General features: G+C 38.7%; 38 protein-coding genes (2 of these 38 running past the window's edge). 2 read left to right on the top strand and 36 right to left on the bottom strand.

Annotation, left to right across the window (positions count from 1 at the left end; genetic code table 11):
* From ACQ334_RS11220 to ACQ334_RS11055, 34 genes are all read right to left on the bottom strand, one after another.
* A protein-coding gene (locus ACQ334_RS11220) for an ATP-binding protein (protein ID WP_430988302.1) crosses the window boundary here: on the bottom strand, window positions 1-438 show its start. 1,536 nt of this gene lie to the left of the window's left edge; 438 of the gene's 1,974 nt are visible here — the first part of the coding sequence; it begins with the start codon at window positions 436-438; its stop codon lies beyond the left edge, outside the window.
* A gap of 7 nt (window positions 439-445) precedes the next feature.
* Window positions 446-2,500: an ATP-binding protein gene (locus ACQ334_RS11215; RefSeq protein WP_430988301.1), complete on the bottom strand. Its 2,055-nt coding sequence runs from the start codon at window positions 2,498-2,500 to the stop codon at window positions 446-448.
* The gene (locus ACQ334_RS11210) at window positions 2,500-4,797 is read right to left on the bottom strand and encodes an ATP-binding protein (protein WP_430988300.1); all 2,298 of its coding nucleotides are present in this window, start codon (window positions 4,795-4,797) and stop codon (window positions 2,500-2,502) included. The genes ACQ334_RS11215 and ACQ334_RS11210 overlap by 1 nt, the downstream gene beginning before the upstream one ends.
* Before the next feature lies 1 nt (window position 4,798).
* A complete protein-coding gene (locus ACQ334_RS11205) occupies window positions 4,799-6,664 on the bottom strand; it encodes a sensor histidine kinase (RefSeq protein ID WP_430988299.1) in 1,866 nt (621 codons plus the stop codon).
* Window positions 6,665-6,779: 115 nt separating this feature from the next.
* Window positions 6,780-8,855: a sensor histidine kinase gene (locus ACQ334_RS11200; protein ID WP_430988298.1), complete on the bottom strand. Its 2,076-nt coding sequence runs from the start codon at window positions 8,853-8,855 to the stop codon at window positions 6,780-6,782.
* Window positions 8,852-10,888, bottom strand: coding sequence for an ATP-binding protein (locus ACQ334_RS11195; protein ID WP_430988297.1), 2,037 nt, complete (start codon window positions 10,886-10,888; stop codon window positions 8,852-8,854). The genes ACQ334_RS11200 and ACQ334_RS11195 overlap by 4 nt, the downstream gene beginning before the upstream one ends.
* A gap of 2 nt (window positions 10,889-10,890) precedes the next feature.
* Window positions 10,891-13,242 carry a tetratricopeptide repeat protein gene (locus ACQ334_RS11190; RefSeq protein ID WP_430988296.1) on the bottom strand — a complete coding sequence of 784 codons (2,352 nt, stop codon included), beginning with the start codon at window positions 13,240-13,242 and terminating at the stop codon, window positions 10,891-10,893.
* A 36-nt stretch (window positions 13,243-13,278) separates the two neighbouring features.
* A complete protein-coding gene (locus ACQ334_RS11185) occupies window positions 13,279-21,057 on the bottom strand; it encodes a sensor histidine kinase (protein ID WP_430988295.1) in 7,779 nt (2,592 codons plus the stop codon).
* Entirely contained in the window at window positions 21,054-21,596 is a 543-nt protein-coding gene (locus tag ACQ334_RS11180; protein WP_430988294.1) for a DinB family protein, read from the bottom strand. The genes ACQ334_RS11185 and ACQ334_RS11180 overlap by 4 nt, the downstream gene beginning before the upstream one ends.
* 116 nt (window positions 21,597-21,712) lie before the next feature.
* Window positions 21,713-22,852 (bottom strand): FIST signal transduction protein, encoded by a 1,140-nt coding sequence (locus ACQ334_RS11175; RefSeq protein ID WP_430988293.1) that lies wholly within the window; start codon window positions 22,850-22,852, stop codon window positions 21,713-21,715.
* 163 nt (window positions 22,853-23,015) lie between these two features.
* On the bottom strand, window positions 23,016-24,173 hold the full coding sequence (locus ACQ334_RS11170) for an FIST signal transduction protein (RefSeq protein WP_430988292.1): 1,158 nt from the start codon (window positions 24,171-24,173) through the stop codon (window positions 23,016-23,018).
* Window positions 24,174-24,332: 159 nt separating this feature from the next.
* A complete protein-coding gene (locus tag ACQ334_RS11165) occupies window positions 24,333-25,460 on the bottom strand; it encodes an FIST signal transduction protein (RefSeq protein ID WP_430988291.1) in 1,128 nt (375 codons plus the stop codon).
* A 2-nt stretch (window positions 25,461-25,462) separates the two neighbouring features.
* Window positions 25,463-25,996, bottom strand: coding sequence for a nuclear transport factor 2 family protein (locus ACQ334_RS11160; protein WP_430988290.1), 534 nt, complete (start codon window positions 25,994-25,996; stop codon window positions 25,463-25,465).
* Window positions 25,997-26,130: 134 nt separating this feature from the next.
* Entirely contained in the window at window positions 26,131-26,712 is a 582-nt protein-coding gene (locus tag ACQ334_RS11155) for an HD domain-containing protein (RefSeq protein ID WP_430988289.1), read from the bottom strand.
* A complete protein-coding gene (locus ACQ334_RS11150) occupies window positions 26,702-27,751 on the bottom strand; it encodes a YitT family protein (protein WP_430988288.1) in 1,050 nt (349 codons plus the stop codon). The genes ACQ334_RS11155 and ACQ334_RS11150 overlap by 11 nt, the downstream gene beginning before the upstream one ends.
* Window positions 27,752-27,771: 20 nt before the next feature.
* On the bottom strand, window positions 27,772-29,271 hold the full coding sequence (locus ACQ334_RS11145; RefSeq protein WP_430988287.1) for a YfcC family protein: 1,500 nt from the start codon (window positions 29,269-29,271) through the stop codon (window positions 27,772-27,774).
* A gap of 6 nt (window positions 29,272-29,277) precedes the next feature.
* Window positions 29,278-30,669: a hypothetical protein gene (locus tag ACQ334_RS11140; protein WP_430988286.1), complete on the bottom strand. Its 1,392-nt coding sequence runs from the start codon at window positions 30,667-30,669 to the stop codon at window positions 29,278-29,280.
* Window positions 30,670-30,758: 89 nt separating this feature from the next.
* On the bottom strand, window positions 30,759-31,916 hold the full coding sequence (locus tag ACQ334_RS11135) for a P1 family peptidase (RefSeq protein ID WP_430988285.1): 1,158 nt from the start codon (window positions 31,914-31,916) through the stop codon (window positions 30,759-30,761).
* 87 nt (window positions 31,917-32,003) lie between these two features.
* Window positions 32,004-33,257: a DUF1624 domain-containing protein gene (locus tag ACQ334_RS11130; RefSeq protein WP_430988284.1), complete on the bottom strand. Its 1,254-nt coding sequence runs from the start codon at window positions 33,255-33,257 to the stop codon at window positions 32,004-32,006.
* Window positions 33,258-33,305: 48 nt separating this feature from the next.
* A complete protein-coding gene (locus ACQ334_RS11125) occupies window positions 33,306-34,589 on the bottom strand; it encodes a DUF1624 domain-containing protein (RefSeq protein WP_430988283.1) in 1,284 nt (427 codons plus the stop codon).
* A gap of 51 nt (window positions 34,590-34,640) precedes the next feature.
* Complete coding sequence (locus ACQ334_RS11120) at window positions 34,641-35,555, bottom strand: hypothetical protein (RefSeq protein ID WP_430988282.1); 915 nt, start codon at window positions 35,553-35,555, stop codon at window positions 34,641-34,643.
* 1 nt (window position 35,556) lies between these two features.
* Window positions 35,557-36,825, bottom strand: coding sequence for a DUF418 domain-containing protein (locus ACQ334_RS11115; RefSeq protein WP_430988281.1), 1,269 nt, complete (start codon window positions 36,823-36,825; stop codon window positions 35,557-35,559).
* A 215-nt stretch (window positions 36,826-37,040) separates the two neighbouring features.
* Window positions 37,041-37,490, bottom strand: a complete 450-nt coding sequence (locus tag ACQ334_RS11110; RefSeq protein WP_430988280.1) for a nuclear transport factor 2 family protein — start codon at window positions 37,488-37,490, stop codon at window positions 37,041-37,043.
* A 10-nt stretch (window positions 37,491-37,500) separates the two neighbouring features.
* Complete coding sequence (locus tag ACQ334_RS11105) at window positions 37,501-38,688, bottom strand: DUF1624 domain-containing protein (protein ID WP_430988279.1); 1,188 nt, start codon at window positions 38,686-38,688, stop codon at window positions 37,501-37,503.
* A gap of 40 nt (window positions 38,689-38,728) precedes the next feature.
* On the bottom strand, window positions 38,729-40,615 hold the full coding sequence (locus ACQ334_RS11100; RefSeq protein WP_430988278.1) for a M14 family metallopeptidase: 1,887 nt from the start codon (window positions 40,613-40,615) through the stop codon (window positions 38,729-38,731).
* 28 nt (window positions 40,616-40,643) lie between these two features.
* Entirely contained in the window at window positions 40,644-42,425 is a 1,782-nt protein-coding gene (locus ACQ334_RS11095; protein ID WP_430988277.1) for a DUF885 domain-containing protein, read from the bottom strand.
* Between the two features lie 38 nt (window positions 42,426-42,463).
* The gene (locus ACQ334_RS11090) at window positions 42,464-43,261 is read right to left on the bottom strand and encodes a hypothetical protein (RefSeq protein ID WP_430988276.1); all 798 of its coding nucleotides are present in this window, start codon (window positions 43,259-43,261) and stop codon (window positions 42,464-42,466) included.
* On the bottom strand, window positions 43,228-45,237 hold the full coding sequence (locus tag ACQ334_RS11085; protein ID WP_430988275.1) for a S9 family peptidase: 2,010 nt from the start codon (window positions 45,235-45,237) through the stop codon (window positions 43,228-43,230). Before ACQ334_RS11085 ends, ACQ334_RS11090 begins: the two co-directional genes overlap by 34 nt.
* A gap of 40 nt (window positions 45,238-45,277) precedes the next feature.
* Complete coding sequence (locus tag ACQ334_RS11080; protein ID WP_430988274.1) at window positions 45,278-46,576, bottom strand: APC family permease; 1,299 nt, start codon at window positions 46,574-46,576, stop codon at window positions 45,278-45,280.
* Window positions 46,577-46,610: 34 nt separating this feature from the next.
* The gene (locus ACQ334_RS11075) at window positions 46,611-47,780 is read right to left on the bottom strand and encodes a dipeptidase (RefSeq protein WP_430988273.1); all 1,170 of its coding nucleotides are present in this window, start codon (window positions 47,778-47,780) and stop codon (window positions 46,611-46,613) included.
* A 13-nt stretch (window positions 47,781-47,793) separates the two neighbouring features.
* Window positions 47,794-49,764 (bottom strand): M1 family metallopeptidase, encoded by a 1,971-nt coding sequence (locus ACQ334_RS11070; protein WP_430988272.1) that lies wholly within the window; start codon window positions 49,762-49,764, stop codon window positions 47,794-47,796.
* Between the two features lie 131 nt (window positions 49,765-49,895).
* Complete coding sequence (locus ACQ334_RS11065) at window positions 49,896-50,603, bottom strand: hypothetical protein (protein WP_430988271.1); 708 nt, start codon at window positions 50,601-50,603, stop codon at window positions 49,896-49,898.
* A 35-nt stretch (window positions 50,604-50,638) separates the two neighbouring features.
* Window positions 50,639-51,274, bottom strand: coding sequence for a DUF2306 domain-containing protein (locus tag ACQ334_RS11060; RefSeq protein ID WP_430988270.1), 636 nt, complete (start codon window positions 51,272-51,274; stop codon window positions 50,639-50,641).
* Between the two features lie 38 nt (window positions 51,275-51,312).
* Window positions 51,313-51,816, bottom strand: coding sequence for a RidA family protein (locus ACQ334_RS11055; RefSeq protein WP_430988269.1), 504 nt, complete (start codon window positions 51,814-51,816; stop codon window positions 51,313-51,315).
* A 236-nt stretch (window positions 51,817-52,052) separates the two neighbouring features.
* Between ACQ334_RS11055 and ACQ334_RS11050 the strand changes: the two genes are divergently transcribed.
* A complete protein-coding gene (locus ACQ334_RS11050; RefSeq protein WP_430988268.1) occupies window positions 52,053-56,153 on the top strand; it encodes a hybrid sensor histidine kinase/response regulator transcription factor in 4,101 nt (1,366 codons plus the stop codon).
* A gap of 126 nt (window positions 56,154-56,279) precedes the next feature.
* Window positions 56,280-56,933 carry a hypothetical protein gene (locus ACQ334_RS11045; protein WP_430988267.1) on the top strand — a complete coding sequence of 218 codons (654 nt, stop codon included), beginning with the start codon at window positions 56,280-56,282 and terminating at the stop codon, window positions 56,931-56,933.
* 44 nt (window positions 56,934-56,977) lie between these two features.
* Here the strand turns inward: ACQ334_RS11045 and ACQ334_RS11040 are convergent, their stop codons facing one another.
* Window positions 56,978-57,529 carry a hypothetical protein gene (locus ACQ334_RS11040; RefSeq protein WP_430988266.1) on the bottom strand — a complete coding sequence of 184 codons (552 nt, stop codon included), beginning with the start codon at window positions 57,527-57,529 and terminating at the stop codon, window positions 56,978-56,980.
* Between the two features lie 33 nt (window positions 57,530-57,562).
* Window positions 57,563-57,671, bottom strand: partial view of a TMEM175 family protein gene (locus tag ACQ334_RS11035; protein ID WP_430988265.1) — the 3' end only. 581 nt of this gene lie beyond the right edge of the window; the window shows 109 of its 690 coding nt (coding positions 582-690); its start codon lies beyond the right edge, outside the window — the gene reads right to left on this strand; it ends in the stop codon at window positions 57,563-57,565.

The following is a 57,671-nucleotide window of genomic DNA, read 5'->3' as shown; positions in this document are numbered from 1 at the left end:
TGCTTTCTCGTTTTCCAGCCTGTCTTTGTAAATATGCGCCATTTGATTAAGTGCAAAACCTATCATTATCTTATTGCCTGATCGTTCTGCCAGTCCCACAGCTTTCCGGTGAAACTCGAGCGCCTTAACATAGCCGCCGGTAAGCCGGTACCCCTGGCCTGCGGCACTTAAGGCAGCCGATTCAATATAGATATCATTGTTTTGTTTTGCTATATCAAACAGTTTCTTACTAAGTGTTAACAGTTGCAAAGGAAACCCATCAATGGTAGTGCCATAGAAAGATAAAAGAAGGTCGGCCTTTTTGTTGGCATCCTTTTCTTTAACCAACAGGTTGATTATGGAGTCGCACCGCATACCAGCCTGTTCAGCCATTTTGCTTTGTGCAAACGCAGCGGATTGGAATACAATGAACAGCGGTATCAATAATAATTTTTTCATATCAAATTCAAACGTATAGGTTAATTATAAATGCTGACCCCACATCTTCTTTCGTTTCCACTTTCAACTCTCCGCCATGTGCTTTCACAATATCATAACTCAAACTCAATCCCAGGCCAGTGCCTTGCCCGGTGGGTTTGGTAGTAAAAAAGGGTTGAAATATTTTATCTAAAACTTTTGGTGGAATACCGTTGCCGTTGTCAGCAACACTTATCAATACTTTATCGCCAACTTTTTTTGTGCTCACTGAAACAGTTGGTTCATACAGAGAAGTCAGGTTTTCAGAACCTGGCTTCTCTACCGAAGCCTTCTTTTTTTCATCAACCACATAAAATGCATTGGTGATTAAATTCAATATCACTCTTCCGATATCCTGCGGAATGATATTGATGTTGCCAATGCTGGCATCAAAATCGGTTTTTAATGTGGCGTTAAAAGATTTGTCTTTGGCACGCAGGCCATGATAAGCCAGGCGTAAATATTCATCTGCCAAAGCATTAATATCAGTAGGTTCTTTTACACCACTGCTGCTACGGCTATGTTGCAACATGCCTTTTACTATAGCATCGGCCCGTTTGCCATGATGATTTATTTTTTCTTCATTGTCTGTAACATCTTTTGCGATCTCTTTCACTTCGTTATAATTTCCTTTCTCAATTTCTGCGTTCATTTCTGCCAGCAACTCTTTATTTATTTCTGAAAAATTATTCACAAAGTTCAACGGGTTTTGAATTTCATGGGCAATGCCAGCGGTAAGCTCTCCAAGAGAAGCCATTTTTTCGGACTGTATCAACTGCGACTGGGTGGATTTTAATTCTGATAGTGCAGCTTGCAACTCTTCTTTCTGATTTTGCAAAATAGTGTTTGATCTTTTCCTGCTCCTGTTGTTTCGGTAAAATAACAAAGCTATCAGCATAAATACACCAATACCGGCAAGCAATACATAGGTCCTGATCTTTGTTTGTGTTTCAATTTTCTCCTTTTCTAATTCTTCAAGCCGCAACTGTTCATCAAATCCCACGGTTTGATAGGCCTGGAGATTTTTTTTGTCTTCGTAATTCAGGCTGTCTTTTAATGTGCCTGCAAGGTTTAAATAATGTAAGGCGCTGTCTTTATTATCTTTTTCTTCAAATAAAGATGACAGCATACTATACACATCGGCCAATCCGGATAAATTATTCAGTCCTTTTAAAATATCCCGGGCTTTTTTAGCGTACAAAATTCCTGAGTCGAGCCTGTTGGATGTTTTGAATAAATTGCTTAAAAGTGAATAGGATATACCTAATGCAGCAAGATTATTCTGTTTGATATTTACAGCTATTGCTTTTTCGAATGTATTTCGTGATAATTCAAGGTTTCCTTTTTTTAATTGAATTACAGCAAGATTATTTAATGCCCAGCCTTCGTATCTCCTGGTATTGGATGGCAGCGTTGCATAAAGGGCAAGTGATTTTTGCTCAAATGCCAGTCCTGAATCTAATTTGTTATTTTTTAAATAAACACTCCCCAAATTCATATTTGCCAATGCCTGAAGAACAGTATCCTTAACTGCTGCGGCTATGCTGTCTGCCTTAAGGTAACTTATAATTTGCCGGTCAATATTTCCTGTTGCGCCATACAGATGACCAAGATCATGATAAATGTTGGCTAATATATCCAGGCGGGCAATTTGCGGCGTGTTACCAAACGTCTGATGCCATATATACTTTTCATTTTCCGGATCGCCTGCAATTTTTATGGCCTGCAAAGATGCCTGGAGTGATTTGGAATAATTGCCTAAATGCATTAGTTCATAAGCATTACCATCTAAGTAAATGGCTTCATTTAATTTCAGTTTCAATTTTTTGGCAATTGCCAAACTTTGATCCATATAAAAAATTGAACTGTCACGATTACTTTCACTATAGAAATCGGAAATATTTGCACAAACATCCATCCGGATAGTGTCGTTGGCTGCATGCAGCAATGCATGATGCAGGCTATCCAATTTGGTTTGATTTGATTGTGCTTTAGCAAACGCAGGTAACAATAAAAGCCAGGCTATTTTTATAAATGATTTCATTATTGCTGATTTAAAAATAACTGTATAGTAAATGTTGAGCCTTCGCCTTCTTTTGTCTCCACTTTCAATTCTCCGCCATGTGCTTTTACAATATCATAACTTAAACTTAAGCCCAATCCTGTTCCCTGGCCGGTGGGTTTGGTGGTAAAGAAAGGCTGAAATATTTTATCTAAAACTTTTGGTGGAATACCGTTGCCGTTATCAGCAACACTTATCAATACTTTATCGCCAACTTTTTTTGTGCTTACTGAAACAGTTGGTTCATACGGAGAAGTCAGGTTTTCAAAACCTGACTTCTCTGCCGAAGCCTTCTTTTTTTCATCCACCACATAAAATGCATTGGTGATTAAATTGAGAATAACTCTTCCCATATCCTGCGGAATGATATTGATGTTGCCAATGCTTGCATCAAAATCAGTTTTTAATGTGGCATTAAAAGAATTATCTTTTGCACGGATACCGTGGTAGGCTAAACGTAAATATTCGTCGGCCAAAGCATTAATGTTAACCGGTTCTTTTTGCCCGCTGCTGCTGCGGCTATGTTGCAGCATGCCTTTTACAATAGCATCGGCACGCTTGCCATGATGGTTTATTTTTTGTTCGTTATCCCTGATGTCTTTTGCAATTACTTTTACTTCATCTAAATTTCCTTTGTCAGCTTCTTCTGTCAATTCATCAATGAGCTCTGTATTTACTTCACTAAAATTATTTACAAAGTTTAATGGGTTTTGAATTTCATGTGCAATGCCGGCGGTCAATTCGCCCAGCGAAGCCATTTTTTCTGATTGAATCAATTGTGATTGGGTGGACTTTAAATCGTCCAGTGTTTTTTCTAATACTTTATTGGCTTTTTGTTTGGATTTAAAACGATAATAGATAACGCCAGCTAAAAGCAACACCAGCGCCACTATGCCAAAAGAAAAATTCCTGGTGAGGGAGGAGATTTTATTTTCGCTCTGCAGTTTTGTAATGGAAATTTCTTTCTCATTCATTTGCTGTTCGGTTTCAAAACTTAAGGAACGGTATTTACTTTGATCTGCCTGCAAACTATCCTGCAAGCCTACATAAGACTTATAGGTTTGCGAAGCTTTTTCATAATTGCCCGATTGTTCGTATAGTGTTGCCAGCAATTTATAATCTCTAAGTGCGTCTAACCGTAAGGTATGAACCCTTTCCATATCTTGCTGCAATAATTCAATGGCATCTGCGATCCTGTTTTGTTTAATTCTCAACAGCGCCATGTAGTAATTAGGCGCTACAGTACCGGCTCTTGCATTTACAGGCACTTTGTATTCGTTAATCATCCGCCAGGACTCATTGAGTAATGTTTCTGCTTCTTGCAAAGAATCGGTGTGCATTTTATAAAATGCCTTTATCTGGAGCCCATAAGCAATAAAGTCGTACTTATTTATTCCATAATTTAGCCCGAGGTTTATAAAATATTCAACACTGTCTGGTTGGCCCAATAATATTTTGGCATGTGCTATATAAAGAGGGGTATTTGCTAAAGTTGCCATCTGGCTTTTGTTTCTTATCAATTCAATTAAAGCAAGCCGTTGATATTTTAATGACTCTTCGTAATCACCTTTCTGAAAATAATATACGCCTATCACACCGATATTATTGAACATTAAATTTCTCCCAACCGGGTTTCCAAAAGGGTAAATAGAATTATCGTTTTCTCCTGTGCTGTCCATATAGCTTACTGCCTTCTTCATATTATAAATGGCAAGGTCCATCAGGCCCGTGGTTCTGTAAAATCCTCCCAATACATAGTAGCAACTGGCCAGGCCGGCAGAATCGCTGGTGAGTTTATATTCCTTTAATTTTTCGTTGAAATACGTAAAGCCTTCGCCAAGCAGGGTGGAATTACGATAGGGTAACCTTAATTGCTTTAAAAAAGTGTTGCTTATTGATGAAGCATGAGGTATGGTACTTTTCTTTAGCAGTTCATAATAATACTTGCCGTAAGCGATAGCCCTTGGTTTATCTGTTGCAGTTAAACTGTTCATAATGCTGAACTTTAGCCGGTACATCCAATAAGGATCATTTTTATAAATTAAATTATTGGCTGTTTTTTCTAACAAAGAAATATTGGCTTCATTTAAATTGGTTTTTTCAATCTGTGTCATTAAGTTTTCAAAGGAGGCTGTATCAATTCCCTTTGAAATGGTAATGGTTTGCAGTATCCTGTTTATAGAATCTACTGTGCTTTGCTGTGCAGTTGCAGCAGTTGTACACCAACAACAAATAGCAGGAAGTAGTAGTCGTAACAATATTTTTTTGTAGCTCATCATTTTAGATGGGTAATTTAATGGTGAATGTTGTGCCGTTACCTTCAGTGGTATCTGCTATTAATTCTCCGCCATGCGCTTTTACAATATCATATGCTAATGATAATCCCAATCCAGTGCCTTGCCCTGTTGGTTTTGTAGTAAAGAAGGGTTGAAAGATTTTATCGACAATGTTTTTTGCAATGCCATTGCCGTTGTCTGTTACACTGATCAAAACTTTATCGCCTGCTCTTTTTGTGTTTATGGAAACAGCAGGTTCGTAGAGAGAAGTCAAGTCTTTAAGACCTGACTTCTCTTGCACCGCATAAAATGCATTGGTAATTAAATTCAACAATACTCTTCCCATATCCTGCGGAATAATATTTACATTACCAATTGTTTCATCAAAATCAGTTTTTAAAGTGGCATTGAAAGAATTGTCTTTTGCCCGCAATCCATGATAAGCCAACCGTAAATATTCATCGGCCAGTTTGTTGATATCAGTAGGTTCTTTTTTGCCACTGCTGCTTTGGCTGTGTTGCAACATGCCTTTTACAATAGCATCGGCACGTTTGCCGTGATGATTTATTTTTTCAAGATTTTGTTTTACATCATCCGCAATATCTTTTGCATCATCATAATTACCTTTTGATAACTCTTCTTTCATTTCGTCGATGAGTTCATTACTTACTTCAGAAAAATTATTTACAAAGTTCAACGGGTTTTGAATCTCATGTGCAATGCCTGCGGTGAGTTCGCCAAGCGAAGCCATTTTTTCTGATTGGATGAGCTGGGATTGGGTAGATTTTAATTCATTTAAAGTATTTTCTACTTTTTGTTTTTGTTCCTGTAACAGCATATTTGCATTATGCTTTTGGCGATTGTTTCGATAAAGGAATATTCCAATTACAATGAAAAAAAACAAGCAAACTGCTAATATATATTCTTTCATTTGATTTTTATAAGCAGTCTGTTCTTCTATTGCTTCAATATTGCGCAACTTTTCGTGGAAAGACAATGCCTGTAACCTGTTTATATTACCCTCGCTGAAAATAGCGGCGTTTATTTTCGACTCCTGCCTGGAGTAATAATAGGCACTGTCTGTTTGGTGTAGTGCATCAAATAACTGTTGCATGTAAACAACCGCCATCAACCTTATGGCATTACTGTTAGAGGTATTGCCCAGGTTAATAAATTGTCGGCAAAATAATTCAGCTTGCTGAAGCCGGGAAACCTTTATTAAATACTTAATATAAGTGTCGTAAAAGAGCGATCTTAAAGAGCTTAATTTTACATTAGGTAGTATAGTCAGTGCTTTTGTAAAAGCACTATCGGCGTTAGCAGTATCATTGGCCAGGGCATAAGCAGCTCCTGTTAAACAAATAGAGGCCATATCATACATGCCAATTCCAATTTTACCAGAGGTTTCAGTACCTAGCCTGGCGTAATATAAAGCCGAGTCGGCTTTATTGATATCGAGATAGTAACCGCAGAGGTTATTCTGATATTGTATCAACATAAAATTATAAAGAAGCGACGATTGATCGGGCAGGTTTTCACCACCTTTGATCGTGTAATCATACTCCGCTTTATAATTTTTAAATCCGGAGTACACAAGGCTGATATCAAAGTATAAAGAACTGATGCGCCGCTTATCTTTTGCTTTTTCTGCCAGCGGAATACCTTTAAAAAAATATTCCAGGCCAGAAATATTATCCCCCTTGCTAAAAGCAAAATAAGCACCGATCCAGTTATAGCTAATGGCCAGCAACGAATCGTTTTTTAAATGCTGTGCAATGCTGAGCAATTGAATGCACAATGAAGAATCAATATTGTCGGAAGTATTGTTAGAATTTTCAAGTTGGTTCCTGATAAAATTGAATTGCTGCATAGGTTGTGAAATACCAGACAGTTTTAGGCGGAAGCTATCAGTACCCGTTTTTTGTGCGTGGCAATAAAAAACAGATGTGATCCAAAAAATTGTTACGGATACTATTTTTAACATTTTATGCATTAGCTGGTAATTGAATAGTAAATGTTGTTCCTTCTCCTTCTTTTGTTTGCACATTCAACTCACCTCCATGCGCTTTTACAATATCATAAGCCAATGATAAACCTAAGCCAGTTCCCTGGCCTGTTGGCTTGGTGGTAAAGAAGGGTTGAAAGATTTTATCTAATATTTTTTGTGGGATGCCGTTGCCGTTATCTGTTACGCTTATCAAAACTTTATTGCCTGCTCTTTTTGTACTTAGGGAAACAGCAGGTTCGTAGAGAGAAGTCAAGTTTTTAAAACTTGACTTCTCTTTGGAAACTTCTTGCACTGCATAAAACGCATTGTTGATTAAATTCAACAATACTCTTCCCATATCCTGGGGAATGATGTTGATATTGCCAATACTTTCATCAAAATCCGTTTTCAATGTTGCATTGAACGATTTGTCTTTAGCTCTTAATCCATGATAAGCCAATCGTAAATATTCATCGGCCAGTTTATTAATATCAGTTGGCTCTTTTTTGCCATTGCTGCTTTGTGAATGCTGCAGCATTCCTTTTACAATGGCATCGGCACGTTTGCCATGATGATTTATTTTTTCAAGATTTTGTTTAATGTCTGATGAAATGGCTTTTGCTTCTTCAATATCTCCTTTATTTAATTCTTCATTCATTTCATCAATCAGTTCATTACTTACTTCGCTAAAGTTGTTGACGAAGTTTAACGGATTCTGAATTTCATGTGCAATGCCTGCAGTAAGTTCACCCAATGAAGCCATTTTTTCGGATTGGATGAGCTGGCTTTGTGTAGCTTTTAATTCCTGCAAAGCAGCGTCGGCTTTTTCTTTTTGTAAATCTGTTTCGGATTTTTGTTTTTGCAACAAGCGGTAAGCTTTTTGTTTTTGCCGGTTGTTTCTATAAATGAGTAAAATAATAATAAAGGCCGTTACAATACCAGCGATCAATAAATATGTTTTTCTTTTGGTTTCAGTTTCTACACGTTTTTTTTCTTCATCCTGTAACCGGGCCTGTTCATCCAGTGTCAACCGTTGAAATGCTGCAAGTCTTTTTACTTTGATATCCGTTAAACTATCTTTTACTATAAGCGCCAGTTGCAAATAAGTATTTGCGCTGTCTCGGTTCTTTTCCAGGGAATAAGCCATCGCTAATATCTGGTAAGCTTTTCCCAAATTGATATCTCTTGTTACAAAAGACGTTACTGCACCAAGTGATTTTACAACAACAATATTTTTTTGGGCATAATACAGCATAGAATCTGCATTATTTTTTGCATAATAATAATTGGTAAGGCTTTCATAAACACCGGCAACAACACTAAAATTTGCTGCTGCTGTAGCATATTGAAGTGATCGATGATAATAAATAAGCGCTAATGAATCAATCCCTTTTTGCCTGTAAATATCTCCCATTACCGAATAGATATTGGAAAGGTATTTAGCAATACCACCGCGGATTCCATATACTTCACCCTCTTTTGCATACAGCAATGCCGAATCCGCCTGTTTCAGCATCAGGTAATTCATAGCCAACACCATATCTGCAACAGTAACACGGAAATTATTACCGATCTCCATACCAATGCGCCTGCCTTCTTTAAAATAATGTACGCTCTCCTGGCTTCCTGTTATTAATTTCAAATGACCATACATGTGATTGAGCATGGATAAAGTAATCTGGCGGCTTTTGCCCGGAGTATTAAAAGGGGTAAGTTCCCATGTATCGCCGTCTTTTGCATTACCGGCAATTTGAAAAGCGGCTGTCAGATTTGTCAATGCTTCACTAAAACGGCCAAGATAAATTTGCTGGTAAGCAATTTGCCCAAGCAGGTATGCTTCTTCAATACTGCGGTGATGTTGCTTTGCAATAGTATACCTGAATTGTGCATACATGAGTGCCGAGTCCCTGTTGGTTTCTTCGTAAAAAGTATAAATGGGCCTTGAAGTTTTGAATTTTGATGAATCGTCATTTGCCAGCTCGAAAGCTTTTTTTAAACTATCGGGAAGCAATTGCTGAGCTTTCACAAAAAAAGGAAGTGTAACAAACAGAACTATAATGATTAAATATTTCATTGCTCGACAGAATAAGGTATTTGAATTATAAATGATGAGCCTTCGGCTTCCTTCGTTTCTACTTTCAACTCTCCGCCATGTGCTTTTACAATATCATAAGCCAATGATAAACCCAATCCAGTTCCCTGGCCTGTTGGTTTTGTGGTGAAGAAGGGTTGAAATACTTTATCTAATATTTTTTGTGGGATGCCGTTGCCGTTATCTGTTACGCTTATCAAAACTTTATCGCCTGCTCTTTTTGTACTCAGGGAAACAGCAGGTTCGTAGAGAGAAGTCAAGTTTTTAAAACTTGACTTCTCTTTGGAAACTTCTTGCACTGCATAAAACGCATTGGTGATTAAATTCAACAATACTCTTCCCATATCTTGTGGAATGATGTTGATATTGCCAATACTTTCATCAAAATCCGTTTTCAATGTTGCATTGAAAGATTTGTCTTTTGCACGAAGGCCATGATAGGCTAATCGTAAATATTCATCTGCCAGTTTATTGATATCAGTAGGTTCTTTTTTGCCACTGCTGCTTTGGCTGTGTTGCAACATGCCTTTTACAATAGCATCGGCACGTTTGCCATGATGATTTATTTTTTCAAGATTTTGTTTAATGTCTGATGAAATGGCTTTTGCCTCTTCTATATCTCCTTTATTTAATTCTTCATTCATTTCATCAATCAGTTCATTACTTACTTCGCTAAAGTTGTTGACGAAGTTTAACGGGTTTTGAATTTCGTGGGCAATGCCAGCGGTGAGTTCACCAAGGCTTGCCATTTTTTCAGATTGTATTAATTGTGATTGGGTTGATTTCAGGTCAGACAATGTTTTTTCTAAAACTTTATTAGCTTTTTGTTTTTGCCGGTTATTGCGATAAAATATAAAAGCAAGCAACAGCAATATTGAAATGCCGGCCAGCAAAAAATAAGTCCGGATTGTATTCTGGTAAGTGATCTTATCTTTTTCTACATTCTGCAAACGAAGCTGTTCATTCAATGTAACTGACTGGAAAGCTGTAAGGTTTTTGATCCTGATCTTATACAAACTGTCTTTAACTAGTAAAGTAAGTTCCTGATATTTTAATATACTGTCGGTTTGACCTCTCATTTTATACGCCAGATATACACTTTCATACACTGTTCCCAGGTTAACCCTGAACCACCTTACGGCCCCAAGTTGCTTCATTGTTTCAAGGCCTTTCACGGCATAAAAAAGTGCGGAATCCTTTTGACCGGTGGCAATAAAACTTTTTGAAAGAAAATAATAGCTGTTACATATTCCATTCAGGTTATTGGCTTCTGTTGCCGCACTCAAACTTTTATTAAAATATAGCAGGGATTGCGGAAGGTCATTTTTTTCAAAATAAATATTTCCAAACGTGAGGTAAACCTGCCCCAGGTATTTTTTGAATGCAGATTGTAAGGTTAATTGCTCGGCTTCCTTTTCATAATAAAGAGCCGAATCCAGTTTGTTAACAGTCGTATAACTTCTCCCCAGGTTCATAGATGCAAGCATTTGCCTTACCGGGTGGCCGATCTCCGAAGCTATTTTTCTTGCTTCCTTATAGTGAGCAATCTCTTGTTCTATATTTTGCGTTTCCCTCATTAGTATCGCAAACATGTGATGCGTATACCCAAGTATTAAAAGCCTGTTACTGCCATTAAATGGAAGTGTAAACAATACCCATGTTGACGCTCTTTCATTTTCGGGATCTTCAGTAATTTCAAACGCTTTTAGTACAAGCTTAAGTGCTTCGGCATATTTACCCATGCCAATCAATTGATAGGCTGTATTATCGAGATAGTACGCTTCTGCCAATTGCTGCTTATGCCTGCGGGCAAGCATTAAAGCCTGTTCTGCATAAAAAAGTGCGGAGTCCTTGTTACCCTCCTCATAGTAATCATATAAATATTTGCTGGAGATATATCTGGTGGAATCCGATGTTGCATGCAGGTATCCATTTCGTAAACTATCAGGTAAATGCTGTGCATGCACAAATGCAGGTAAAAATAAAAACAACAGTATTTTTGTGAATGGCCGCATATTTATTCGTAATTAGTTGGTAGTTGTATGATGAATGTTGTGCCTTCATTTTCTTTTGTTTCCACTTTTAATTCTCCGCCATGCGCTTTTACAATATCATATGCCAATGATAAACCTAAACCAGTTCCCTGGCCGGTGGGTTTGGTGGTAAAGAAAGGTTGAAAAATTTTATCGAAGATATTTTGTGGAATGCCGTTGCCGTTGTCTGTTACACTGATCAAAACTTTATCGCCTGCTCTTTTTGTGTTTATGGAAACAGCAGGTTTGTATAGAGAAGTCAAGTCTTTAAGACTTGATTTCTCTTGCACTGCATAAAACGCATTGGTGATTAAATTCAACAATACTCTTCCCATATCCTGCGGAATGATGTTGATATTACCGATACTTTCATCAAAATCCGTTTTCAATGTTGCGTTGAACGATTTGTCTTTTGCTCTTAATCCATGATAGGCTAATCGTAAATATTCATCGGCCAGTTTATTAATATCGGTTGGCTCTTTTTTGCCACTGCTGCTTTGGGAATGCTGCAACATTCCTTTTACAATAGCATCGGCACGTTTGCCGTGATGATTTATTTTTTCCAGGTTTTGTTTGATATCCGCTGAAATGGCTTTTGCTTCTTCAATATCGCCTTTGTTTAATTCATCATTCATTTCATCAATCAACTCATTGCTTACCTCACTAAAATTATTGACGAAGTTTAACGGGTTCTGAATTTCGTGTGCAATGCCGGCAGTGAGTTCACCCAGACTTGCCATCTTTTCACTTTGTATCAATTGTGCCTGGGTTGATTTTAATTCCGCATAAGCTTTTTCTATCCTTCGTTTGTCTTTATTCTTACTTTGGTAACCGAAAAAGAGGAAGATCCCTAACAATAAAAATGCACCTATCGCTATATACTGCAGGTTTCTTGTTCGCATAGCAACAGCATCTTTCTTTTCCTGTTCCAGTTTTTGTTTGTCAATTTCAGTTTGAAATTTTTCCTTTTGTGCTTCTTTTTTTACCTCATTTCCTTTGAGGATATCATTTAGAGAAGTATATTCTTTATAATGACCAAAAGCACTATGCCAGTCACCTCTTGCCGAATCTATCTGTAATGCCAGCAGTTCCATTTTGCTGGTGATCTTTGTGTCGTACCAGAACTTTTTAAAAGTTACCAGTGCCACATCATTTATCTCTTTTGCTTTATCATAATTTTTTAATCCATAATGATCCAATGCAACCAGGTACAACCACTCGGGTTTAGCGGTATACCATTTTAATGAATCCGCAATTTTTACCGAACGTTCATGATAAGCTAAAGCCTTTTCAAAATCTTTTTGTTTATTATACATCGACCCAGTTTCATTCAGTACATTGGCCGTTTCATAGATATCGCCGGCTGCTTTAAACGCAAACCTGCTCTTCTCAAAATTTTGTAATGCATTAGCATAATCACCGGCATCATTATAGGTCATGCCCATCCACTTATAAACCGACCCGATATTATGTTCAGGATCTGTTTGCTGTTTATATATTTCAAAGAGGTGATTATAATATTCCAGCGCTTTAGCAGTGTTGTGTTGTTTATAATAAAATCCGCCCAACGCCGCCAGTACATTAAAGATCTCGCCGGTATCTTTTGATTGTTGTACAATATCCAGTGCGGCCTGGTAATTTTCCTTTGCCTGGCTGTATTCACCAAAGTCCCTGTACAGATCGGCTAGTTTGAGAAGACCGCTGGCAACACCTTTTGAATAGCTAAGCTGTTTTGAAAGTGTAATAATAGATTGAACAGCCTCAAAGGCCTTCGCATAATTTCCTGCCGATTTACTGAATGCAAAAACATAACCGTAGGAATATACAATAAAGCTGCTGTCTTTGATCTTTGTAAACAGGTCGGTACTCTTTTGTATGGTGGCAAAGAATAAGGTGGAATCTTTTTTAAGGTCCAGCGATACATAGGCCATTTGAAAAAGAAATTCAGCGGTTCTTTTTTGGTTGCCTGTTTTTTCGATAGCCTTTAACCGGTTGTCGATATAGGCAAATACTTTTTTCCAGTCTGTAGTGTCGTTGTAATTATAATACAGGGGTATTGAAGACAACAATTGTTGTTCTTTTAAAAGCAACGCTTGTCGTTCTTTTTCATTATTTGCTTTTACAAGAAGCTTGTTGGCAATATCAAGCCCGGGTTCTGCATACAAAAGATTATCCTTTGCTTCGCAGGCATCGATCAGTGCATTATAAATATTCAGCTTTACTGTATCCTCTTTTGCTTTATTCAATAAGGCATTAAGAGAATCCACTGCCCTGCTTTGCGAAAAGGAGGAATACTGCAACAGCAGAAAAAAAATCACTATAAAAATTCTTTGCATAAAAAATTTATCTAACCATAAAACCTTTGGTAAGGTTTATACGGGTAATTGAATGAAAAATATTGAACCTTCTCCTTCTTTTGTTTCTACTTTTAATTCACCTCCATGTGCTTTTACAATATCATATGCTAATGATAAACCTAAGCCTGTTCCCTGGCCTGTTGGTTTAGTAGTAAAGAAGGGTTGAAATATTTTATCAATGATATTTTGAGGAATGCCATTGCCATTGTCGGTTACACTTATTTCAACTTTACCGCTTATCTTTTTTGTACTTACTGAAACAGTTGGTTCGTAAAGAGAAGTCAGGTTTTCAAAACCTGACTTCTCTACCGAAGCCCTCTTTTTTTCTGCCACTACATAAAAAGCATTCGTAATTAAATTCAATACCACTCTTCCTATATCCTGTGGAATAATATTTACTTTTTCTAATGTTTCAGCATAATGAGTTTTTAATGTAGCATTGAAGGATTTATCTTTTGCACGCAAACCATGATACGCTAATCTTAAATATTCATCAGCCAGTTTATTAATATCGGTGAGTTCCTTTGTGGCACTGGTGGCACGGCTGTGTTGCAACATGCCTTTTACAATGGCATCGGCACGTTTGCCATGGTGATTTATTTTTTCTAAATTTTGTTTGATGTCGTTAGCAATTAATTTGGCTTCTTCCAAATCACCCTTTTCAATTTCTGCATTCATTTCGTCCATCAACTCGTTACTTACTTCGCTAAAATTATTCACGAAGTTTAACGGGTTTTGAATTTCGTGTGCAATGCCGGCTGTCAATTCTCCCAATGAAGCCATCTTTTCTGATTGTATCAATTGTGTTTGCGTGGCACGTAATTCGGTAAGTGCATCTTCGGCACGTTTTTTTTCTGTTTGCAGTTTTACCAGATCTTCTTCTGCCTGCACTGCATGCGCTTCTGCAATTTTTAAATCATTAAAACGGGTGAACGTAAGATTAAATACAGCTGCAAAACGTTCTAATAATTGTATTGTTTCATCACCTTGTCCATCAGGCGAAGCCATACCAATAAAGCCTTTGCTGAAATATGCCACACTTTGCACTCTCCGCTTTTGAGTTAACCCGCCTTTGAAAGGGATATGCATTACATTATTCAGGTAATCAAAATAATCTTCCAGTTCTTTTCCCTGCATGTCTACTATAACCGATTTTTCTTTTGCCTTCCAACCATCGAAAAGTTTTTTTACCGAAATATTTTCATTCTTATTGAACATGAATTTCTTTCCTACATGGGTACCATCTTCATCGGTGGCCCACATTTCCATATCACCGGTTTCTTCTTTTACAATGCCGATATATAAACGGTTAGGTTCAATACCCAAACTGATTAATTGCCTGAATACTTCAGCTGCTGTTTCTGCCAGCTCATCACTTTTTTGCATGGCAAGGGTGCGGCTTCTCACTCGTTCTAAAGCCGCTTCAATTTTTGCTTCCCTTGCTTGCGCTTCCGCTTGTTGTAAATCACTGAAACGGGTGTACGCTAATGAAAATACAGAAGTGGCTCTTTGTAATAAATCCCAGCTTTCTGCAGAAATTTCCCCGGGTGAAGCGGCACCCATATAACCGTTGGAGAATTTATATAAATGATAGGTACGGTCAGGAATCGCATCTCCATAAAAACCCACGAGCACTTTTGAATGATCAGCACAATAGTTGATCCATTCTTTCCTGCTATCACCCTTCATAGAAATGGAAATTTGTTTTTTATCTGAGCGATAAAACTCCAGCATCTGCCTGCCTACCCATGTATCATTCAAATCAATGTTCATGTGATCAGACACTAGTTTTTTATCTGTATCTGCCACATCTTTTATAGCATACCAGCATTCTGTTTTTTGCGTGTCTTCATGATGGATATAAATGGAACTTGTTTCCAGTTCTTCCACGCCAAGTAAGCCCATTTCTCTGCGTAGTAATTCAGCTACTTCAACCAGTTCATGGGGTTTTTGCATGGCCATTGCTCTAGACCGTACTTTTTCCATTGCTGCTTCGATCTTTGCCTGCCTTGCCTGCGTTTCTGCTTTTTCCAAATCGAGAAATCGGGTATAAGTGCCATCGAATACTGCTGCAAACCGTTCCAGTGTTTTAATGGTTTCCTGTGGTACCGGCAAAGGAGATGAAATAGAAATATGCCCTTTTGAAAAATAAGCAATGCTGATTACCCTGCGTCCATCAGTGTCTTTGCTGCTGATGGTAACGCCACTCATTTTATTGCGGTAATTGATCCATCCTTCCAGTGCTTCGCCGGTAAGGTCAATCACCAATGATTTTTTATTGGCTTTCCATGCTGCTACTGAAGGCTTCACTACGGTTGGTTCTGCCATATCCAGGAGAAAAGAACGATTTTCCTGTTCGCCGCTTCCTGCCCAGTTGGTTACCCTGAAATCTACCAACCCTTCGGCTTCATTATATATGCCGATAGTAACCTGGTAAACATTATCGGCGCCTAATTTTTTAAACTCCTGGAAGAGAACGGCAGCCGTTTCCTGCAATTCATTACTGTTTTGCATGGCCATTGTTCTGCTGCGTACTTTTTCAAGCGCTGCTTCTATTTGTGCTTCTTTGGCCTGCGCTTCTGCTTTTTGCAAATCGAGAAAACGGGTATAGGCACGTTCAAACTCTGTAGCAAATCGGTCGAGTATTTTCTTTTCATCTGTAGTTAAATCATTTTCAAGCATTACACCAAAGCAACCATACTTCATAAAGGCTTCTACATAATACAATCCGTTGCTGAAATGTTCAGGTGTTAATTTTTCAACGCCATCAATTAATTCGTGCCATGCGGCAAAATAACTTTGTATTCCTTCAGGTGGTACTGCGTAAGAAAAAACAGGCTCACCACTTTTCCAGTCTACTAAACATTGTGCAGTTGCAGGTTCATTTCTATCAAGCGGATAAGTAACCGCTTTGCTTTTGAAAATAGTACTATCATTTTTCTCCTCTGCCCATGCAGCCCAGAATATATGATTGCTTTTTTCTTCATCAGGCAACCATAAAAAAGAAAATGCAGAATTGATACCTAACAATAAAACCTGTTCATGAAAAACACGTAAGGTATCATCCAGTTCATTAGAATGCTGCATGATCATGCTTTGCGTACGGCCACGTTCCAGAGCCAGTTGAATTTGTGCTTCTCTTGATTGTGCTTCTGCTTTTTGCAGATCAATAAAACGGGTATAGGTTTGCTGGAATACTTTTCCAAAGCGCATGAGTATATTGTTCTCTTCATCGCTGTAAGGGATAGCCGAAAAATTCTCGATGTAAAGGGCAATATTATCCAGCAATACAGTAGATGCTGCAAGGCCGGGAATACTAAAAAGAAATTCCCTTGACTCCTCCGGCATTTCAGGGATATACTCGATTATCTTTTGATAAAAACTGTTCTTCTCTTCAAAATCCAGATAGGTGGCAAAGAAATCCAATCCTTTTTTCTTTGCCTCATTAAAACTATTGTAATACACGCAATCGAAATAAGGAATGGTTACATGAGAAGGAACCCCGAGTTGATCTGCTATCCAGATATCGTGATCATCCCTTGCCTTATAATCCATAACAAACCCTGTATGTTCAGTATTGATATTTAAGTGAACGAATTGATCATATACAACCTGTATCACTTCTTTAAGCTCTTCACTTTTTTGCATGCCCATTGTTCTTGCACGTACTCTTTCCAATGCGGTTTCAATTTGCGCTTCTTTTGTTTGTTCTTCTGCTTTTTGCAGATCGAGAAAACGGGTGTAAGTTTGTTCAAATACTTTTGCAAAGCGTTGTAATATGCTGGCATATTCTCCAGTAAGTTCCTGCGGCCCCCAGGTTAAAGCGCCATGGCTCATGTAAGCAATTGAAAAAACAACCGGGTCCAGTGCTGCCATCCATTGTTTTGTTTCTTCTGGAAAATTTTTAAAATCAGTTTGAGAAAACATTACCGCATCATAAGCCTTCTTATTTTCTCCTGATAATTTTACCACCGCATATTTTTCTCCGCTTTTCCATTGTGCTAATTGAGTGTCGATAAAGGAATGCCTGAAATAATTTACCTGGTAACTCTCAGGATATATTTTTTGTGCAAAGCCACCTACCCAATGTTGCATATTGCCTGTTGCTGCATCCATGATAACGATAGTACAGGCGCCATAATTAATATCCAGTAGTTGCAATTGCTCATACATAGTGGCCACCACTTCACGCAGTTCATCGCTTTTTTGCATGGCCATTGTTTTGGCACGCACTCTTTCTAATGCCAGCTCTACCTGTGCTTCCTTTGATTGTGCTTCTGCTTTTTGCAGATCGAGAAAACGGGTATAGGTTTGATCAAATACATTACCAAAACGTTTGAATATATCATGGCTTTCAGGCACTGGTTCATAGGTGATAAATAAAAGAAAGCCTTGCGAAAAGAAGGCCAGGTGAAATATCTGGAATGCAGGAAGTGAGCCGCCACCGGCAATAAATTTATTCAGCATTTCACCCACTACAGGAAGCCGGCACATATATTTATAATGCGATACAATTTCGTCGCCGCCTATTTCTTCCACATAAAACGTGTCGCCTCTTTTCCAGGCATCATAAAAATGAATGAATGAAGGGTCTTCTGTAACTGGTGCACGGAAAGGTTGTTGAATAACACCTGCGCTGCTCATCCACAAGGTGATGGCCTGGTGATCGTCGTCCCAAATACAATAACCGGCACTCCATGCAGGCATGCCCAAAGTTTGCATTTGCTGAAATAAAATATTAGCTGCATCAGGAAGTTCATCACTCAGCTGCATGGCCATCGTTCTTGCACGTACTCTTTCCAGTGCTAATTGAATTTGTGATTCTCTTGTTTGTGCTTCTGCTTTTTTCAGGTCATCAAATCTGCGGTAAGAAAGTTCAAATACATTTTTAAACCGCTTTACTATTTCTACCTGCTCTGCGGATATTTCATTAAAGGTGGAAATGCCCATATGCCCTTTGCCAATACCATATAAATACCAACGCAACGATTCAGCAGATAACTCTCTTTCGTCAAGTGTGGCGCCACCTTTTATTTTCCATTTACGCCACTTCTCCAGTTTTTCCCCGGTATATTTTTCCTCGTAAAAAGCCCCGGATGTTTCAAATCGCTGCTTTAGGTCTGCTACTATTGATGAACTGTTGTATGCATCTTCTCTTATGTCATGCTTTTTATCATCCGAATAATTATAGAAAATAAAACGCTGTTTTTCGTCATTCTCTATAGCTATCTGTGCATTGCGGAGATTGGAAAATCCCAGTGACGCAAGCTCTTTATACATCACTTCGCTAATACTAACAAGTTCATTGGATTGTTTCATCGCCATGGCAACAGCACGTACTCTTTCAAGCGCCAGTTCAATTTGTGCTTCTCTTGATTGCGCCTCCGCTTTTTTAAGATCCAAAAAACGGGTGTAGGTAAGGTCAAATACATTCGCAAATCTTTCCAGCAAGTGTAAAGTTTCAACTGGCCTTGGCTCGGAAGTGGCTAAAGAAATGGCACCTTTAGAAAAATATGCAATACTTATGACGCGGCGGTCTTTTAATCTGCCTGGCTCTATCTCTACAGTACTTAAACTTTTTCTATAATTATTATATTGTTCTAATTCTTTTCCGCTGATATCAATGATTAAAGTTTTTTTATCTTCTTTCCATGCGCCATAAAACTTGCGCATCACTACCGGTTCATCCAGGGAAACAGCGACTGCCTTTTCCCTTATCCTTCCGTTGATAGTGGTCCATAACTCCAGCTCTTTTTCTTTTTCGTTAAAGATGCCAATACCGAGTTGTTCAGGATCTTCACCAAGTTGTTCCAGTTGCTGGAAAAGAACATAGGCTGTTTCTGCAAGTTCGTTACTCTTTTGCATGGCCATTGTTCTTGCACGTACTCTTTCCAGTGCCAGTGCAATTTGTGCTTCTCTTGCCTGCGCTTCTGCAAGTGTAATATCGGTATACCGCTGGTGAGCCAATTTAAAAACGTTAGCAAACCTTTCTAAAACTGCTACTTTATCTTTGGTAAGAGGCCTGAATGCAGAGATGCCGATAGAGCTGATGCCGATGGAATACATGTAATAGTGTAACGAGGTGCAATTGTTAAGGCTGGGGTCTTCCGGCTGCCCGTTTCTTTTCCTGTATTCTTTCCAGCCGTTGAGTTCGCTTTCATCCACTGCTAACTCCGAAAATGAATCCGGCGTTCTGCTGAGTTTTTTTATAAATGATTCTACAATAGGATGAGATTTATACGGAACACAGGTTATGCTGCCACCCGTGGCATCTGAATAATCATAATCGGTAAAATAATCCTTTCCTTCTTCAAAAGAATCTATTAACGCATTCCTGATCTCGCTAAAACCAAGGCTGCCCAATTCTTTATACAATACTTCGCAAATGCCTAAGAGGTCATCAGATTTTTTCATGGCCATAGCAACTGCACGTACCCGTTCCAGTGCGGTTTCAATCCTGGCTTCTTTGGCTTGGGCTTCTGCTGTTGCCACATCAATATACCTGCGGTAGGCAAAATCAAAAACATTACGGAAGCGTTTTAATACATTTAATTTTTCTTCTGCAATAGCACTGAAGGTTGAAATACCGATAGAGCCGGTACCAATGGAATAAAAATAGTAATACAATGCGTCAGTGGTTTCAATCCTGGGGTCATCTTTATCACCAATTTCTTTTCGGAAGGTTTTCCAGTCTTCCAGTTCTTTGTCTTTAAAGGAAGCTTCGGAAAACGCATCACCGGCACTTCTCATCTGCCTGATCAGTTTTTCAATTACAGGATGGATATCATACCTTAAATTACTGATGCTTTCACCAATTTCATCTGAATAATCGTAGTTAATGAAAGTACCCTTTTCATCATCATGGATATTGATCATTGCATTCCTGATCTCGGCAAAACCCAAACTGTGCAGTTCTGTATACAATACTTCGCAGATACCTGTAAGCTCCTCTGCTTTATGCATGCCTAGTGCCTGTGCACGTACCCGTTCCAGTGATGCTTCCAGCTGCGCTTCTCTTGATTGTGCAATAGCGATTTCAATATCCAGGTAACGGCGGTAGGATAGATCGAATACTTTAAGGAAACGCTGAAACAATTGCAATGCGTCATCACTTAAAGGATCATAGGTAGAGATGCCCAGGGCAACCGGCCCAAGCGAATGCCAGTAATAATTAAGTGAAGTGGCATTTTCTAAATAAGTATCAATAAATACGTTGGTAGATCTTTGATAGGCCAGCCAGTCTTTAACTTCACTGCCTTTGATATGGGTAGTATATACTTCACCCTTGCCTTTGAACATTTGTTCTGCAAAAGCCGCTGGCACTTCATGATTGGTATAAACAGTTTCGGTAATAAATGTTTTATCATGCTTGGCATAAAACTCATAGTTCATATAAGTGCCCTTATCCTGGTAAAATATAGCGGTTTGCACATTGCGTATTTCTTTTACCCCCAATAATTGTAATTGCAATGCAATGGTTTTACAAACCTCCAGCATATCATCGGGCTTGTTCATGCTCAGGGCCACTGTTCTTACTCTTTCTAAAGCAGATTCAATTTCCAGTTCCCGGTTCTGTGCTTCTACCGCTTTTCTTTTTTGTTCCAGTTCTTCAATAGTTTCTTCTAATAATATTGCTGTAGTGCGTTTAACCTTTTCCGTTCTGTCTAATTTAAAACTGGTTATTTCAAATTCTTTATCTGCACTTACAAGAGCTTTAAGCAGCACTTGCCTTTGCTCTTCAGGCAAAGCGGTATCCTGTAATAATTTTTTTATATTTTCCAGGTGTGTGTTCATGCTTTCTGTTTGATCTTAACTATTGTTGATTGTACCTGGCCCAGGTGCCGCAGTATATGAAAATGTAAAAATTCTAATCTTTGCTGAAAATCCATGGCACCAGAAATAGGGTGCGGATGTGCCTGCAAACGTAATTCATCTTCCTGCAGATCTTTTCCAAAATTTTCCAGTAATGGCTGAAGGCCGGCCAGCGATAGCCGCCAAAAAATTAATGTGCCGCCTAACCTTGGTGCAGCCATTGGCGGAACAATTTCTTTTTCCTTCCAGGTTTGTTCAATTAATTTTTCAATAGGCCATTCTTTGTGGTCAGATTCAAATGTTCTTTCACTTTTTCCATCACGTATGGCATACAATATTTTCCACATGCCAAAAATGGCACCCTGCTCTGCCCAGAATAAATGTTCCGTATTGTCAATGATACTCCACTCGTCTGGCGAAGATTTAAATGCTGCCTGTTGTTCATTGATGTTTTTAATACAATCAATAAATTCATTTCTTGCTATTGCAACATCATGTATGAGTTGTTCGATAGTACTCATAAAATTATTTTATTTAAATATTATACCACTTTGGTAATCTGAATTAATGCTCTTACATCACCATTCTTCGCAATATTCTTCTCCATAATCAAGTTCTCCGCCAGCTGGCGGAGCGGTCATCTTTCTTTTAATGCCACACAACAGGTAGTAAGGTTATGCATTTCTAAATTTCCTCCAGTTGCCCTGCCCAGTTCTGCATTGGAGAACATGCCGGCCATAGGCACGTTCCATACATTTTTTATGCCTTCCATTTCCTGGTGTATCATTGGCCCGAGTGCAACCTGCCTGCCTGCGCAACTGAATACTATTACAGCATCTGCGTCGGGCATTTCAATAGCCTTCATTTCTTCCACACCATTAATTACTTTATCCACCACATCAAAATCAGGTGGTAAAGAAAAGCGCACTTTGCTGCCCTGCGGCACAGAACCACTGCAATAAAAAGAACGGTCGTTCCAGTCAATTAATAAACCCGGCCGCATAACAGGGTTACCTTTTTCCCGCTGCATTTGTAACGGGAACGTGGATGCGATCTCTAAAATAAGATTACCATTATCAGGTGATACATTTTGAATGCCACCATATTTTGCAGTAAGGTCCAGCACCGGGATATCATCAACCGTATAAACATGATTGCCTTCACTTTTAGTAACTGTTCTTACTGTGCCCACTGCATGCCAGCCGCAGGTAGCACGGCCTTTTATCTTGATCTTATCTTCATCAAGCACTAATGCAACAACACCCCTGTCGCTTTGAAATGCATTGGAGAAAACAAGTTGTTCCGAAAAGGTATAGTCATCACCAGCTGCGCCACCATACACATTTACATGCGCACCAACAATATCTTCAAAACCCAGCAACAATTGTTCAGCATCTGTTTCGGTATGACTGCAGGAAATAAGAAAAGCCGGATTACTAAAACGCCGCAACGCTTCTTTAGCAACTTGATTTGAAATTTCTCTATAGTTCTTCGCAGGGAATTCGGCTGTGAGAATTGTGAAGTATGCAGGGTTTATATCCATCAATAAAATAGCTATGTTACCCATGCCGGTATCGCCATCAATAAATTCGCCATTGGTAGTAGCGCCAAAAATTGCAATACCTGCATCATTCAACAGATCAATGACGATTTTATGGTTGTGTTTTTTAGAAATAAACATAACTGCAAGAGTTGGTTTAAAACCATCGGCCAAACTTTGATCTAATGCCAGTTTAATTTCTTCTGCAGATTTTCCTTTAATTGATTTTGCATTCATAATTTACTTTTTGCCGGTAAGACGGTAAGGCGTTTTTATTTATTTTTCTTTTTAGTAATTAATATTTTTCGTTTTATTATAACACAGAAGAGACATCAGTCAAAAAAATTAAATTTTATCCTAAACGTCTTACCGTCTTCCTCAAATGAGTCCTGCGGACCGGCTATTCTTCTTTTAATGCCACCCAGCTACAGGTGGTGGAATGAAATTCGTGTTTACCATTTACAGCACGGCCAAATTCACCATAGGTATAAAATCCGGCCATGGGTGCATTCCATATTTCTGCCAGGCCATCATTTTCCTGTTGCGCCATCGGGCCTAATGCACTTAAGCGGCTGGCACAGGAAAAGATCAATACTGCGTCAGCATCAGTATCGTGTGCATTCCTGATTTCTTTTGCTTTATCTACTACAGTTGCTACAATATCAAAATCCGGCGGTGTGGAAAATTTGAAATGGCTGCCTTCTTCAATATTAGATTCCAGTATCAACGCATTTTCTTCTTTATCATAACCCATTGGATTGCACATCATGGGCTCACGGTCTTTTCTTTCTATCTGCAAAGGATAATGAAGGCCAACACCATCAAAGAATTTGGAACGATCATGTGTGGCATCATAATCTGCACCTAAAAAACGCAGGTACATTTCCAACGCAGGCTTGCCATCTATTTCATACAGCAAATTGTTTTTACTTTTGGTTATCGTTCTGGAAACACCAATAGATCTCCAGCCGGATAAAGCCACACCATACATTTTTATTTTTTCTGCATTAAAAACAATTGCTGCCACACCGTAAGTTGTTTTCCAGTTGTTGCTGAAAATATAAGGACCCGTAAAACTCATATCATCACCGGCCATTCCTCCAAACATATTTACCTGCGATCCGATAGACCTTTCAATATTTCTTATCAACGTCTCACCATCCAGTATAGCTCCATTCTCCATTAAAGACGTGCTGAGCAGGATCAATGAAGGCTTGCTGAATTTTTCCAATGCTGCGTTAGATAATTGAGTAGCTGCTTCGGCAATTGTTTTTGTACCGATATCTTCAGTCAGCATACTATAATTATTTCTGTCAACTTCCAGTAATAATATTGCAATAGCGCCTTCAGTTTGGTGGCCATCTGTAAACTCATTGCAGGAAGTAGCACCAATACAATCAATTTCTGCTACCGTTAATATTTCGCAAACAGCACTACTATCTTGCTTAATAGAAATAAAAATGATAGTTAAAGTTGGTTTAAAACCATCGGCCATGCTTTGCTGTAAGGCATTGTTAATTTCTGCTGTTGAATTTCCTTTTATTGATTTTGCTTTCATAATTTACTTTTGCCGGAAAGGTGGTAAGGCGTTTTATTTTTTTTATATTCAGTAATTATATTTTTCGTTTTATTAATAATCAGAAAAGATATCAGTTCAAAAGATTAAATTTTAATCTAAACGTCTTATCGCCTTCCTCAAATGAGTCCTGCGGACCGGCTATTTTTCTTTCAATGCCACCCAACTCACCGTTGTGCCATGAAATTCCGGCCGGGTATCATCCAGTTTACCAAATTCTCCCAATGAGAAAAAACCTGCCATTGGTTTATTCCATGTTGCGGCTAACCCATTCAATTCTGCAGATAACATGGGGCCCAATTGCGAAAGCCTTCCCACACAGGAAAAAACAATCATGGCATCAGCATCCGGCAATTCATTTTCTTTTATTGTTTTAGTGCTTTCTATTACGGTATCGATCACTTCAAAGTCGGGCGGAAGCGAAAACCGGAATTTATCTCCCTCTTCTACAGGAGCGCCTAACATTATAGACTTGTCTTCTTCATTCCAAAATATAATTGGCCGCATCATTGGTTTTCCAAAAGCTCTTTGAACCTGTAATGGATAAGTGTCCAGCCCTGTTGCTTTGTCAGTCATAACAATTTCTTTTCCCAGGAATTTTTTTACTACTTCTATAGCAGGTTCATCATCGATAGTAAATACCCAGTTACCATCACTTTTAGTAATTCTTTTTTCAATACCCACAGGTTTCCAGCCTGATACGGCAACTCCTTTTACATCCACTTTATCTTCATCCAGTATCAATGATATTAAACCGGAATTACTTTTAGATTGATTGGTGAATACGGTGCCGCTAAAAGTTACCGGTTCGCCTGCAGCACCACCAATAATGGTTATGTCAGCTCCTGCTTTGTTTAATAAGCCTTTGATAATTTCCTGGCCGGGAATTCTGATATCAGCAGTGGAAATGATAAATGCAGGATGATCAAAATAATTTTTGCCTGCTTCACCCACCTGGCATGCCGCTTCATACGCAGTTGCAGGCGACTCAAAATCTTTTAAAACAATTTTAAAATTATCCGCATTCATATCCAATAGCATTATAACAATGCCTGTGGGATCAATACCATCTTCATTAAATTTTTCTGAAGTGCTGGCGCCGAATATGGATATTCCTGCTGCATCCATAGTGGCAGTAATTTCGTCGATATCTTTTATTTCAGTTAAAAATATAACTGCAAGTGTTGGAGTATAACCATCTGCCATACTTTTTTCCAAAGCAATTTTAATTGCTGCTGCAGAACTTCCTGTGATCGATCTTGCTTTCATTATTATTTTCCGGATAATTTATTGATGATGGAATCTTCCTCATGTGCTTTGATCTTTATAACAGAATCAAGCTGGCTGTTGGGTACGGTGGTTGATAATACATATTGCTGAATTTTCCAACCCTCATCAAGTTTTACCAATACACCCGAACCACGGCATATTTTCATTTGTGTATTTAATAATTCATCAAACCATGCAAGGCTGCCGGTTTTATCAAAATAAATATGGCGCTCCAGGGCTGTAAAATTCCAGGCATGACCTTTATCAAAAATGGGTTTTGCCCAGGCCATAAATGCTTTTTTATCCCAACGCTCTGTAGCATCAGTACCGGTAAAGATGGCATCATCGGTATAGTAACTAAAATATTTATTAAAGTCTGCTTTTGCTGCCGCCACATTAAATGAATCCAGCATTGCAGTGATTTGCTTTTCATCGTTTGTTGTATTTGATACACTGTTACTGCAGGCAGCAAAAAATAAAGTCATAACGGTAGCAATAGCAATGACTGCAGCGTTGCTTTTTAAGGCTTGTTTCATTTGTTTTTTTATATTAATGTTTGATACCTGCCTTGTTTCAGGTAGTTAAATAAAAAGGGGAGTGGATCTGCAATGCAATTGCAAAGTTCTTTTGAAGGATATTCAATCAGTATTTACAGGAGGTACGGAAAAATTTATGCTACAGTATTCATTAATTCTTTCAGGTAAGCCTGTTTTACGGGCTCTTTTTTTTCTTTGCAGTAAGCAGTAAAATAATGATGGGTTTGCAAAAAAGCTATTTGCATTTTATCCCAGGCAGTTTTCGTTAATGATGGGGTGAGTGATTGTAATTCTTTAAATAAATTACCGGCTTTTTCTGTTACACAGATGGTACCTAAATATTCCAGGTCGGCATCAGCAATAATTTCTTCCAGTTTATTTTTTGGCAATTGCGGCACTTTGGTAGCCATGATCATGCCGCAGATCTTTTTGATATCGTTGTCGGAAAAGCCATATTCAGGCAAATATTTTGTGGCCAGTTTGCAGCTGGCCTCTTCGTGGCCGGTGTAAGAACTGATATAGCCCGTATCGTGCCATAATGCAGCAGCACTCAGCAGTTCCATTTCTTTTTCGGTACAGTTTTGATGCCGGCCAATCTGTATTGCTTTTTCCTGCACATACAAAGTGTGTTCGTGATTGTGATAGTAATAACATACCGGAAGATTATCTTTCAGCAGGTCTATCACAAACTCCTTCATGTGCAGTTTACTTTGCATGCGCTTTTGCTTTTAAGATGCCGCCACTTGCCTCTTTAATACTTTGCACATAAATAAACGCTTTGGGATCTATTTCTATTATGGCTTCCTGAATTTGTTTTATTTCCAGCCGGGTAACAATGGTAACAATGATGTCGCTTTCTGTACGCACTTCAAAGCTGCCGGGCAAATAACCTCTTTCGCCTTTGTATACGGTAATGCCTTTGCCCAGGTCGTTCACCAATAAACTTTTTACTTCTTCGGGCATGGAACAGATGATGTTCATAGCAGTGAATTCTTCAATACCATCTACCACATAATTGGTGGCACGGGAAGCTGTAAAATAAGTGATGATGGAATACATGGCCGTTTCGATACCCAGTTCAAAAGCAGCTACTGCAAAAATGAGGGTGTTGATGAGCATGATGATCTCACTGTTGGAAAAACCGGTTTTTCTACCTGTAAACACTGCAATTACTTCAGCACCATCAATTACACCGCCGCCACGGATGACCAAACCTACACCGGTGCCCATTAAAATACCACCAAATGTTGCGATGAGTAATTTATCAGTGGTAATAGGCTTTATATGAACAAAAAGTAAACCGATGGAAAGCAGTATTACTGCAATGGAGGTTTGCACTGCAAAGGTTTTTCCAATTCTTCTATACCCTAAATACACAAAAAGTACATTGAGAATGATGACCAGGAAACTGATATTAAAATGAAATAACTCGTACAATAAAATGGAGATACCGGTAATGCCGCCATCCATAAAGCTGTTAGGAATCATAAAACCTTTCATGGCTAAAACAGCCAGTGAAGTGCCTAATAATATCAGTAAAAGATTCTTGGGCGACCACACTGTTTTCCAGTCTACCGCATCGTTTTTATGTTTCCTGTTCATTGTAACAAAATTGTATTGTGTTTTGGTTTGTAAGTTACCAATCTCTTTTGATTTTTTAATGGTATCTGTTATAACAGCTGCCAGCGGTTGTTTGTAAACGTTTCCTTTCTTTTTTAAACTACTCAATCTTTTTTCCCTGGTCGGTGTCTTCACCGACCAGGGAGGTAAATTACTTACAGGTAAATGCCGATTACCAATGCCACTATGCTGATGATGGCAAACATGATCAGCAGCGGCATAATAAATTTAAACCAGGTCTTTAAACTAATATTAACCATGGCCAGCGATGGTAATATAAGCCCGGTAGGTGCCAGGAAAGACATGAGGCACATACCATACATATAAGAATTCACAATTTCTCTGCCGGGCACATGCACCAATATAGCCAATGCACCTATGATGGGCATAGTTAATACCGCCATACCCGAAGAAGATTGTATGAAAATGGAAAAGACCACATAAAACAATAGCAGCAATAAAATAAAAAATGCCGGCTGTATACCTTGTACCAAATTAGCTGTATAATACAAAATAGAATCGCTTACATGCCCGTCGTTTAAAATAATAGTAACGCCCCTGGCTACACCGATTATAAAAGCAACCGACAGTAAACTTCCTGCACCATTAGTAAATTCACGGATGAATACTTTTTCATTAAGGCCTGTTATTAAAGCCACCAGTATAGATGAACCGAGGAACAGCGAAGACATTTCTGTTGTCCACCAACCCAAAAATACCACACCGGCAATCATGGTTAAAAAAGTAGCGATGTAGATGAGTAACAACAATTTTGTTTTTCCCTCCAGTTTAGGGGTACTGGTTTCGTTGCTGATATTTATTTCATACAATGGTTTTACTTCGCCATCAATTTTATATACCAACGAAGCGGTGGGATCTTTTTTTATTTTAGCAGCATAGCGCAAAATATACCAAACTAATAATCCCGTAACAATTACCCAGAGTACCAGGCGTTCGCCTAACCCATCCATCCAGTTGATGCCCGCTGCATTAGATGCGATGATAACAGAAAATGGATTGGAGAAAGCGGGGAGCGAACCAATGGTGGTGCCGCCGAAAATGATAGCCAGAGGAACCAGCAGATCGTACCCTGCAGCTAAAAACAGAGGCACCAATATCGGGTAAAAAATAATCGCTTCTTCATACATTCCATACGAGCCTGCAAAAAATGAAAGTACAATAGTAAGAATAGCGATGAGCCATTGTTCACGGCCTTTCATAGTATGTGCCAGCCAGGTAATGCCTTTTACCATAGCACCTGTTTCGTTAAATACAAACATGAAGCCGCCGATAACAAGAACGAATAAGATAATTTCCACACTATCTACAATGCCTTTGACAGGGGCTTGTAAAATATTAATGAATCCCTGCTGGTTTCTTTTTTGTTTGGTAAAAGAGCCGGGCACTGATACGGGCTTGCGTATATCACCCGCAATAAATTTTTCTACCTTTATTTGTATGCCAAGGCTGTCCAAAGTTTTTTGTGTTAGCGGTAATATAATCTCATTGGTATCGGTAACCATTGTAAAATTCTTACCACTTACAGCAAGTTTATTGTACTGCCCGGCAGGTAACAACCAGGTGCCCGCTGCAGCCAGTATGATCACTAACATTAAAATGGGTATCGGCCCGGGAAAAGCTCTTTTATTTGCCATGCTTGCTTAATTTTTATCTAGCTGTTCAATTGTTTTTTTTGCTGCGGCTAATCTTACCTGTTTATTTTTTTCTACTAATTTTTTTGTTGCCCAATGCTCTACTTTATGATGCAGTGGTACTAATAATGCTGCAATACAAACTAATGCCAGTAGCATCAGCACAGGCGAATGATGGGTGATGCGTTCTAAAAAAGGATGTAATAATAAATTGAGGAATTCAAAAACGATAAGCAGTGCTACCACGCCTAAAAATTCAATCACTTTTGTATTGGTGATCAAAGTACGGCTCAGGAGTAAAAACAACACTATAATGCTTACAATACTCAATGCGATCAATGCATATTGAATATTTTCTTTTCGTTCTTCTTCGGTTTTTAATTTTTCTGCTGCAATTTCCTGCTGCCGCAATTCCTCACGAAAACCCAGGGCTTGTATGTTTTTTATTTTCTCCAGGGTAAAAAGTGAATCTTTTGTAAGCATGGCTAAACGAAAATATTTATTCAGGCTGTCTTGTTGATTGGTTTGTTCAAAACTTTTATACAAATATTCATAAGAGCGCATGCTCTGGTCTTTTACATCAAACGGAATAGCTACCTGCAAGGCCAGGCGGGCATAATAGTTTGCACTGTCATATACTTTTGTTGCCAGGAAAACTTCAGCAAAATCATTTTTTAAATAAGCATCCATGTAGGGCGACGGTGCTTTGTTTTTTTGATAATAATCAAAAGTTCTTTTAAGAAAAGGTAAGGCAATATCGTATTGCCCGTCTGCAATATAATTTTCGCCCAGTGTGCTGGTGGAAATGGCCAGTTGAAAATAATTCTTTAATTCAGTATCCATCGTCACCGCTTTTTGGGCATATACCATTCCGGAATCAGCCATCTTTCCCTCGCCATAGGCACAAGCAACTCCATTGTAAACCCTGGATAGTAACTCCTTTTGGTTATCGGCCAACGCTAGGGGAATCTGTTTTTTTAAATATTCAGCAGCCTGGTGATAATCTTTTGCCGACATATAGGTAGATCCGATGGCACGATAAGTTAATCCCATGCCAAAATTATCCTTACGTTTTTCAAACCGTGATAATACCTGGAACAATAAATTTAACGAAGCCGGGAAATCACCTTTAGCCGTTAAAATACCAGCAAGTTTTATATTGGTATAATCTTTACCCACTTCATCATGTTGTTTTGCAAACCAGTCGAGCAGCGCCAGGGTATTTGTAGCTGTATTGCTATCAGTAACCAATTGCGTACTGAAATAAGAAAAAAGCTGGTTTCCCTTTTCATCATCAGTTTTTGCAGCAAGGTATTTTGTTTTTATACTATCAGGTAAAGGCTGGCTGTGAGCACTGATAAAAAAGGATATAGTAAAAAGGAAAAGAATGATTTGCTTCATAATAATATTTTTAATTGATGTTCCTTCTAACTGCTAACTGTTTTTTTTCATCAGTCAATAAAATATTTAGCAATAAATTTTTAAGCTATCTATTTAATACGGTTATATTTTTTCAACACATCAAGCACTAACTGGTGTGGCAAAGCATAAGCTTTATTACCATTAATACCTTCCATGGTTTCTGCTGCTACCATTGCATTAATGATGGCTTCTTCAACCGCTTGTACAGTAGCATCAAATAACGGATTGATCATATCGTTAGGCAACACTTCTACTTTAGTAAAATTATCTCTTTGAAAAGCCTGTGGATTGGCGGTTGAAAACGTAATGAAGATATCGCCGGAACCATTTTCTCCACGGCCACCTACTTTGCCTACACCCAACGCCACTCTTGCAGCAATTCTTTTTAACTGGTGTGGCAACAATGGTGCATCTGTTGCCAATACCACAATGATAGAACCATCACCGGGCTGATAGGAAGGCGGTGCTTTAAATTCATAATTCATGGTGTCTTTTAATTCTTTGCCAACAGGCACTCCGGCAATGGTAAAATTTCGTTTAGAACCAAAATTGGATTGTACCAGCACACCAACAGTATAACTGGAATCTTTAATTTTTATCACTCTTGATGCAGTGCCGGTACCACCTTTAAATCCTAAACACATCATACCAGTGCCGCCACCTACATTACCTTCTTTAATAAAGCCACTCTTTGCACTATCCAATGCTTCGTATGCATTTTCTTCTTTTACATGAAAACCATAAATATCGTTTAAGAAACCATCATAAGTTTCTGCCACTACAGGGTAAGTGTACCAAAAATCTTCTTTATACCAACCCGTTTTTACAAACCATTTTAATACCGCATCTCTTACCACACCCACGCTGTTGGTATTGGTGATCATAACAGGTGTTTCTAAAAAACCGGACTCTGTTATCCATGTAGTACCTGTCATTTCTCCATTACCATTTAAAGTATACCAGTTAGCATACACAGGATTATTGTTTTTGCCTCTTGGTAAAATGGCGGTTACGCCTGTACGGGCAGGGCCTTTGCCACGGATGTTTTTTCCTTCGCCGGTAATGATGGTGCTGTAGCCTACTTCAACTCCTTTTACATCGGTGATGGCATTGAATTTTCCCGGTGTGCCGTCAAACGGAATTCCGATGTCTCTTGCACGGGGTTTTTGTGCTTTACCTGTAAACTGAATACAAATAAATAACAGTAGTGTTGTAATAATTTTCATAACGATTATTTTTTAGCCTCGGTCGGTGTCGTCACCGAACGAAATTTTGGTTATGGTAGGTGAAGACACCGGCCATGGTTATTTATATTACAAATAACTCAACCACCATTTTTCTTTGTGATTGGTTTTATAGTTATCATACCATTTACATAAAGGATATAATGCAATTACAACAGCAGCCCAAATACCATATACCACCCATAAACTATAACCTTCGCCAGGTGCTGCAAACTTAAACGGAATGCCTGGTGCACCTGTCATACCTTCTGCCACACTATGTCCTCTTGATAAATAACAGCAGATTTCAATAATGTGTAATAAATAAAAATGTAACACATAATAAAAGAAAGGTACCCTGCCGTACACAATAATTATTTTAGAAAGATGGCTGCCGGTATTTTTTACCAATGCTAAAAAGATCAACCCACAACCAACAGTAACACAGGTATACAATAAAGAAGGCGGATACTTGGTGACATTCATAAATGAAAGAAAAGTATATACGCCATCTTTTTGTGATGACCAGCGAGAAGGATCGCCATACATATTGGTTGCCCTTAATGCTGCAAAGAACAGCAATGCGCCAAAGCCGGTAAGCAGCAATATTTTTTTTCTTCTTTCAGGTTCTACATCGCTGAAAATTTTACCGGCACAGTAACCCACCATCATCAGCCCCGTCCATGGTAAAAAAGGATAAAACACCCCCAGCATATGATTGCCCCATAAATGAAGCATACCGGGTTTGTGTAAAAAACGCCAGAACTCATTTACATTTCCCATTTGTTTTGCTTCGGCAAAATCTAAAAGGTTATGGCCGAATACAATTAATAAACCTGTAATAAGAATTACATTAAATGGTAACCAAATCACTACTCCTAAAATAACCATGCTGATGCCGATAGACCAGATAGTTTGCAACACAAAAATGCCAAAGTGGATATCGCCGGTGATGCCCAATGTGATAACAGTAAGTTCTAAAAAAACCAGGCAAAAGCCACGGGTAATTAAAAAGCGGCTAAGCTCAGCAGTGGTTTTTCGCCTGCTTTGCAGCCATGCCGATACACCTGAAAGAAAAACAAATGTAGGTGCACAAAAATGGGTGATCCATCTTGTAAAATATAAGAATGGAGTGGTGGTAGAAAGATTGAGCGGATCTCCGGTGAGTGCTTCGCTATGAAAAAAATCACGGGTATGATCGAGTGCCATGATGATCATAACAAGGCCTCGAAGCAGATCGATGGACTCAATTCTCTTGTTGTTAAGTTGTAATGGTTGTTGCATGATCGTAAATTTTTTCTTTTCCCCGGTGGTGTCTTTTCTTCCCCTGGCCGGTGTCTTCACCGACCGGAATTTGATCAGTCAGCGAAGGCCCGGGCATGGTAATTTATTTTACAAATAACTCAGCCACCATTTTTCTTTGTGATTGGTTTTATAATTATCATACCATTTGCATAATGGATACAACATAACCACGATGCTTATCCAGACAAGGTAAACGATGCCTAAAGAAAAACCGTAGCCTTTCAGGTTAGTTGAAAACCACAAAGGTTGTTCTAATATCCATATCCTGAAACCAAAATGAGTGAACCATCCCGAAGCCAGCAGCGTAAATAAATGCACCAGGAAAATATGCAGTATATAATAGAACATGGGAACACGGCCATAAATACTTATGATCTTTGAAACCTTGTTGTTTACATTTTCTGTTACAGCAAGAAAAAGTATGGCAGGCCCCAATGTCATTAAAACGTATAATAAGGAAGGCGGGTATTTGGTGACTTTAATAAATGAAAGCACAGTGTACCATACGGATGGCTGGCTGCTCCAGTGAGAGGCATCTCCATATACATTAATAAAGCGGATCAAAATAAATAATACAATGGCACCGCTGCCGATGAGCAGCAGCATTTTTTTTCTTTTTGCAGCATCAAAATCTTTGGAATATAATATGCCGAGGCAATAGCCTAATGCCATTACACCTATCCAGGGCAATACCGGGTAGCCTACAAGAATATTTTTTCCATGCCAGGTAAAGAAATTCTGTTGGTGCAATAATGCCCAGCCAAAAGCAGGCAAATTATTTCCGTTTATCCGAACGGTATCTAAAAGATTATGGCCTGCTACCAATACAATACCAATTGCAAGGATCAACTTAAAAGGTAAATGAATTAAACCTGCAAGAGCGATCATACTTATGCCTAATGCCCATATCACAATAAAATAAATGTTGGAAAAAGTAATATCGAAATTCCACTCAAATGCAATCAATGTCAGTTCTAAAAAGATCAGCCACAAGCCACGGGATAAAAGAAAAAGTGATAATTCTTTTTTAGTTTTCTTTTGCCCCGAAATGCATGCAGCTGTACCGGCGAGAAACATAAACACCGGCGCACAGAAGTGAGTGATCCATCTTGTAAAAAATAATACCGTGCTGGTTTTTCCCAGGTCAAGCGGATCGTACATAAATGCACCCTCATGAAAATAATCTCTTACATGGTCCAGTGCCATGATGATCATAACCAGGCCACGAAGCAGGTCGACGGACCCGATCCTTTTGCTGTTAAGTTGTAATGGTTGTTGCATCGTTATATTTTTTTCATGGTCGGTGAAGACACCGGCCATGGGTATTTTTTCTTTCCCCGGCCGGTGTCTTTCCCCGGTCGGTGTCTTCACCGAACGGAATTTTGCCGATGTTCAGCGACAACACTGACCATAAGTACTTTTTTATTCCAGGTGATATTCCTTTTCTAAATAAGCAATCAATTCGGCACCTGCAGTTTTCAATTCTTCGTCGGCGCCCAGCACCCCTTTTTTGGTACCACGCATGTACACTGCAAACACAGATAATTCCTGCAGCATTTCTTTGTCCATGGTTCGCAATGGCGGATTATCTTTAATACGCAATATCTCATCCCTGTTGCCTTCCATACTAACAAGCACTACGGGATCAAAAATTTTTGCCACTGCTTTTTTATATTCTGTAAATTCTGTTTCATTAATTGATTCCAGTAAACGCACCAGTGGAAATTTTTCGTAGTAGGTCATTATTTTATTAGAAGCTTCCAGTTGCCGTATCAGCCTGAAATTACCGGAGTTCTTTAATTGCTCAAATGTTCTGCTATTATTAACCAATGGTTTTAGTCTTGGTGCCAGCCGTACAAAAAAATACAATTCACCAGTATGAGCAGCAATTTGCGATGGTGTATTTAAAATGGTGGTGAGTGAATCCATCATGGCAATACCGGTTTTTACCCAGGCAATATTTTGCGACAATACTTCCTGGTCGCTCTTTAAATCTGCCACCATAGATTCTATGTATTGTTTTTCACGATGGTGTTCGATGGTTTGTTCCAATTGATACTCGGCTAAAAAACCGCAGAACACAGCCAGGAATAACATAAAGAATTCCCAGAAATATTCCTTCCATGTTTTTTTGCCGTGGCTTGGGTGTGTATGATGATGTACTTCCATGTTGTCGATTTCAGATTGTTGATTTTCGATTTCGGATTTTAGTTGTGCTTCACCAGGCAAAAGATTTTCAACTTCTTCAGCTGGCGTAATTGATGGAACAATTTCCTCATTCACCATTGACGATTCACTATTCACGTCTGACGGTATGTTTTTATTTTCTTCTATCATATCAGGCAATTGAAGTTGTTTTTTTCATTGGTTGCCATTTTTTATAGGTAGCACTGCGCCACAACCATTCTAACGGACCGTAATTAAAATATTTTAACCATATAGTACTAAGAATAATCTGGAAGATGAAGAACCCGATACCGAGGATGGTGTACCAGAACGGGCCTACTTGTCCGCCATAATTTAAACCAGGGCCAAGAAAAACAAAATTGCCGGTGAGGGATTGCAGGATATAATTGCTGAATGCCATTTTACCTACGGGAGCCAGCACAGATAATATTTTTTTACCAGCAGCGGTTTGAAAACTGAGCATGAACAAAGCAACGTACACCATAGCCAGCTCGGCCACGCCAAATGCATAGGCAATAGTTTCGTAAAAACCATTTATTTTAAGCCCGAAATAATCTCCTTCAAAATAAGACATGTAATGCGCCAGCATATAGTTAGCAGGCAGCCCTACTAACAACCCGATACCAATAACCCAGTACAATATTTTTTTATGCTGCTGAATATTTTTATAAAAATCAGAACGGCCTACTACATAACCAACCAGGAACATACCCAACACTTTGGGAATACGGCTTACAAAAAATAAATAACTATACCTGTAAAAGAAACCGGCCATATTACCTTTTAATATATCGAACCAATTAGCATTTTTCATTACTTCCATATACTCTGCCTGGCTTGTAATATCCTTCAACTTCGGGTTCAACTTTATATCAGCCCAGTTACCCATTTCTTGTAATTTTTGAGCAGGGTAGTTTAAGTCGTGAAAAGTCATTTTAAGCCAATACAATAAAATAGGTGAAAGCATCAGTACGGCACCTGTTATCAATAATGTTTTGTTAGACAATTTTCGCAATGGCAGCAACAAAAATCCCAAGAGGGCATAAAAGAAAACAATATCCCCGGGCCAGATCATTAAATGAATAAAACCGAGCAGCAACATAAAATATAGTCTTCTCCTTACCGTTGGAATAGCATTGATGCCTTTGTCCATGCCTCTTTTTACCTGCAGGGCAATGCCCCAGCCAAATAACAAACTGAAAATAGAATAGAATTTTCCTTCAATGAACATATGGTGCAGGAAACTCATGGCATGATCCAGTTTAGGTACCAGCAAGGGACCGCTTAAATGGGCATCCTCGCTATAGCCGCTGAAACCGCTTCCCAGGTTGGCAATAAAAATGCCGAGGATGGCAAAGCCACGCAATACATCCATAAAAGTTTCCCTCTCGTTGGTTTGAACAGGATTTAAGGTTTGCATATTTTCTGTCTGATTTTATTTTTCACGAAAAAGCCGAAGGGGGGTTAAAGCAGATTTGCATAGTATTGGACAAGGCTTTGTAAGATAATAAACTAAGGCCGTATTAATTTCCTCTGTCACAAAGTTTATTACCCGGTAACACTATTTATTTTAATCCGGCACTTTGGTTAAACTCAACTTAACACTTTACTGATTCAAATATTTTACTGTTAATTTTAACTTCGCCTGATCAATGTTGAATGCAGGTGTTTTACTTTCCATTGTTTTTTTAGCTTCACTAAAACTACTGTCTCTAACCATTGTACAGTAGATAGTTTTCCATCCCTGGTTACTACAGACTGAAGCCGGTAAGTAACCCATGCTGTTGTTTTATCTACATTGGTATTGATGAATTCAAAGCTATTGGTACGTTTAAAATCGGCTGACTGGTTCAATGTGATTGCTTTCAGTATCAGTGTATCTATAGTCCATACCTGGCCGTATTCATACAAACTAATATCTGCTGTGCTATAAGTTTTTAAGCCCACAGAATCCCGTTTGGATAAAGCCTCAAACATTTTTATAACCGTTTGCTGTACTTCCTGCTGATGGGGCGTTAATGTTTCCTGCGCCATTAACACAGTTGAAAATACAAATGCCATTAACAGCAGTGTTATTTTTTTCATTTGATAATTTTTATAAATAACTCAGCCATTTTTTTTCAGGGTGACTGCTCTTATACCGGTCATACCATTTGCACAAAGGATATAATGTAATTACAACAGTTATCCAGATAGCATAAGCTATTGCCAGGCTATACCCTTCGCCGGGAGCAGAAAATTTCCATGGCGAGCCCGGTATGCCTTTTAATCCATCTGCAACACTATGGCCACGGGATAAGTACAAAATAATATTTATCGTACTCGGCAAATAAAAATGAATGATGTAATAGAACATGGGTACCCTGCCATACACAATAAATATTTTTGAAAGACGGCCTTCCGTGTTCTTAACTAATCCAAGAAAGATGAGTGCAGTACCAATGGTAGCACACATGTACAACAATGATGGTGGATATTTTTGCACATTCATAAAAGACAAAAATGTATACACTCCATTTTTTTGTACAGACCAATGCAAAGGATCGCCGTACCTATTTGTATAACGTAATGCTGCAAAGAATACGAGTAAGCCTAATCCTGTTGCTATAAGAATTTTACTTCTTTTAGCTGGTTCGTAAGTGGTAAATACTTTACCAAAACAATAGCCCAGCATCATTAATCCACTCCAGGAAAGAAAAGGGTAAAATATAAATAAATGATGCCCGCTCCACAATGGAACATCAGCCTGCCTGTGCAACAGTTGCCACCAAAATGGATAATCGCCTTGATGATTGGCCTCTGCAAAATCAAGTGCATTATGCCCAAGTACGATAACCAATCCTGTTGCCAGTATAACATAAAATGGTAACCATATCATCAACCCCAATATCGCCATACTGATACCGATTGCCCAAAGTGTTTGAATAATAAAATAGCTGAAATAAAGATCACCGGTTGTACCTAATGTTATGATGGTAAGATCAACTAATATCAACCAGAGCCCACGGGTAATTAAAAACTGACTGAGTTCTTTTTTTGTTTTTCTGCCGCTTTGCAACCATGCCGATACACCTGAGAGGAATAAAAAAATTGGTGCACAAAAATGGGTGATCCACCGGGTGAAGAACAAAAACGGCGTTGTGGTAGCCAGGCTCAAAGGATCTTCCACCAATGCTGAATGATGAAAATAATCACGGCTATGATCCAGCGCCATAATGATCATGATAATACCACGAAGCAGATCGATGGATTCTATCCGGTTTTTTTTAATGAGTGTAGTCATGGATGAGGCGTTGATGTTTTTTAATTAATGAACTATACTGTTACAATGCTCTGCCCACCGGGTACAACAAGTAGCGGTCATCATAAAATTTTGTTTTGCTGTAAAACCAGGTGAGGATAGCATATTGATCATTGGCAAAAGTTTTATCTGCTGCTTTCTTTTCATCAAATTCTTTTTGCAATGCAGGAGATTCGGCCAACATTTTTTTTGCCATGGGTTCCATTATATATGCTTCAATATATTCTGTACGTTGAAAAATGGAATGAAAAAATCCCCAGCTGAAATAAGAATCTTTAGAAGCAGGTTCCAGTAATAAAATGGCTAAATCTCCTAATGGCTGATCAGTAGAAATATACACCGAACCTGCAGGAAATAATTGTTTTCTTGTTTCGGTTTTTGTTGTACCGGTAACCTGGATATGTCCTTCAAAAGGTTGTAGTGTATGACTATCATCTTCAAATACATGATTGTTGATCCGGTACATTTCTACACTCACTTCACGGGGTTCTTTTATTGTTTCCATTATAATGCCGTGTATTTTTAATCTTGTAATTACATCATCGCAGGATGCAGGCACCCAATAGCCTTTTGGCCTGGTAATAAAATCAAATGGCTCTGTTGATTTATAATCGGCAACTGTTGTGTTTGCAGGTTTGCCCAACCATTCCACATAATCTGCATTGGTTACGGTTGATTTATGAATAGCAGTTGCTACGCCCCGCAACTTTAAACTATCAGGTGCTGCAACAGTTGCATCCGCAGTTGTTGGATTTGATCTGGTATCAAAGCTTACCGTATTTTTCATTTGTGGTACTTTCCATGCCATCGGCATTTTTGCAAGTCTTACAGCTTTATCTTTTTCGGTGATCTGTTTTAATGCTGCTCCTTCTGTGGCTAAAATTTTTAAAGTACTTTCCAGTAAAACATAAGTGCCTAATACCCGTTGCTTATAAGGTTTTAAAGAATGATTCTCTACCAGTATCGCAGCTAAATGCCGCAGGTCACCATAACTATCCGAGAATCTCGGCCCACCGGTGGTTACAATATTTCCCTGTGAAAAATCACGGTCGTTAAATGCATTTAATAAAGGCCCTGGAATATGGCCGCTGGCAGTTAGGTCTTTATCGGCAACAACTTTATAAGTATTCTCCAGCCAATCCCGTATGTTGTTTGAATAGCCTTGTTTACCAATGCCTCCAAATGTAACATCGTACTGGTAGTCGGCACCGTCAGTAACATGAATATCCATATACAAAACCGGATCGTATGCATTCATCACTTGTATTACAGATCGTATTTCTTTGGTATCCAGTTTTGCATAATCCCGGTTGAGGTTTAAATTTTGTGCATTGGTTCTCCAGCCCTGGTTTTGCGGCCCACGTTGGTTGGGCCTATTGTAAGCAGAAAAACGTTCATGTGCATCTACACTTAAAATGGGAATGAACAAAAAATTCACTTTATCCAGCAATGATCTTTTATTTCCAAAAGCAATATCACGCAGCAACATCATGCCGGCATCTTTGCCATCTATTTCTCCGGAATGAATACCGGCCTGTACCAGCAACAATGGTTTGGCAGATTTTTTTAATGCAGCTGCACTAATATTTTTTTCTGTAGAAGCAATGATCATAAATATATCACGGCCTTCTGCACTTTTACCAATAGAGATCATGGTTAATAGTGGCGAAGCATCAGCTAATTTTTTAAACCAGGCCATGGTTGCTGCATAACTTGGTGTGGTTACAAAGTCTGATTTTTCTGCTGCTGTTATCCATGGATTATTGGCGTTGGCAATTAAGGCTTCACTTTTGCCATGCCATTCCATTGCCGGTGGAAGAATGGATTGTGCAGTAGATGATACTATAATGCAAATACAAATAGTACAAATTGCTATTCGTATAATTTTTGAGTGAACTTTGTATTTCATTTTAAAAATTTGATGGAGCATGAGATTATTAATTTTTAACTGCTTTACTTTCTATCCAGTTATTAATTTTTGTTTCCAAAATAATTAGTGGTAAACAACCATCTTTCAATACTTCATCGTGGAATTCTTTTATATCAAACTTATTCCCCAATTTCTTCTTTGCTCTTTCACGCAGTTCAATAATTTTTAACTCACCTATTTTATAACTCACCGCTTGCCCGGCTAAGACCATATACCGTTCTATCCGTTGTTCAGCTTCAGCAGATGATACGGGTTGATTTTCCAACACATAAGCAATGGCTTTTTCACGGCTCCATCCTTTGTAATGGATGCCTGCATCTACCACTAATCGAACAGCTCGTTCTATTTCACTATTTAGTCTGCCCAAATATTGATAGGGGTCTGTGTACATGCCTAATTCATTGCCTAAACTTTCTGCATACAATGCCCAACCTTCACCAAAAGCACTTGTAAAATATACTTTTCTAAATTCCGGAATATCGGCCTCCTGTTGAATAGCTACCTGGTAGTGATGACCTGGAATAGCTTCGTGTATAAACAATGATTCCATTGAAAAGTAATTGTATTTAGCCGGGTCACGTACTACTTCATAAAAAATGCCCGGTCTTATTCCATCTCTTGATGGCTTCATGTATTGAGCATTGGCTCCCGCTGCCCGAAACTTTTCAGTTGCTCTTACTTCAAACTTTGCTTTGGGTGTTAAATTAAAAAGGTTGTTCAGTTGCGGCGACATTTTATCCAAAAAACTCCTGAATCTATCCAATACTTCTTCCTCAGTTTTAAATGGAAAAAATTTGGGGTCGGTTTTTACATATTCAAAAAAGGACTTTAAATCGCCTTTAAAACCAACCTGGGTTTTTACAGAATCCATTGCTTTACGGATACGTGACACTTCGCTAAGTCCTAAATTAAAAATTTGTTCGGGTGTAATATTTGTGGTTGTAAAATACTTTAACCATAACTCATATTCTTTCTTCCCCATATCATTATCTAATAAGCCTGAAGTTTTTCTTGCTTTTGGAATGTACTCAGTAACAATATAATCGTGTAATTTTTTATAGGCTGGTTTAATAACATTTTCAATGGCCGCCGAATAATCTTTTTTTAATTGAATGGCTGCCAAGCTATCTAAACCGTTCGGAAGTTTAAGTAATGGTTTATAAAAAACATTTTCTTGCAAGCTGCTCTCAAATAATGGTTTTAATTGTGGCGGCACTTTTTCCATTGCGGCCCTCGGATTTGTGTTATGCAATTCAATTCCCTTTTGCATATTTGCAATAGCCTGATCTACCCAAATCTGAAAACCTTTCATACGGCTAATAAAATTCCTGTAATCTTTTTCCGTATTGAAAGGAATAAAGCCGGCTCCGGATCCCCACGTTGCGAACTTTGTTGGGAAACTAAATACGAATTGGTCAACTGGTCTGTAAAACCCCAAAGAATTATTTAGTGTTTCGTTTTCGGATTTTAGCTTGTAGGTAAGTACATCAATACTTAATAATTGAGATGCTGTTAAGCCTGCTTTGTTGATGACAGCTAATTGGGTAAGGTATTTTTGATTGAGTGCTTTTGCTTTTTTAATATATGCTTCGCTGATAGTAATTTCAATTTGGTTGTTGTAATCGTTGATACCAGCTTGCGTAGCTTCTAATGGATTTAATGCATAATATTCTTTTGAATACTGTTCCAGTAATGACTCCAATTGAATTGGTTGGTTTGTTTTTTGTGCCAATAGCTGAAAAGAAAACACATTCAGCAGTGCGATAAACAGGATTTTTACTTTTTGCATAATGAGAAACTGTTTTACTCTTTTATAATTTTTAATGATCAATAAAATGTATTCACTATAAATTTTCCAATCGCTTGCCATGCAGTTGTATAACGGGCATGAAATACGACATCAGAAAATAGAAAAACTGAAAGCACAATCAAACCGGGCATTAAGTTTTTCTTTTTCATAAGATCACTTAAAAATATAGCAGCAGCAACTACGGTTTTTATGTATAACACCATTATTAAAATAGAGGCTGTTGGTACTTCATGAAAATAACTGACGATGATCCTGTTCATTGGAGGGCCAAGCATTACAATGGCTGTACCAATCATGAAACGCATGTGTTTATAAGTGTTCTTTCTAAAATAAATGGCCAATGAATAAAATAATATGAACATCACTATTTGCATCCATGTTATGGATTGTGTGGCCATTACATCTGCAACTGATTTTTTAAGAATACCTGTTTGATAATTATACCTGGCTATGAATACCATTGACACAATCATACATGGTGCAATGGCATAACTTAATTTACCCAAAAAACGATGTGCTGCGAACTTTTTCTTGTGAATCAAAATGGGTTGTACCAGCAACAACAATACCCAACTGCCCATTAATGCTCCGTGAATATGATGCAGCCAATTGTATTTCCCGAACGTAGGAAACTCTTTTATATAAGTAGCATGAAAACCAATATGTACGATAATAAACATCAGTACCATTCCAAAAATGATATTCCGTGTTTTGATGTGATCGGGTTGATTGATTTTATCCTGTTGCATTTCCTGGTTTATAAAATTTTTATTTACATCAATTACTTCAAATACGTATTCAACCAATTTACCCATAGCTTGTCTCTTTCCATCTGTGTTACAGGGTCGCTTGCATTGTGTGCAGGAATCGGCCATGCTATAAACTTTGTAACGGTACCATTATCCACCAGCGTATGATATAATTTATAAGATTGTGTAACCGGTACTCTTGGGTCGCCGGTGTTGGCCAGGATAAGTGTAGGTGCTTTAATATTTTTAGCCTCGGTAATGGGTGATTGAGCAATGTAGTTTTTCATGTTATCACCTACGTAAGGCGAACCACCCAATGCACTTGCACGACCAACATTAAAATCGCTGAAACTATACTGATCCGCCCAGTCAGTTACTGCTGCGCCTGCTACTGCTGCTTTCCAGCCGCCGTAATGGCCAGCTAACCAAACCGTCATAAAGCCACCATACGACCAACCGCTTACACCAATCCTTGCAGTATCTATCATTCCGGTAGTTTTTAATTTTTCCAATCCAGTCATTACATCACGGCCCGGCCCGGCACCAGCATCCTGTACAATAGCAATTTTATATTCATTACCAAAATTATCGCTGCCCCTGTAATTGGGCTCAAATACAAAGTATCCTTCATTGGCCAGTATTTGAGAAAATCTTGAAAACTGATCTACTGATGCCGCATTGGGGCCACCATGTATTACCAACACAAGGGGATATTTTTTACCTTTTTCATAATTGGCAGGATAGGTTACAATACCACAATGTTTCCAGCCCTCATTTTCCCACCTGATGGTCTCTGTTTTGCCCAATGTCATTTTACTTACTTCGCTATTGTAGTCGGTTAATTGAACAGGCTTTGAAGTGGTTGATGCCATAAAATATAATTCAACCGGCTTATTGGGTTCAGAACCTGTAAAAGCAATGGCACTGGTTTTACTAACAGTAGCATCCAGCCAAAAACCCCAGCTGGGGCAAACATTTCCTAAATTAAGTGCTGTAGCCTTGCCATCTAAACTCATGGTCCATATAGACGTTTTGTTATCATCATGTCCGCCGGCTAAAAAAGTTTTATTGTCGGGCATCCAGGCAGACAGGTACAGGTCTCTGTTTAATTGTGCAGAAACGGGTTTACCCTCACCACCAGTGGCATTGGCCAACCATAGCTCATTAATACTTCCGTTTATATCCCCTATTTTATACCAGTAAGAAATTTTACTGCCATCAGGAGAAAAATTCGGGTATGCTTCAAATTTAGTTCTTGTTGTTAATGGTTTGTAAGTTCCATCTGCAACATTAAGTAGCTGGATAGTTCTGTTTTGCCCATCACCTGAATAAGCGGTTGCTACTTTTACAAACAAAATGGTTTTTCCATCTGGCGACCATGAGAATGGAGAAGATGGGGCACTTGGCGGAATTACAATGGGTAGACTCCAGTCGCCATCTGTTAATCTTTTATTTTCTCCGGTGTTGGTATTTACCAGCCAGATGTGTGCAGGCAATGGTTGACTACCTACAAACATATCGTTGTTAGTTACTTCAAAACCTGTAATACCTTTTTCAATATCCTGTTTGTTTTTGGGTTCGTTAAGTGCGGCATAAGCAATAGCAGTAGAGCCGGGGTTCCATGCAAAATGTTGCACACCTTTGGGCGCTTTGGTAATTTGCCTGGCTTCGCCACCCAGCATCGAAAGCAAGTAAATTTGATTGGTAACATCTCTGCCTTGCACGGACCTGGCTATAAAAGCAAGTTGTTCTCCATTGGGCGACCACCTTGGGCTTGATACTGCAAACCTATCTTGTGTGAGTACCCGCTTTTTACCCGAAGCCACATCTATCAACACCAGTTCGGCATTGTAACGGTTTTGAGTATAGTCGGACCGGGATACAACAATAACAACGCTTTTACCATCAGGCGATATTTGCGGATCGGAGACATTGACAAACTTTGCATAATCTGCTATTTCAAGCTTCTTCTGTGCCAGTAGCTGAAAAGAAAATACATTTAGTAAAGTGATAAATACAAGGGTTGCTGGTTTGATTTTCATTTTATCTAAGATTTAATTTATTTAAATTTTGCAGGATCATTTACTTTTTAAATTGCCTGGTTACAAAATACATTATACATACTACTGCAATAAAAATGATGGTAGATAATATCTCCCATTTACTTAAACTGCTGAGTAACCATACAATGGCTGCAATACCAATAAGAGGAGTTACTAAACCGCCGGGAGCTTTGAATGTTTTTTCTGATGCCTGTTGTTGTTTTCTTAATTTAATGGTGGCTAAAATAACAGCGAGATAAATCAGCAGTATTGCTGCGCTTGCCAATACCGCTAATTGCTTAAACCCTCCGGCAACAGAAAAAATAAAAACCAGTGAGCCGTATGTTACCAGGGCCAGGTGTGGTGTAGCATATTTAGGGTGCACTTTAGTGAGGAATTTTGGAAACATACCATCATTGGCACCTGCAAACAAGGAACGTGGTGTACACATCACATCTGCACTTACACACCCAAAACATGATATGGCTGCAGTAAGCAATAATATTGTTGCACCCACGGGGCCTACAATTTTTTCGGCTACCGCTGCCAGTGGCGCATCTTTAAAGGATGCCATTGCTGCGCCCAGTACACCCTGTGTTACAGTCTGCAATAACATGTAAACGATCAGTACCACAATACCTCCCAGGCAAATGCCCATCGGCACGGTGCGTTGGGGATTTTTAAATTCGCCACTTACACCAAGCGATGTTTCAAAGCCGGCGAAGGCAAAAAATAAAATCAGGGCTGTGTCGCTGAATGTTTTTAATGAAGGGGCATGTTCCCAATGCAGGTTAGCGGCTTTAACCTGGCTAAAACCAAAAATGATAATACCCAACAGCGGCAATAATTTTATAATAGTAATTAGTTTAACTAAGCCAATACCTTGCCTGGCACCACGAACATTGAGTAATACCATAAAACCAATGAGTACAAAAAATAAGACAGCACGGATCAATGGATTTAAAAAAACAGGAAATATTGCAGCCAGGGAGTCGGCAATAATATTCATTAATGCTGCGCTGCCCAAAACGTTCCAGCCAAAAAAGTACAACCAGTTAATAATATAAGCGGGAAAATTGCCGAATGCAGCTTCTACGTAAGCATAAGAACCCCCGCTGCTGGTAACTTTGCTGCCTATTTCGGCATAGCAAAGCATAATAGCAGCCAGCATTATGCTGCAGAATACATAGCCGAATATTGAAAATGCGCCTAATGCAATACCTACAATTGCAGGCAGTGCAAATATGCCTGCACCAATCACGCCGTTTACAATAGCTAATGCCAAACCCGGTACACCAACCACCCGTTTTAATCCTTCATCCGTTTTTTCAATTGCCATATTTTGTTGGTTTGAGTAAGCGGTACAGTTAATTTTATTTAGCCTCATTAGCTTTTAACACCCGTAAAAAATTTCCTCCCAGAATTTTAGTGATATCTTTTTTACTGTATCCTTTTTCCACCAATGCTTTTGTAATTAGCGGATAAGAGGTAACATCATCTAATTGTTGTGGTGTAATATTAATGCCATCAAAGTCGGATCCGAGGCCAACATAATCAACACCTACTAACTTCACTATATAATCAATATGATCGATAAGCATGGATAAAGGGGGCCGCATGGCGTTTGTCTCTTCTGTGTATTTCTGGTAGAGATAATCCATGCTGTAAAAATCTCCTAAACCTGCTTTCATCAATGAATCATTTTCGGCGGCATGCTTTTTCAGAAAAGCAATTTCCTTTCTGCCAAAACTGCTGTCAATAAAACCGGGATTAAAATTGAGTTGAATAACACCGCCGTTTTTTGCAATCGCCTTTATCTGGTCGTCTTTTAAATTACGGCGGTGTGGCGTAAGATTGTACACACAACTGTGCGATGCCATAATGGGTTTGGTAGTGAGTTTAATTACATCCCAAAATGTTTGTTCGCCTACATGGCTTACATCAATGATCATCCCCAGTTGATTCATCTTTTGTACTACCTGTTTTCCAAAATCGGTTAAGCCTTTGTGTGGCAGGTTAGGATTAGTAGTTTCATCTGCTGCACTGGTAGCCCATGATGGTGCGATATTATGAGTGAGCGTTAAATACCTTGCACCACGTTTGTACAGTGCTTCTAATTTACCCAGGTCATCTTCAATCATATGGCCGCCTTCCACCCCAAACATGGCAGCAATTTTATGTTGTTGCACAGCTTTTATCATTTCGGCGTAGCTGGCAACTTTTACAATCTTATCGGGGTTACGTGCTGCTACCGCATCAAGACTATCCATTTCCCTGTTGGCAAATGCATATGGATTTTTTGCATCGCCATCGCAATACACCGAAAATATTTGTACATCCAGGCCGCCTTTTTTCCAACGGGTGAGATCGCTGAGTGTTTTACCCGTAAGGTCTTTATCGAAAACCATTCCTTTATCTGCAGCTTTCATCAATATATCATTGTGTGTATCTACTACAATAGCTTTGGCATGAATTTTTTTATAGGATTGAGCCTGTAGCTGCTGCATTAACACAATACTTATAAATAATAATTTCAGTTTCATTTTTGTATTTTAATTATTTACTATTCCACTCGTTATTTTTTCTATCCATATCAGGTAATACATTTTCGGGGTCGAGTATTACCTTGTCTATTTTATTAGAAGAAGTATACTTATAAACCCATGAGCCACCACGTTGCCATATTTCAACGGGCAACTGAACAGTCTCTTCTTTACCGTTAGCTTGAATTATTTTAAGAATAACCGGCAATACCATTTTGCCTTTATTATCAATAGTAATTAAGGCACCTTTAGCCGGATCATTATCAATATAGCTGACGGCAGTTATAGTTTGATCCAGTTTTGCTGTTGTAAAAAACCATTCTTTCCAAAACCAGTTTAGATCCTCTCCGGCTGCATTGTTGATGCAATGGAAAAAGTCATAAGGTGTGGGATGCTTAAATGCCCAGGCTTCGGTATATTTTCTAAAGGCATAATCAAAACGTTCTTTGCCCACCACTACTGTACGAAGTAAATTTAATCCGTAAGCGGTTTTGCCATAAAACTGGTAATGTTGTTCAGCATCCATCGCATCACTCACCGTCATCAGCGGATCTTTGTATTGCATGAACTGCATATAATCCCGGGAGGCAAAAAAACTTTTGTCGAAATAGGCAGCATCAGTTTGATACTCCTTATTATTGAAAAGATCATTGGCAATATAGTTTACATAAGTATTAAAACCTTCATCCTGCCACATATATCTTCTTTCATTAGAACCAACGATCATGGGAAACCAGTTATGCCCGATCTCATGGGCAATCAAAAACCACAGGCGGGCTTTAATTTCTTTATAATTATTAAAAATCATTCCGGGATATTCCATACCGCCGGTTATGCCTGCATTACTTATTGCTACGTTCCAGGGGTATTCAAAAAAGTTTTTGGAATATATTTCAATGCTGGCTTTTAAATATTCTGTTGATCTTGTCCATGCAATATCGCCCAGGCTTTCTACAGGATAACAGGACATGGACAATGCTTTTTTACCAGAAGGTAAATTGATCTTTGCAGCATCCCATATCAATCCTTTTGAAGCAGCAAAAGCAATATCCCTGGTATTTGTCATGGTGAAATGCCAGGTAAGGTTTTCTTTACCAGCAGGACGTGTAGCCGGCTTACCAATTTCATCTGCACCAATAATAGTAATTGTTTTATCACTGTTTGCAGCGGCTGCTAATCTTTTTATTTGTTCAGGTGTTAATACTGCAGCAGCATTTTGCAGATCACCTGAACCATAAACGATCATTGCTGCTGGCGCAGTAATGTAATAATCATAATTACCGTAGTCGCAATAAAATTCACCGAGGCCCATGTAGGGTAAAGTATTCCAGCCTTCCACATCATCGTATACGCACATCCGTGGATACCATTGCCCTATCTGGTAAATAACGCCGTTCTTTGTATACTGCCTGCCAAAGCGGCCTGCACCATCGAGGGGTATAACAAAACTAAAATTTATTTTAATGGAGACTTTATCTCCTTTAGGTTGCAGTGGCGTATTTAAACGAACCTGCATTCTTGTATCGGTGATGACGGGTTGTACAGTATAAGATTTGTTATCGTAACTTATCGTTACATCTTTAATATTATATCCGCCGTTAATTTTCCCCAGTACAGAAAAATAGTCACCGGGGTAAGGTGTTGCTGCAACAGACCTTGAAGAAGGTTTAAAAATATTCTGATCCAGTTGCAGCCATAAATAATCCAGTTGATCTGGACTGTTATTAGTATACGTGATCGTTACATCCCCGGTTACAGAAGTATCTTTTTCGCTTAGTGTTGCATGCACCAGGTAGCTGGAATTATTTTGCCAATAGGATGGCCCCGGTATTCCTTTGGCAGATCGGAAAGAATTACCGGCAGGTAAATTAAAATTTTGTGCAAACAGCTCATGGGGATTATATATTGTACTGTCCGCCACATTTTGAGCAAATAAAAAGCCAATAAAAATTAATTGCGGGCATAATAACAATGCTTTCTTCATACTGCAGGTTTAATGGTTTTAAAATATTCAATAAGTTAATTCAATCTTACCGTTCCTGCTGTTAATCAGTTATTTTTTCGGTTTTATTTTTAAGCATTCACCATGATGGTGTTTTTATGGGCTATTAAATTTTAAGTTAAAGGCAATACAAAAAACCATTTTGCAAATGCCTGCCAAATGCCAATATGTATGTTGAAGATAATGACACTATGCACCAGTATATACAAAATAAGAATTAATGGGAATACCCATCTGCCCCTTTTCTGATGCCGTTCTGCAATCATTAATCCTATCAGCAGCGCATAAATAATTCCTATAGTGAATAAGTAGGCAGTTAAGCCGGCCCCAAATGTGTTCATGATAAACCGCACCAATGCCGGCTCAATAAATACGATGCCGGTTGCTACCATACCCCTGGCGTGTAGATTAATATCATGCCGGTATCTTATAGCAATAAAATAGGCTGTTCCCAGGATGATGAGATCTTTGCACGGAACAAATAAGCGCATATCTAAATTTTCCTCGTCAATTTTATGACGGCTATGTACTAATAATAGCACCGAGATAAAAATTAAAGGAAATACAACATAAGATAGTTTACCAATTAACCGGTGCACAGTTAATTTTTTCTTCCGGATCAGTAAGGGTTGTGTAATGAGCATGGCAATCCACAGTGTTACCATAGCAGCATGAAAATGAAAATAGAAATTAAAGTCGGCGGTGCCATTAAAGAATTTAGCAAAATAACTGGGCCAGAAACCTAATATTACCAACGCAACGAGGCCTATAAAATAGTAACCAGAAATTTCGAAGCGGAGTTTTGGTTTGATGGATTCCATGCTTTTGTTTTTGAATGAGTGTATAGTATTGGCCGTTATTTCTTTTTCCAACTGAGTGCTATTTCAGTAATGAATAGAGGGATGGTCCAGCAAAACCATATTGTCGCAGGACCTCTTTCTTCAAATTTTTGCATCAGGCCGATGACGAAAGAAGAATCATTCAAAAAGCGGAAGGTTACAAATGCAAACGTTACCACATAGCTTCTGATCATCCATTCCCTGTGTTGCTGTATGCGGCCACGCATTACTGAAATATATGCCATACCTGCTGTGGTGATCCATGCAAATGCCAGGGCTTGTAAACCTAGCGCCCAGGAAAAATTTACTCTTACCCCGCTTGTCCACGCAAGATAAGTAGAGCAGGCGGCACCAATTAAAATTGCAGTTAGATAAATGCGGCCCATCCATCGGTGTGTGATAAGATAGCGGTTTCGGAAAGCTTTCCAAAATTGAAAAGGGCCAATTACCAACGCCATGATGCCGCAGGAAATATGCCCTATCAGCGACCATTTAAAATTCCAGTACCGGCCAAAGGCTTCTTTGCTAAAACCAAAATAGGGTAATGCATGCTGTATTACAAATTTGCCTGCAAATACAATAAGAAATAATACAACTACTAATCTTACATAAGATTGACGCTGTTGTAATGAGATCAGTTTTGATTGTGCCATGGTATAAATTTTAATTATTATTAAAGAAAGTACAATCGTTATTTTACTTTATGTGCTTCCATATCTATCTCAATAAGCTGATTGTGTAAAGCCAGTCCCTTTACTTCTAACCAGGTACCTGTTGGAAATTGTTTTTTGTAAATGGTATTGCGATACCCCGAAACCTTGATGAATTCATCCATATTGGTAGTGTAAATATTTTCTGCCACCACATCATCAATAGTATAGCCATAGTGTTGTAAGATCTTTTGCAGGTCTACGTAGCAGTTTTTCATCTGCAGTTCCATATCACCCACACCAATGATCGTTCCCGAGTCGGTCATACTTACTGCCCCGGAAATTTTAAGGTCATCACCAATTTTTACAGCGTGGGTGTAGCCATATTCTTTTTCCAGCTTTGGCCGCAGGTTAAAATATTCAGGTGCTTCTGCGACGGGTGGTTTTGCAGTTGTTGCAGTTGTTGTGGTGTCTGCAGTATTGCAACTCATAAATGATAGTGAAGCACTACACAGGAGTAATGCCAAAGAAAAAATTCTTTTCATTGTTTAAGGTTTGTGTTTAAAAAAAGGGATAGTTTACAGGGGGCGTGTATATTGTAAAGTTCTGCTCTGTAGCAACTCCCGGTGAGTATATATCCATCTTTGTACGATACATTTTTAGCTTTTAACAGGACAAATTGTGCAGCATCAGGATAAATTCGTCATTATACAAAAGCTACAGCTGATTTCTTTTTGATCAATGCTATAAAAAATCACATTCCGTTTATCTTTATAAGCAAATGCACAAACCCCTTATCTCCCTGAAAATAATTTTTACACTTGCAATACTCTGGTGGGGTTTGGTTGCCAGTGCACAAAAAACACCGGATTATGAAACGATCTCCACAGCAGAGGGATTATCCCAGGGAATGATATTTGACATCTTGCAGGATGACGAAGGCTTTATCTGGGTGGCCACCAAAAACGGATTAAACCGCTACGATGGTTATAGCTTTAAAGTTTTTAGCAATGATCCCTACAATGTTCACAGTTTGAGTAGTAACACGCTTATAAAATTATTCGAAGATTCAAAAGGCAGGCTATGGATAGGTACAGAGGATGCAGGTATAAATGTATATGATAAAAAGAGCGGCTTGTTTTTTCGCATTCAAAATATAGCTTCCGATACCGCAAGCCTGTCCGGAAACGCCATAAGGAGTATAGTGGAAATGCCGGATGGTCGCATACTTGTGGCAGTATATGGCGGCGGTTTCAATATTATTGACATACCAAATGATTTTTTTGACAAACCTTCTTCCCTGCACATAACAAGATTGAGGCTTCCGGATAATACTGATGTATATGCTATGGGAAAAGATAAGAATGGTAATACGTGGATAGGAGGCTTTGACGGATCAGTTTACCGGTTTGATCCTGCTAAAAATATGTTTCTTACATTAAAGAACGGCCACCTGCTTAACAATGGGTATCTCACCAAAGGAGGGGTGGTTCTTACCAGTACAAATTATTTTTTATCGGATGATACAGCAACATATCCGCTGTTTGATACCAGTAAAATTCCGGCCGGCAATATTCTTTTGCGGCCAAGGGGCGCTTTGTGGAGGAACCATTATCGTGATTTGTTTCAATATGATATAACCAAACTGGAGCCGGGAAAACCTTTGCAATGGGATTTGCACTTTGCAGATAGTTTGAAAGTACTCTTTCCTTTTATCATTGATCGTTCTGGTATTGTATGGTCGGGCTCCATGGGGTATGGCTTGCGTAAATACAATACCGATAGCAAATTCAACCAACACCTGCTGGTAGGCTATAGTGTAAGATGGATAAAACCAGAGAAAGCCAATATCATTTACACAAGTGATTTTGGGTACAACTGGATAAAAATAGATGAACAGGGAGTTGAAAAAAATCCTTTTCGTAAATTCCCCCAACTATCACAGGTTGATAATTTTTTAATCAGCAAAGCAGGTAAATATTGGTTTAAATCAGAGGCAGAAGGATATAAGGGGTACTATGATTATAATCCGGCTACCGGCAGCTTAACAAAGCATTTTGTGTGTACCAACGAACCCAGCGGCGATAAACAACCCATGCTGGAAGATAGCAAAGGGTATATCTGGTTCTCCGTTCGTGGCGGCCTCTTTAGAAGGATACAAGCTAGTACCGGCAGCATAGATAGTTTTTCTATAAATGTAAACAATGTAAAACGGGGATCCTCCATCACCATTTGTACTGCTATTTATGAAGACGGGCAAGGTACTTACTGGGTAGGTACGCAGGATGGTTTTGCAAAAGTTCAGTTTAATACCAGCGAAACGGTACCTGAGGTAAAATGGTATTATAATGAAGCCAATACCCGCAATTCGCTTAATTATAACCATGTATCCTGTTTTATGGATGACCCTGCCGTGTCCGGTAACTATATATGGATATGTACCAAAGGTGGCGGATTAAACAGGATGAATAAAATTACCGGCAATTTTATTCATCTTACAACAAAGGATGGCCTGCCGGACGATGTGCTGTATGGTACTTTGGCAGACGAATCAAAAAATATCTGGGGCAGTACCAATAATGGTATCTTTTGTTTACTGGCAAATAACAACAAAGACAGTACCCGTTGGGAGTTTAGGAATTTTACAAAAGCTTACGGATTACAGGGTGACGAATTTAATACCGGGGCCTATGCAAAATTAGCCAATGGTAACCTTGCTTTTGGCGGTGTTAACGGGTTGAATATTTTTAACCCGAAAGAAATACTGGCAACCGGTTTTAAACCTGGTGTTTTTATAACCAATATACTCATAAACAATACAGCTGTAACTGCAGAAGACAAAACAGGGGTTTTACAAAACAATATTGAGCAAACACAAAGTATTACCTTAAATTATTTACAGGATATATTGACACTGGAATTTTCTTCACTTGATTTTACTGCACCTACCCAAAATAAATACCGGTACCAATTGGTGGGCATAGATAAGGTATGGGTAGAAAGCGGTACCCGGCGTACTGCCACTTACCTGCACTTACCATCGGGCAAATATATTTTTAAAGTACAAGGTAGCAACAGCCAGGGCATCTGGAGCGATAAAATTGCTGAACTGCAAATTACTGTGTTGCCGCCCTGGTGGCGCAGTTGGTGGGCTTACCTTATTTATATATTGTTGATGGGTTTGGGTATAAGAGCATATTTTAAATTTTCTGTAAACAGGGCTAAATTAAAATCGCAACTAAATTTTGAACAGCTGGAAGCTAAAAGAGTAAAAGAACTGGATACGGTAAAAACACAACTCTATACCAATATTACTCACGAGTTTCGTACACCACTTACCGTTATATTAGGTATGGCACAGCAGGTTAAAAGTAATCCGTCCCTGCATTTGGAAAATGGTATCGATATGATCATCCGCAATGGCCAAAGCCTGTTGAATTTAGTAAATGAAATGCTGGATCTGTCCAAACTGGAAACCGGTAAAATGCAATTGCAATTAGTAAATGGCGATGTAATTAATTTTCTGCGTTACATAGTAGAATCTTTTCAGTCGCTGGCAGAAAGCCAGCAAAAGCAATTACATTTTTTAGCTGCAATGGATACATTACACATAGCGTACGACCCGGAAAAACTGCGGCAGATCATTGCTAATTTGTTATCCAATGCATTAAAGTTTACACCCGAAAAAGGGAATATTTACATCAGTGTAAATGAAAATATTTTACAGGATACTGCCGGTAAATCAACCTTGGTTATTAAAGTAAAAGACACCGGCATTGGTATAGCCGAAAGCCAGTTGCAACATATCTTCGACAGGTTTTATCAATTGGACAACAGCCATACCCGTAAAACAGAAGGCACAGGCATTGGCCTGGCATTAACCAAAGAACTGGTGAAATTAATGGAAGGGGAAATCACGGTGAAGAGCCCGCCAACGGGGGCTAATAAAGGAACTGAATTTATTGTGGCATTGCCAGTTAAAAAAATGCCTGTAGCAGAAGATGCTAATCTTCATTCTGATGTAAAAGAAGTGTATAGTCTGATAACGAATACAGGTACCATCAATAGTATGGAAATTGCTGATGAAAAACAACAACAGCAAAAACCGTTACTATTATTAGTAGAAGATAATGCTGACGTTGTGGCCTACACGGCATCCTGCCTGCCCGATTACAGGCTTGCTGTGGGTAAAGATGGAAGAGAAGGCTTTGAGATAGCAGCAGAAATAATTCCTGATTTAATTATCACCGACGTAATGATGCCTTTTGTAGATGGCTTTGAATTGTGCAGGCAGTTAAGGAATGATGAGCATACCAGTCACATTCCCATCATTATGCTTACGGCAAAAGCAGATATTGAAAGTAAAATAGAAGGTTTACAGCAAGGTGCAGATGTGTACCTGGAGAAACCATTTAACAGGGAAGAGTTATTGATACGCATAAAAAAATTGCTGGAACTGCGGCAAAACCTGCAACAGTATTATCTTAAAAAGTCAGGATTAGATAATTCTTCTGTACCGGAACCAGTAACTACCGAAACAGCCATCATTAATACTAAAATTGAAGATGATTTTGTAAAAAAGGTAAGAGAAGCGGTGGAACAACATATGACAGAAACTGAATTTACGGTAGAACAATTGTGCAAAATGGTTTTCATGAGTCACTCACAACTGCACCGTAAACTAGATGCATTAACAGGTTGTTCTCCTAATAAATTCATTCGGGTTATCCGTTTGAACAAAGCTAAAGAGTTGCTGAAAAATCCGGCAAACAGTATTGCCTCCATTGCATTGGAATGCGGTTATAATGATCCCGGATATTTTGCAAGAATATTTAAGCAGGAGCATGGCGTAACGCCACAAGAGTGGAGAATAAACAAATAATTACAGGAAATAAAAAAATATGGGGCACAAAATTTTATTTTAAAAGAAGAACAGCATAAATGAATTAATATTTAATAAAGGCCATTTAAAAAAAGTTGTAATTTCATTTTTAAATATTTTAGATTAATGAAAAGGGTATTTGTTTTTTCAGCAGCCATTTTTTTATTGGCATGTAATGGTTCAGGTAGTGACAATAATACAGCAGCACCAACAACTGGTAATAGTCAAACAGGACTCAACACACCTCCGGGTGCCACTTCTCCGTTACCCACAAGAATTTTTGTTGAAGGTAGCCCTATTGACCTGGGAGGTACCGCACTCTTACAAAAAGATAAAGAAAAATTACAGCCGGGTGCCGATTACCTGGTTACTTTTACAGCACCGGGTGGCGCTACCAGTAAAGCCAGTTTGGTATTGAATTTTTTAATGGCGCTTAAACCAGGCAGTTACCCTATTGTAGGTATGAATTTTAAAAGGCCGGGCAATCCGTATACAGAAATATATGGAGGAGAAGCTGGCGCTAAACCTAAGCTCACCAATTATAAAGTAAATATTACTGAATGTAAAGATTTAGGCGATAATCACCAGGGGGGGCACAAATGGAGTATCAGCGGAACATTTGATGAATTGGTTATTCCTGCATTGCCGATAATGCTGGTAAGTAAAACCAGGCACCACCCTGTAGAAATAAAAATACAGAGGGGCACTTTTACCAATGTTACTTTTGATGATAACTGGGAAGCAATGGTACAGCAGGAGATAGATAAAGCAAAAAAATAGAGGTACAAAAATATTCCGGACAGCGCAGTATTTACTGCGCTTTTTTAATCTTCCTTATTACTTTTTTCTCCCACAAACCAATGTTCTTTATTTCTGAATAAAACATTGAACGTGGTAAGCGAACCATAACAACGGGTAATATATTGCTGAATATTTACTTTCTCTTCGTCACTCAGTTTTTTATTACTGTTAATATTTTGCTCCAGCACACGTAAGCGGTCACGCAGCATCACAATTTTATGAAAGAAATCATCAATAGGAATTTCCTTTGGCTTTAAACTTTTATCAGCTGTTTGCAACAGCATCGTGCCACCAATCCATTTATCGCCTAATGGAACAATTTCATTTACATCACTCCATTGGCGTAAAATTTTTAGTAAAGATTTTTCTACAGCAGAAACAGTTTCCACTTCAACAGTTACATTTTCGGCAATGATCTCATCAAGGTTGGCATCTGTTTTATCAATTTCTTTTATACCATGATGGATAAAGGAAATTAAATAGGTGGCATACCTTACGCCAACAATTACACCGGGCCCGTATTGTGTATGTTGTAACCTGGTTCCTACGCCAAGTGTTAATTGTTCTGCTTCCATAGTCGTATAATTTTTCTCAATGCAAAATAATATTTATTCTGTTGCAGCTGCAACCGGGGTTGTTTTTTTATTGTGTTTATTTTGAATCCGCTTCATCACGAGTGGAATAAACATAGGAAAGTACCTGCCAATAACCGGTATC

This window comes from Ferruginibacter sp. SUN106 (assembly GCF_050611765.1).
In the GTDB taxonomy this organism is placed as follows: Bacteria; Bacteroidota; Bacteroidia; order Chitinophagales; family Chitinophagaceae; genus Ferruginibacter.
This window is presented reverse-complemented; position numbering and strand designations above follow the sequence as displayed.

What these genes read in the sequence shown, in the direction of transcription:
- ACQ334_RS11120 (WP_430988282.1), bottom strand. Translation starts at nt 35,555, where the DNA reads ATGATAGAAGAAAATAAAAACATACCGTCAGACGTGAATAGTGAATCG.
- ACQ334_RS11100 (WP_430988278.1), bottom strand. Translation starts at nt 40,615, where the DNA reads ATGAAATACAAAGTTCACTCAAAAATTATACGAATAGCAATTTGTACT.
- ACQ334_RS11165 (WP_430988291.1), bottom strand. Translation starts at nt 25,460, where the DNA reads ATGAAAGCAAGATCGATCACAGGAAGTTCTGCAGCAGCAATTAAAATT.
- ACQ334_RS11070 (WP_430988272.1), bottom strand. Translation starts at nt 49,764, where the DNA reads ATGAAGAAAGCATTGTTATTATGCCCGCAATTAATTTTTATTGGCTTT.
- ACQ334_RS11110 (WP_430988280.1), bottom strand. Translation starts at nt 37,490, where the DNA reads ATGAAAAAAATAACACTGCTGTTAATGGCATTTGTATTTTCAACTGTG.
- ACQ334_RS11085 (WP_430988275.1), bottom strand. Translation starts at nt 45,237, where the DNA reads ATGAAAATCAAACCAGCAACCCTTGTATTTATCACTTTACTAAATGTA.
- ACQ334_RS11175 (WP_430988293.1), bottom strand. Translation starts at nt 22,852, where the DNA reads ATGAATGCAAAATCAATTAAAGGAAAATCTGCAGAAGAAATTAAACTG.
- ACQ334_RS11195 (WP_430988297.1), bottom strand. Translation starts at nt 10,888, where the DNA reads ATGCGGCCATTCACAAAAATACTGTTGTTTTTATTTTTACCTGCATTT.
- ACQ334_RS11190 (WP_430988296.1), bottom strand. Translation starts at nt 13,242, where the DNA reads ATGCAAAGAATTTTTATAGTGATTTTTTTTCTGCTGTTGCAGTATTCC.
- ACQ334_RS11080 (WP_430988274.1), bottom strand. Translation starts at nt 46,576, where the DNA reads ATGGCAATTGAAAAAACGGATGAAGGATTAAAACGGGTGGTTGGTGTA.
- ACQ334_RS11095 (WP_430988277.1), bottom strand. Translation starts at nt 42,425, where the DNA reads ATGCAAAAAGTAAAAATCCTGTTTATCGCACTGCTGAATGTGTTTTCT.
- ACQ334_RS11135 (WP_430988285.1), bottom strand. Translation starts at nt 31,916, where the DNA reads ATGAAAATTATTACAACACTACTGTTATTTATTTGTATTCAGTTTACA.
- ACQ334_RS11090 (WP_430988276.1), bottom strand. Translation starts at nt 43,261, where the DNA reads ATGGGTAAATTGGTTGAATACGTATTTGAAGTAATTGATGTAAATAAA.
- ACQ334_RS11065 (WP_430988271.1), bottom strand. Translation starts at nt 50,603, where the DNA reads ATGGAATCCATCAAACCAAAACTCCGCTTCGAAATTTCTGGTTACTAT.
- ACQ334_RS11155 (WP_430988289.1), bottom strand. Translation starts at nt 26,712, where the DNA reads ATGCAAAGTAAACTGCACATGAAGGAGTTTGTGATAGACCTGCTGAAA.
- ACQ334_RS11105 (WP_430988279.1), bottom strand. Translation starts at nt 38,688, where the DNA reads ATGACTACACTCATTAAAAAAAACCGGATAGAATCCATCGATCTGCTT.
- ACQ334_RS11045 (WP_430988267.1), top strand. Translation starts at nt 56,280, where the DNA reads ATGAAAAGGGTATTTGTTTTTTCAGCAGCCATTTTTTTATTGGCATGT.
- ACQ334_RS11215 (WP_430988301.1), bottom strand. Translation starts at nt 2,500, where the DNA reads ATGAAATCATTTATAAAAATAGCCTGGCTTTTATTGTTACCTGCGTTT.
- ACQ334_RS11200 (WP_430988298.1), bottom strand. Translation starts at nt 8,855, where the DNA reads ATGAAATATTTAATCATTATAGTTCTGTTTGTTACACTTCCTTTTTTT.
- ACQ334_RS11185 (WP_430988295.1), bottom strand. Translation starts at nt 21,057, where the DNA reads ATGAACACACACCTGGAAAATATAAAAAAATTATTACAGGATACCGCT.
- ACQ334_RS11115 (WP_430988281.1), bottom strand. Translation starts at nt 36,825, where the DNA reads ATGCAAACCTTAAATCCTGTTCAAACCAACGAGAGGGAAACTTTTATG.
- ACQ334_RS11040 (WP_430988266.1), bottom strand. Translation starts at nt 57,529, where the DNA reads ATGGAAGCAGAACAATTAACACTTGGCGTAGGAACCAGGTTACAACAT.
- ACQ334_RS11140 (WP_430988286.1), bottom strand. Translation starts at nt 30,669, where the DNA reads ATGAAGCAAATCATTCTTTTCCTTTTTACTATATCCTTTTTTATCAGT.
- ACQ334_RS11210 (WP_430988300.1), bottom strand. Translation starts at nt 4,797, where the DNA reads ATGATGAGCTACAAAAAAATATTGTTACGACTACTACTTCCTGCTATT.
- ACQ334_RS11205 (WP_430988299.1), bottom strand. Translation starts at nt 6,664, where the DNA reads ATGCAGCAATTCAATTTTATCAGGAACCAACTTGAAAATTCTAACAAT.
- ACQ334_RS11055 (WP_430988269.1), bottom strand. Translation starts at nt 51,816, where the DNA reads ATGAAAAGAATTTTTTCTTTGGCATTACTCCTGTGTAGTGCTTCACTA.
- ACQ334_RS11160 (WP_430988290.1), bottom strand. Translation starts at nt 25,996, where the DNA reads ATGAAACAAGCCTTAAAAAGCAACGCTGCAGTCATTGCTATTGCTACC.
- ACQ334_RS11180 (WP_430988294.1), bottom strand. Translation starts at nt 21,596, where the DNA reads ATGAGTACTATCGAACAACTCATACATGATGTTGCAATAGCAAGAAAT.
- ACQ334_RS11050 (WP_430988268.1), top strand. Translation starts at nt 52,053, where the DNA reads ATGCACAAACCCCTTATCTCCCTGAAAATAATTTTTACACTTGCAATA.
- ACQ334_RS11060 (WP_430988270.1), bottom strand. Translation starts at nt 51,274, where the DNA reads ATGGCACAATCAAAACTGATCTCATTACAACAGCGTCAATCTTATGTA.
- ACQ334_RS11075 (WP_430988273.1), bottom strand. Translation starts at nt 47,780, where the DNA reads ATGAAACTGAAATTATTATTTATAAGTATTGTGTTAATGCAGCAGCTA.
- ACQ334_RS11170 (WP_430988292.1), bottom strand. Translation starts at nt 24,173, where the DNA reads ATGAAAGCAAAATCAATAAAAGGAAATTCAACAGCAGAAATTAACAAT.
- ACQ334_RS11145 (WP_430988287.1), bottom strand. Translation starts at nt 29,271, where the DNA reads ATGGCAAATAAAAGAGCTTTTCCCGGGCCGATACCCATTTTAATGTTA.